Annotated in this window: 49 protein-coding genes (2 of these 49 running past the window's edge); 16 read left to right on the plus strand and 33 right to left on the minus strand. The window is 44.6% G+C overall.

The window, feature by feature from the left end; translation table 11 throughout:
- Positions 1-1,807 carry the 3' portion of a heparinase II/III family protein gene (locus R7044_RS15255; RefSeq protein WP_225455664.1) on the plus strand. Its footprint begins 374 nt before the window's first position, so 1,807 of the gene's 2,181 nt are visible here — the last part of the coding sequence; its start codon lies off the left edge, out of view; its stop codon occupies positions 1,805-1,807.
- A 322-nt stretch (positions 1,808-2,129) separates the two neighbouring features.
- Complete coding sequence (locus R7044_RS15260; RefSeq protein ID WP_205391143.1) at positions 2,130-3,881, plus strand: polysaccharide lyase family 7 protein; 1,752 nt, start codon at positions 2,130-2,132, stop codon at positions 3,879-3,881.
- A gap of 469 nt (positions 3,882-4,350) precedes the next feature.
- On the opposite strand, the gene R7044_RS15265 is transcribed toward R7044_RS15260, so the two are convergent.
- Together R7044_RS15265 and R7044_RS15270 are read right to left on the minus strand one after the other, a co-directional pair.
- Positions 4,351-5,916, minus strand: coding sequence for a polysaccharide lyase family 7 protein (locus R7044_RS15265; RefSeq protein WP_017821221.1), 1,566 nt, complete (start codon positions 5,914-5,916; stop codon positions 4,351-4,353).
- Between the two features lie 76 nt (positions 5,917-5,992).
- Positions 5,993-6,766 (minus strand): oligogalacturonate-specific porin KdgM family protein, encoded by a 774-nt coding sequence (locus tag R7044_RS15270; protein ID WP_017634227.1) that lies wholly within the window; start codon positions 6,764-6,766, stop codon positions 5,993-5,995.
- A 570-nt stretch (positions 6,767-7,336) separates the two neighbouring features.
- On the opposite strand from R7044_RS15270, the gene R7044_RS15275 reads away from it, so the two are divergent.
- Entirely contained in the window at positions 7,337-9,082 is a 1,746-nt protein-coding gene (locus tag R7044_RS15275; protein ID WP_033906977.1) for a hypothetical protein, read from the plus strand.
- A 228-nt stretch (positions 9,083-9,310) separates the two neighbouring features.
- Here the strand turns inward: R7044_RS15275 and R7044_RS15280 are convergent, their stop codons facing one another.
- From R7044_RS15280 to R7044_RS15290, 3 genes are all read right to left on the minus strand, one after another.
- Positions 9,311-10,354 carry a polysaccharide lyase family 7 protein gene (locus R7044_RS15280; RefSeq protein ID WP_225455665.1) on the minus strand — a complete coding sequence of 348 codons (1,044 nt, stop codon included), beginning with the start codon at positions 10,352-10,354 and terminating at the stop codon, positions 9,311-9,313.
- Between the two features lie 197 nt (positions 10,355-10,551).
- Positions 10,552-11,841: an MATE family efflux transporter gene (locus R7044_RS15285; RefSeq protein ID WP_053308081.1), complete on the minus strand. Its 1,290-nt coding sequence runs from the start codon at positions 11,839-11,841 to the stop codon at positions 10,552-10,554.
- Positions 11,842-12,030: 189 nt separating this feature from the next.
- Positions 12,031-12,747, minus strand: a complete 717-nt coding sequence (locus R7044_RS15290; protein WP_017634231.1) for a FadR/GntR family transcriptional regulator — start codon at positions 12,745-12,747, stop codon at positions 12,031-12,033.
- A gap of 560 nt (positions 12,748-13,307) precedes the next feature.
- Here R7044_RS15290 and R7044_RS15295 point away from each other — a divergent pair.
- The 4 genes from R7044_RS15295 to R7044_RS15310 all read left to right on the plus strand — a co-directional run bounded on the left by R7044_RS15295 (position 13,308) and on the right by R7044_RS15310 (position 19,215).
- Positions 13,308-14,027 (plus strand): FadR/GntR family transcriptional regulator, encoded by a 720-nt coding sequence (locus R7044_RS15295; protein WP_005388529.1) that lies wholly within the window; start codon positions 13,308-13,310, stop codon positions 14,025-14,027.
- A gap of 142 nt (positions 14,028-14,169) precedes the next feature.
- On the plus strand, positions 14,170-16,032 hold the full coding sequence (locus R7044_RS15300; protein ID WP_132936392.1) for a putative nucleotidyltransferase substrate binding domain-containing protein: 1,863 nt from the start codon (positions 14,170-14,172) through the stop codon (positions 16,030-16,032).
- Complete coding sequence (locus R7044_RS15305) at positions 16,032-16,748, plus strand: 3'-5' exonuclease (RefSeq protein ID WP_005388533.1); 717 nt, start codon at positions 16,032-16,034, stop codon at positions 16,746-16,748. The genes R7044_RS15300 and R7044_RS15305 overlap by 1 nt, the downstream gene beginning before the upstream one ends.
- 685 nt (positions 16,749-17,433) lie before the next feature.
- Positions 17,434-19,215, plus strand: coding sequence for a sodium:solute symporter family transporter (locus R7044_RS15310; protein ID WP_225455666.1), 1,782 nt, complete (start codon positions 17,434-17,436; stop codon positions 19,213-19,215).
- A 342-nt stretch (positions 19,216-19,557) separates the two neighbouring features.
- Here the strand turns inward: R7044_RS15310 and R7044_RS15315 are convergent, their stop codons facing one another.
- The 3 genes from R7044_RS15315 to R7044_RS15325 form a co-directional block, all read right to left on the minus strand.
- Positions 19,558-20,184 (minus strand): hypothetical protein, encoded by a 627-nt coding sequence (locus R7044_RS15315; protein ID WP_054578994.1) that lies wholly within the window; start codon positions 20,182-20,184, stop codon positions 19,558-19,560.
- Positions 20,185-20,509: 325 nt separating this feature from the next.
- Positions 20,510-20,830 carry a DOPA 4,5-dioxygenase family protein gene (locus tag R7044_RS15320; protein WP_005375836.1) on the minus strand — a complete coding sequence of 107 codons (321 nt, stop codon included), beginning with the start codon at positions 20,828-20,830 and terminating at the stop codon, positions 20,510-20,512.
- A 396-nt stretch (positions 20,831-21,226) separates the two neighbouring features.
- Complete coding sequence (locus R7044_RS15325) at positions 21,227-21,421, minus strand: hypothetical protein (protein WP_152560954.1); 195 nt, start codon at positions 21,419-21,421, stop codon at positions 21,227-21,229.
- A gap of 65 nt (positions 21,422-21,486) precedes the next feature.
- On the opposite strand from R7044_RS15325, the gene pdhA reads away from it, so the two are divergent.
- From pdhA to R7044_RS15340, 3 genes are read left to right on the plus strand one after another with little or no spacing between them, the layout of a single operon-like run.
- Entirely contained in the window at positions 21,487-22,581 is a 1,095-nt protein-coding gene (gene pdhA, locus R7044_RS15330) for a pyruvate dehydrogenase (acetyl-transferring) E1 component subunit alpha (protein ID WP_025998586.1), read from the plus strand.
- Positions 22,574-23,557, plus strand: coding sequence for an alpha-ketoacid dehydrogenase subunit beta (locus R7044_RS15335; protein WP_042521051.1), 984 nt, complete (start codon positions 22,574-22,576; stop codon positions 23,555-23,557). The genes pdhA and R7044_RS15335 overlap by 8 nt, the downstream gene beginning before the upstream one ends.
- Positions 23,554-24,702, plus strand: coding sequence for a dihydrolipoamide acetyltransferase family protein (locus tag R7044_RS15340; protein ID WP_005375831.1), 1,149 nt, complete (start codon positions 23,554-23,556; stop codon positions 24,700-24,702). Before R7044_RS15335 ends, R7044_RS15340 begins: the two co-directional genes overlap by 4 nt.
- A 67-nt stretch (positions 24,703-24,769) precedes the next feature.
- Here the strand turns inward: R7044_RS15340 and R7044_RS15345 are convergent, their stop codons facing one another.
- Positions 24,770-25,735 (minus strand): electron transfer flavoprotein subunit alpha/FixB family protein, encoded by a 966-nt coding sequence (locus R7044_RS15345; protein ID WP_017821214.1) that lies wholly within the window; start codon positions 25,733-25,735, stop codon positions 24,770-24,772.
- 137 nt (positions 25,736-25,872) lie between these two features.
- On the opposite strand from R7044_RS15345, the gene R7044_RS15350 reads away from it, so the two are divergent.
- Positions 25,873-27,534 carry an electron transfer flavoprotein-ubiquinone oxidoreductase gene (locus R7044_RS15350; RefSeq protein ID WP_054701352.1) on the plus strand — a complete coding sequence of 554 codons (1,662 nt, stop codon included), beginning with the start codon at positions 25,873-25,875 and terminating at the stop codon, positions 27,532-27,534.
- Positions 27,535-27,593: 59 nt separating this feature from the next.
- Here the strand turns inward: R7044_RS15350 and R7044_RS15355 are convergent, their stop codons facing one another.
- Positions 27,594-28,478, minus strand: coding sequence for a LysR family transcriptional regulator (locus R7044_RS15355; protein ID WP_042521059.1), 885 nt, complete (start codon positions 28,476-28,478; stop codon positions 27,594-27,596).
- A gap of 117 nt (positions 28,479-28,595) precedes the next feature.
- Here R7044_RS15355 and R7044_RS15360 point away from each other — a divergent pair, with 117 nt between their 5' ends.
- Positions 28,596-29,267 (plus strand): type 1 glutamine amidotransferase domain-containing protein, encoded by a 672-nt coding sequence (locus R7044_RS15360; protein WP_005388562.1) that lies wholly within the window; start codon positions 28,596-28,598, stop codon positions 29,265-29,267.
- 84 nt (positions 29,268-29,351) lie between these two features.
- On the opposite strand, the gene R7044_RS15365 is transcribed toward R7044_RS15360, so the two are convergent.
- A complete protein-coding gene (locus tag R7044_RS15365) occupies positions 29,352-29,999 on the minus strand; it encodes a glutathione S-transferase family protein (RefSeq protein WP_205391138.1) in 648 nt (215 codons plus the stop codon).
- A gap of 118 nt (positions 30,000-30,117) precedes the next feature.
- On the opposite strand from R7044_RS15365, the gene R7044_RS15370 reads away from it, so the two are divergent.
- Complete coding sequence (locus tag R7044_RS15370; protein ID WP_061008461.1) at positions 30,118-30,948, plus strand: LysR family transcriptional regulator; 831 nt, start codon at positions 30,118-30,120, stop codon at positions 30,946-30,948.
- A 9-nt stretch (positions 30,949-30,957) separates the two neighbouring features.
- Here the strand turns inward: R7044_RS15370 and R7044_RS15375 are convergent, their stop codons facing one another.
- The 5 genes from R7044_RS15375 to artP form a co-directional block, all read right to left on the minus strand.
- On the minus strand, positions 30,958-31,530 hold the full coding sequence (locus R7044_RS15375) for a protocatechuate 3,4-dioxygenase (protein WP_205391136.1): 573 nt from the start codon (positions 31,528-31,530) through the stop codon (positions 30,958-30,960).
- A 136-nt stretch (positions 31,531-31,666) separates the two neighbouring features.
- The gene (gene artM, locus R7044_RS15380) at positions 31,667-32,335 is read right to left on the minus strand and encodes an arginine ABC transporter permease ArtM (protein WP_005388569.1); all 669 of its coding nucleotides are present in this window, start codon (positions 32,333-32,335) and stop codon (positions 31,667-31,669) included.
- Positions 32,332-33,021: an arginine ABC transporter permease ArtQ gene (gene artQ, locus R7044_RS15385; RefSeq protein WP_005388570.1), complete on the minus strand. Its 690-nt coding sequence runs from the start codon at positions 33,019-33,021 to the stop codon at positions 32,332-32,334. Before artQ ends, artM begins: the two co-directional genes overlap by 4 nt.
- A gap of 1 nt (position 33,022) precedes the next feature.
- Positions 33,023-33,766, minus strand: coding sequence for an arginine ABC transporter substrate-binding protein (locus R7044_RS15390; protein WP_005431576.1), 744 nt, complete (start codon positions 33,764-33,766; stop codon positions 33,023-33,025).
- An 88-nt stretch (positions 33,767-33,854) separates the two neighbouring features.
- A complete protein-coding gene (gene artP / locus R7044_RS15395) occupies positions 33,855-34,583 on the minus strand; it encodes an arginine ABC transporter ATP-binding protein ArtP (protein ID WP_318114309.1) in 729 nt (242 codons plus the stop codon).
- 427 nt (positions 34,584-35,010) lie between these two features.
- On the opposite strand from artP, the gene R7044_RS15400 reads away from it, so the two are divergent.
- Together R7044_RS15400 and R7044_RS15405 are read left to right on the plus strand one after the other, a co-directional pair.
- Positions 35,011-37,245: a hypothetical protein gene (locus R7044_RS15400; protein ID WP_225455667.1), complete on the plus strand. Its 2,235-nt coding sequence runs from the start codon at positions 35,011-35,013 to the stop codon at positions 37,243-37,245.
- A gap of 141 nt (positions 37,246-37,386) precedes the next feature.
- On the plus strand, positions 37,387-38,382 hold the full coding sequence (locus R7044_RS15405; protein ID WP_005375798.1) for an ABC transporter substrate-binding protein: 996 nt from the start codon (positions 37,387-37,389) through the stop codon (positions 38,380-38,382).
- Positions 38,383-38,464: 82 nt separating this feature from the next.
- Here R7044_RS15405 and R7044_RS15410 read toward each other — a convergent pair whose 3' ends face one another.
- The 7 genes from R7044_RS15410 to R7044_RS15440 all read right to left on the minus strand — a co-directional run bounded on the left by R7044_RS15410 (position 38,465) and on the right by R7044_RS15440 (position 46,253).
- Positions 38,465-38,842 carry a nuclear transport factor 2 family protein gene (locus tag R7044_RS15410; RefSeq protein WP_025767673.1) on the minus strand — a complete coding sequence of 126 codons (378 nt, stop codon included), beginning with the start codon at positions 38,840-38,842 and terminating at the stop codon, positions 38,465-38,467.
- Positions 38,843-38,984: 142 nt separating this feature from the next.
- On the minus strand, positions 38,985-39,716 hold the full coding sequence (locus R7044_RS15415) for a DUF3726 domain-containing protein (protein WP_025767672.1): 732 nt from the start codon (positions 39,714-39,716) through the stop codon (positions 38,985-38,987).
- The gene (locus tag R7044_RS15420) at positions 39,713-41,449 is read right to left on the minus strand and encodes a hypothetical protein (RefSeq protein WP_213904517.1); all 1,737 of its coding nucleotides are present in this window, start codon (positions 41,447-41,449) and stop codon (positions 39,713-39,715) included. The genes R7044_RS15415 and R7044_RS15420 overlap by 4 nt, the downstream gene beginning before the upstream one ends.
- Positions 41,450-41,550: 101 nt before the next feature.
- Positions 41,551-43,152, minus strand: a complete 1,602-nt coding sequence (locus R7044_RS15425) for a BCCT family transporter (protein ID WP_005388593.1) — start codon at positions 43,150-43,152, stop codon at positions 41,551-41,553.
- A 109-nt stretch (positions 43,153-43,261) separates the two neighbouring features.
- Positions 43,262-44,251 carry a membrane dipeptidase gene (locus tag R7044_RS15430; protein ID WP_017634252.1) on the minus strand — a complete coding sequence of 330 codons (990 nt, stop codon included), beginning with the start codon at positions 44,249-44,251 and terminating at the stop codon, positions 43,262-43,264.
- Positions 44,252-44,320: 69 nt separating this feature from the next.
- Positions 44,321-45,781, minus strand: a complete 1,461-nt coding sequence (locus tag R7044_RS15435) for an aldehyde dehydrogenase family protein (RefSeq protein WP_053349978.1) — start codon at positions 45,779-45,781, stop codon at positions 44,321-44,323.
- Positions 45,782-45,854: 73 nt separating this feature from the next.
- Complete coding sequence (locus tag R7044_RS15440; protein ID WP_005375789.1) at positions 45,855-46,253, minus strand: RidA family protein; 399 nt, start codon at positions 46,251-46,253, stop codon at positions 45,855-45,857.
- A gap of 155 nt (positions 46,254-46,408) precedes the next feature.
- Here R7044_RS15440 and R7044_RS15445 point away from each other — a divergent pair, with 155 nt between their 5' ends.
- Positions 46,409-47,299, plus strand: coding sequence for a LysR family transcriptional regulator (locus R7044_RS15445; protein ID WP_104970091.1), 891 nt, complete (start codon positions 46,409-46,411; stop codon positions 47,297-47,299).
- 80 nt (positions 47,300-47,379) lie between these two features.
- Here R7044_RS15445 and R7044_RS15450 read toward each other — a convergent pair whose 3' ends face one another.
- From R7044_RS15450 to R7044_RS15495, 10 genes are all read right to left on the minus strand, one after another.
- On the minus strand, positions 47,380-48,486 hold the full coding sequence (locus tag R7044_RS15450; protein WP_053303714.1) for an NADH:flavin oxidoreductase: 1,107 nt from the start codon (positions 48,484-48,486) through the stop codon (positions 47,380-47,382).
- A 661-nt stretch (positions 48,487-49,147) separates the two neighbouring features.
- On the minus strand, positions 49,148-50,062 hold the full coding sequence (cyoE, locus tag R7044_RS15455; protein WP_047100930.1) for a heme o synthase: 915 nt from the start codon (positions 50,060-50,062) through the stop codon (positions 49,148-49,150).
- Positions 50,023-50,334, minus strand: a complete 312-nt coding sequence (gene cyoD, locus R7044_RS15460) for a cytochrome o ubiquinol oxidase subunit IV (protein ID WP_005375783.1) — start codon at positions 50,332-50,334, stop codon at positions 50,023-50,025. The genes cyoE and cyoD overlap by 40 nt, the downstream gene beginning before the upstream one ends.
- The gene (gene cyoC / locus R7044_RS15465) at positions 50,334-50,936 is read right to left on the minus strand and encodes a cytochrome o ubiquinol oxidase subunit III (RefSeq protein WP_005375782.1); all 603 of its coding nucleotides are present in this window, start codon (positions 50,934-50,936) and stop codon (positions 50,334-50,336) included. The genes cyoD and cyoC overlap by 1 nt, the downstream gene beginning before the upstream one ends.
- On the minus strand, positions 50,926-52,962 hold the full coding sequence (gene cyoB, locus R7044_RS15470; protein ID WP_005375781.1) for a cytochrome o ubiquinol oxidase subunit I: 2,037 nt from the start codon (positions 52,960-52,962) through the stop codon (positions 50,926-50,928). The genes cyoC and cyoB overlap by 11 nt, the downstream gene beginning before the upstream one ends.
- Positions 52,963-52,967: 5 nt before the next feature.
- Positions 52,968-53,849 carry a ubiquinol oxidase subunit II gene (gene cyoA, locus R7044_RS15475; RefSeq protein ID WP_005388604.1) on the minus strand — a complete coding sequence of 294 codons (882 nt, stop codon included), beginning with the start codon at positions 53,847-53,849 and terminating at the stop codon, positions 52,968-52,970.
- 798 nt (positions 53,850-54,647) lie between these two features.
- Positions 54,648-55,406, minus strand: a complete 759-nt coding sequence (locus R7044_RS15480; protein WP_005375778.1) for an SDR family oxidoreductase — start codon at positions 55,404-55,406, stop codon at positions 54,648-54,650.
- A gap of 110 nt (positions 55,407-55,516) precedes the next feature.
- Positions 55,517-56,422 carry a 3-hydroxyisobutyrate dehydrogenase gene (gene mmsB / locus R7044_RS15485; RefSeq protein WP_005375775.1) on the minus strand — a complete coding sequence of 302 codons (906 nt, stop codon included), beginning with the start codon at positions 56,420-56,422 and terminating at the stop codon, positions 55,517-55,519.
- An 11-nt stretch (positions 56,423-56,433) separates the two neighbouring features.
- Positions 56,434-57,573 carry an enoyl-CoA hydratase/isomerase family protein gene (locus R7044_RS15490; protein WP_158155283.1) on the minus strand — a complete coding sequence of 380 codons (1,140 nt, stop codon included), beginning with the start codon at positions 57,571-57,573 and terminating at the stop codon, positions 56,434-56,436.
- 8 nt (positions 57,574-57,581) lie between these two features.
- Positions 57,582-57,671: the final stretch of an enoyl-CoA hydratase gene (locus R7044_RS15495; protein WP_225455669.1), read on the minus strand. The gene runs 696 nt beyond the window's last position; the window shows 90 of its 786 coding nt (coding positions 697-786); the start codon falls outside the window, past its right edge — the gene reads right to left on this strand; the stop codon is at positions 57,582-57,584.

A 57,671-nucleotide genomic window follows, 5' to 3' on the forward strand; every position in this document is an offset into this window, starting at 1 on the left:
TCTGAACGAGAACATGTGGATGCTATACGCCTCTTGTGCGTACAGCTGCATTTACCACACGTTGGAAGAAGAGCAAAAAACACTGATTGAAAACGACCTGTTCAAACAAATGATTGAGCTGTTCGTAGTCACTTACGGTCACGACTTCGACATCGTACACAACCACGGTCTGTGGGCGGTAGCAGCAGTAGGTATCTGTGGTTACGCAATCAACGATCAAGGTGCAGTAGACAAAGCGCTTTACGGCTTGAAACTGGACAAAGTGAGCGGCGGCTTCCTAGCTCAGCTAGACCAACTGTTCTCGCCAGATGGCTACTACATGGAAGGTCCTTACTACCACCGTTTCTCGCTGCGTCCAATCTACCTATTCGCAGAAGCGATTGAACGTCGTCAGCCTGAGCTTGGTATTTACGAGTTCAACGACTCGGTCATCAAGACCACGTCTTACGCGGTATTTAAGACGGCATTCCCAGATGGTACTTTGCCAGCATTGAACGATTCATCGAAGACGATTTCGATTAACGATGAAGGCGTAATCATGGCAACGTCAGTATGTTTCCACCGTTACGAGCAATCTGAAACGCTACTTGGCATGGCAGACCACCAGCAAGACGTTTGGGTTCATATCTCAGGCAAAACATTGTCTGACGCAGTTGCAGCTGCAGATAACATCAAACCATTCAACTGGGGTAGCCTATTCGTAACAGACGGTCCAGAAGGCGAAAAAGGCGGCGTAAGCATTCTTCGTCACCGTGACGAACAAGACGACGACCCCAATACCGCAGATACAATGGCGCTTATCTGGTTTGGTCAACACGGCAGCGATCACCAATACCACTCAGCGCTAGACCACGGTCACTACGATGGTCTGCACCTGAGCGTGTTTAACCGCGGTCATGAAGTGCTGCACGATTACGGCTTTGGTCGCTGGGTAAACGTTGAGCCTAAGTTTGGCGGTCGTTACATTCCAGAGAACAAGTCTTACTGTAAGCAGACCGTCGCGCACAACACAGTAACGGTTGACCAAAAGACGCAAAACAACTTCGACACAGCGCTAGCAGAAACCAAGTTCGGTTCTAAGCACTTCTTCAAAGCTGATGACGAAAAACTGCAAGGCATGAGCGGTCGTATTTCTGGTTACTACAACGGCGTAGACATGCAGCGCAGCATCATTCTTGCTGAGTTGCCAGAATTCGAAAAACCACTTGTGATTGATGTTTACCGCATCGAAGCAGATCAAGAGCACCAATACGACCTGCCAGTGCACTACTCTGGTCAAATCATTCGTACGGATTTTGAATACGATGTCGAAAGCACGTTGCGTCCAATGGGCGAAGACAACGGCTACCAGCATCTATGGAATGTGGGTTCAGGCCAAGTTGAAGGCAGCTCGCTTGTAAGCTGGTTGCACGACAACAGCTACTACTCACTAATCACAAGCGCAACGAGCGGTGGCAAAGTGTTCTTCACTCGCACAGGCGCAAATGATCCAGACTTCAACTTGAAGAGCGAACCAGCACTGATCCTACGTCAATCTGGTCAGAACCACGTGTTTGCCTCTGTGTTAGAAACGCACGGTTACTTCAACGAGTCTATCGAAGCATCGGTTGGCGCTCGTGGCCTAGTAGAGTCAGTAACCATCGTTGGCAACAACGAAGTGGGTACCGTGATTCGTCTGCAAACAACCACAGGCAACGCTTACCACTTCGCTATCTGCAACCTAGACGAAGACAAACAGAACGCGGCACATCGCGTTGAGTTCGACGGTGTGACTTACACTTGGAAAGGCGCATTCGCACAAATTTAATCTTTAGTTAGTCACTAAAAATTAATGTAAAAATCGGGAACTAATTCAAAGCCGGACGTCATGTCCGGCTTTTTTTGATTGTTTACATGACTCTAGATGAACTTATCAATTAGCGTTTAATCATAGTAAAACCGTTAATAACTCTTAGGAAAAACAGACATAACTTAACCTTACGCCTTATCAAAGACACCACTTATAGATATAGAACTCTTCTGAGATTTAATTAACACTTTTACTATTTAACTTATGACTAAACTACTCCCCAACAACACTAAAATGATATTGTATTACAAATATTAAATAGTGTAAGAGGCTTACTACTGTGTTTATAAAATCAACTAAATTGCTTCTAATAAGCTTCTCTGGGCTTGGATTAATAGGTTGTGGAGGAAATACCGCCACTACAAGCCAAGATGATAAACCAAATATTCCGCACCAAGAGCATGTAGCACCATACTCAATAGCAAAATTTCAAAACATATTGAGAAATTCAGATTTACAAGTATCAGATCCCGATGGGAAGGAGGGAAATAAAACCAGTGACGTCAAAAATGGAGCATTCTCGGATTATAAGAGTGACCACTTTTACGCAGAAAAGGATTCCAATTACCTTGTCTTTAAAATGTCGAACTACAAAATGCGCTCAGAAGTTCGTGAGCGAGAAAACTTCAACATTTCAGAACAAGGCGTCTCTAGAACTTTGTATGCAGATGTTCGATTACCAGAGATTAACCTTGCAATGGCTAGCTCCCCTGCAAACCATGATGAAGTCACTTTCCTGCAAATTCATAACAAAGGCACAGATACTTCTGGTACAGGTGCTATCCCACACCCTTTGTTACGAATCGTTTGGGAACAAGAACGAAACAGTATCACTGGTCATTACTGGGCGGTAGTAAAGAACAATGCCATAGATTGCAGTCTACCTTCTAGCGCATCAGATTGTTATGCAACATCATATGATCGTTATGACTTAGGAAAAGCCGATCTCAACGCATTCACGCGATTCGAAGTAAAAATCGGAGAAAACACATTAACCATTAAAGTGAACGATGAACAAAAGGTAAATGTAGATGTATCCTACTGGCAGCACCTCCTGAGCTACTTTAAAGCCGGAGTTTACAACCAGTTTGAAAACGGTGAAGCAAAGGTACAATTTAAGCAGTTAGGACTAACCAAAACTGACCATACTGATTCAATAGCCTGGAATATTGACGATTGGAAATTAACCATTCCTGCAAGCAAAAATGATTGGTATGGTTTTGGCGGTGACAGCGCGGCTGAATTAGAGCCTGAGCGTTGTAATTCAAGTAAAGATCTTCTGTCTAACGAAGAGAGCGTTTACCAACGCGAGATTGATTTATCATACTTCAATGTTATTGACGGTAGCATGCATTTCCGCGCCGATATGGGTTACGGCACGTCAACGGCCAACTCCAGTTACATCCGTTCAGAATTGCGAGAGCTCTACATCAGTACTAACTCCCCGGATTGCAGCACCAGCGATGAAGAGACAAGTTGGTATATTGAAGATAGTCGTACCGGCGCAACTTCGCATACGCTAAACGCAACACTAAGAATTAACGAATACCCTAAAATCGACGGTCAATTACCAAAAGTCGTGGTAGGCCAGATACATGGTTGGAAAATCAGCCAAGCACTCGTGAAGCTACTTTGGGAAGGTGACAATAAGCCAGTCCGAGTTATTCTGAACGATAACTACAAACTTGATAACAACAAAGACTGTACTGATTGCAACGCATTCAGCGTTAAGCTTGGTACCTACGCGGTAAACGAAGACTGGCAATATACGATCCGTGCCGATAAGGAAGGACTGTTTTTAGCCACCTACGATGCAGATGGCAGTAATATGGTCTCGCACACACTGAAGTGGGGAGAAGCATACTCAGACACCGCTAACAACAAGTCCTATACTCTGACTGAAAGATGGGCGTCGCCTGATATTGCGTTTTACTTCAAAGCCGGAATTTACCCTCAGTTTAAACCTGATAATGCATATCGAGGAGAAATCTTTGATGTGAGCTTTAGTGCTTTGAGCACTCTTCATCAATAGTCATTTCAATCTCTTAGCAATAGGCTTGCTACTTTGCTCTAAAGCAACGAACAAAGCTCATACTGCCGCCACGGGAAATTTATTTTCTCGTGGCCTCTTCTTTTAGAACACCACAATTCAACTCGCTTCACGCATAGTGTTTCCTTCTACGATAAATATATAAATCAACCTCCACTTAGGCAGCTTAAAAACAGCTTCTATAGTTTCATGAGATATTTATCTACCCTAACGCAGAGTTATTTTAAATTTAACCAATTAAACTACTCTAATATACATTCGCACTTAAAAATAAACATTGTCAGAAGATAAAAGCAATCAATAATTATTACCTATCTATAGTGATAAATTTTTAAATTAATTTATCTATGTCAATTAAAATAATATTTGAGCTGTTTTATTCTTCTATAGAAAAAAGCCCTCAGCTACAAAGCTGAGGGCAAAGGACTTCAATCAACTATAAGTGATAGAACTAGCCTTGGTACTTACCAAAAGATTGTTTTAATTTATAGAAAGTAGCTTGTGCGTAATCATCTGGATTACCGTACATATTCTGGTTATAGACACCGGCTTTAAAGTACATATATCTGCCACCTTCGTCATAGCCACTGTCACTCATATCTACGACTTGAACAACATCATCTTTACCATCACGTTTTACCGTAACTGTCATTGTGTTGCCTTTCACATCAATGATGTAGCTGAATTTTTCACCTAGCGCGATGCCATCGTCACCGATTTCACCAGTCATATCACCCACTAAGCTGTAGTAATCCTCTGTTCCAGTTTTGGTTTTTTCGTGAGCAAAGTAAACTGTACCTGTTGGTTGGTCTGGTAGCTTACGATAATAAAGACGAATTGGCTCATCATCTTTGTCATGAATCTGGCCGATAATAAAGCGGCCAACTTCATGCGACTGACCAGTTGTGGTTGCATGGTCAATCTTCAGAGTAGCTTCAAGCGTACCGTCTACACCACCCGCTTCTTTTTGATCTTCAACTGGTGCAGAACTGAATACCCAGTTATTAGGATTTACACCTTTTGTGCTGTAAGACTTATCACCAGCACGAAGCATGGTACGTAACTCAGTTCGCGCGTATTTAGTGTTTTCAGAAGTTCGAGCGCCTTTCACATAGCTCTTGAATACCATTCCGCCATCATCTGCTGTGTAGAATATATCAGAGTGTTGGAAGCCGTTAGCCAAGTCCCACTCATCAATATCATCAGCACGACCATCTTTGTCATGGTCGAAAGGTGTCGTCAGTTTCCAACGTGTTAAGTCAAAGTTTTCACCCGGAGCATTTGTAGCGAGTGGCTCTTTCGGTAACGTAGGGTAAGGCATCGCTTTAGAAAGATCACACGTCACAGTCGTTTCACAAGGACGGACGATTGGTGCTCCAAAGTCGCCTTTACGATTCTTTTTGAGTAAATCCTTTTGTGCCTTTTGCTCCGCTTTCATTTGCGCAATCATAGCCGCTTCAGCGTTAACGACGTCATCAGTAATGATGTGACTTGCCGGACAGGCATTAATTCCGCAATTAACTGCCGCTAACTCAGTAACTGAGTTCCATTGGTTTTTGCTATTACCGTGGCCAACGTAACGAACATAGCGTGCTTTTACTGCAGGCTCAAACTGGAAGCGCTCTAAGCCAAGTGCGCGACCAGAGCTTTGCGCACCCTCAATAACCGTCACCCAGTTTTCACCATCAGTACTAAACTGAACATCAAATTTGCTGACGCGTTCGTTACCTTTGCTGAACGAGGCTTGAATTGCGTCGAACTCATAAACCGAGCCGTAATCCAACATCGCCCACTCACCATCACCATTTGCTGACCAACGTGTCATAATATCTTGGTCAAACAACTGCTCTGGAACATTACCATCATGACTACTCGCCGTTATCGTAACGGGAGTCAGAATATCAGCACCAGTTTCTTGGTTGTTTGGAAATGGATCTACCATGGTCGCCGTACTATTACAGCCCACAGCAAGTAAAATAGAAGAAGCTAACAAGCTTTTGAAGAAAATATGCTTCATGTAATCTAACACCTACAATATAAAAATGAATTAACAGCTCTTTTGCTGTAACAACAATTAGGCAATAACACTCGGGTTAAAAGCTGTATTTAAGGCCAAGGCGTGTTCTCAATTGGCGGTCATCCGTGGTTGAACCATCCTTACCTTTGACATTCCACAATTCAAAGTAAGGACGGAAATCTCCCATTTGGTAACCAACAATTAAGCCAGCATCCCACTCAGAATCTTTCCAATCAGATAAACGCACTTCGTCATAGTTTTTGTTGTAGTTGATCTCATAGCTCAGCTTGACGTTATCAAGGTACTCGTTATCAAACTGACGCATATCGTAAGAGCCTGTCAGTGTCCACTTACCTTGTTCAACTGTTTTCCCAGCAACGCTTACCGAAGTACCATCCGTTAGTGTTTTGTTACCTGCACCATCTGAATAAACTTGAAATTCGTGTCGGTAACGTAAAGCGGTACTTAAGCCAAAAGAGGATTTGTAACCAACACGAACTTGTGGTTTATAAGTGGTTTTTTCGTCATCATCACCAAAAGTAATAGGCATCCCTGGTTGGATAAACCATTGTTTATTTATTTGGTAGCGAACTCCCCAATCAAACTCAGAATCACCAGCAACGAGTTGATCCCAAAAATGCGAGTTGTCGTAACTATGGAATTTTTGTTCTACACCAAAGTTCAGTTTGGTCTGATCGTTAATTTTAGAACTACCACTAATTTTGATACGTTGGGCATAAGTTTCACTCTCATGCTTATATTCTGCGCGATAGTCTAAAGTTGCTGCGGAAACCGCTCCCGCCATTAATGTGGAAGCAACGAATAGGGACATTGTTGTAACTGCTTTCATGATTATATCTCTCTGTATATATTTTTTGGGATACCACTTAAATCCCTGGATTTGATTCAACACTATTGAATTAATGTATGACAAATACTAGTTAATTCATCATGAGAGTTCTGTGATATTAATCATGTAAGTGCCCCTCAACTGACAATTTGTATTATTATATATTCAAAAGTGTTAGCTATGTCTGATTCTAAAACGACCTTTGTAGACATCACTTACAGAGAAATGTTTTAACTCGTTTCATATGATAAAGAAGAAGATTAAAAAAATATAAACAACAATAATTTCAATGGCTTAAAATCAAAAATCTTGATGTAAAATCAAATTTCTTTCCTAAATCACCTTTAGTTTTTGCTGTTCCTCTATAAAGAAAGCTGTCAACCTCATAAAGGTTCAGCTCTTATTGATGTTGATATTCAACTATTTTGTGTGACTTATTCATCACTTCAGTGAGCAATCATTGTATCTAGTGTGAGTCGGATCATTCTATTGATAAAACCATCTAGATGACAGAAATTATTTGTCTAACAATATTACATAAATAAAAACACATAGAAGTGAGTACCTACCATGCAAGTAACAAAAATTGCAGCAGCAATTGCTATTTCCACAGGTTTGTTAACCGGATGTAACACTGATTTAAGGGATGCACCATCGGCTCCCCCACCAACAGAAACTGAGTCTGAGTTGAGCCAAGGTATGTGGGATATTTCAACACCAGCCACTGTGGCGAAATCCGATGATGAGCACGACCTGCCAAACGTCTATGTCTTTGAAGACGGTACGCAAAAGTATTATAACGATGATGATAACTTCGGTACTTACACAATCTACACTTCAACTTATACCGAAGATAAAGATACAGAGACGCTTACATTCAACCTTTATGACGAGAGCGATCTAGGTAACCCTACCGAGTTAACAGGGACTTATGAAGTTTCAAACGGCATGTTAACCATCTCAGGAACAAATGACGGAAACTTCACCGGTAACGATGAATCAGAAAACGATGCGGTGAAAGATGCAGTTGCAGCGGCAAATAATGACGCTGGCGATAACAACGTCGTACAAATTTTGGATACCAATAAAGGTGGAACAGAAGAAGACACCGGTGAGTTACGAATCAAGCTGTCTGATTCAACGAGTGTTTCAGAAATTTCAACAGGCCGACTAACTGTAGATCTAACTTACCAGCATCATGAAGAAACAGAACAGGAAGCCGACGGTTCTGGTGACAATGCTTACATCTCATTTTATGCAGCAAAAACCTCGAATTCCAACTTGCATGGCGAAGTGGCATTTGAAAACGGCAAAATCAAATACCGCGATGCAAGTGGAAACTTGACGGAAACAGGCGACACGTTTGAGTTAGGTGAAAACCTCGCGATAGAAGTCAGTTGGATAGAAAACTTCTTCTCTTTTTCGGTTAACGGTAAACAAATAGGTGAAATGTTACCTGTCGCTGATGGCACCGCTGTAACCTATGTATCACTGAGACTAGGTGATAATGGCAACACTACAAACTTTGAATTAAATGCAGACAACTTGAAGATTTACTCTAGTGATTCTGGCTCTGAAGTGTTGGTTCTAGAAGAGGATTTTGACAACTACATTCCAGGCTTAGACCTCGCGACAATTTACAACAGTGCATCAAGCGAAGCGGTTGTCATTTCAGACGGAAGTTCTAATCCTGATAAACCGTCAGAAGACGTGAGTGAAAACTTTGACTCATACCCAGTAGGAACAAATATCAGTTCAGCAAACTCTAGTTGGAAAGAATACAATACGGTTGCTGATGACTCCTCCACCTTGACGTCCGTGGCTGTAGTAAGTGATGACGTATCAAAGAGCGGCGCTAACTCTCTGCTAATATCCGACACAGATACGACCAACAAACCATACGTTACGCGCGAGTTTTCAAACGGAGCAACATCAAACGGTAGCGTGTCATTCGATGTTTACATTCCGTCAGACAACGAAAAAACTACATACATTAATGTTGGCTCAGGTAAAAACAACTCAGATCGTTACTACGAATTGAGAATTTCGGGCAGTGGTAAAGTTGAAGCCGAAGCAGGATCAGATGACGTAGAAATAGGCACTATTACGACTGACGCTTGGAACTCAATGTCCCTAGCTTGGGATGGTGATGAGATTAACGTTTCTATTAATGGAAAAACGGTTGATGCGCCAAGCCAGTCCGAAACAGGCTTAGACGCAACGAATACACCATCACAGCTAACTATTTACGTAGGGGACACAAGTGGTGCTTCAACAAAAGCATATTTCGATAACATCGATTCAAAGCAACTCTAGTGTTATTTTGTAGCACTTGATACTAGGCCAGGCTTTCGAGCCTGGCTTTATTTTTTTACCTCTTCAGAAGAACAAAATTCAACACAATACTCTAAATTCAAGCCAGTCCCAGTGATTGCTTGCTCTATCTTGTTTCTTACCTTTTAAAGAATTCCACTGAAAACAAAAGCCTCATCAAATCGATGAGGCTTAAGTAGAAATCGAGTAGCTCTTAGTTTTCTATTAGTTTCAATTTTGATTTAGCTTGAGCTTAGAAAATGTCACGCTGTTATAGTCACCGTTTTTCTTGTCGACTGTAAAATCACCGGTGCCCGCACATCCTGTACCCCACACAGGGTGAGACTCACTGACGCTACATTGACCATAAGCTCCTGCTTTAAAATAGAACATGTCTTCTGCGTAGCCATGCTCAAAGTCCTTACTATCAATCCCCTTACTGAGATCTATGGAATAAGTCACTGTCTCGTGGCGTTCTGTTTCAAACGTCAAGTTCATCATAGTTCCTTGAACTTCTATCTTGTAGCTGAACTCTTCACCAAGAGCGATACCTGCTTGGCCTGGTTCTTCAAGGTTATCCCAAGTATTTCCCCATACTGGATATGCAATATCAATACGATTTGGATCTTCCTTCGCTAGGTTACGCTCGTAGTTCCAAAATACAGAGCCCATTTTGTGTTCTGGGAATTTTTTATAGAAGATTTTAAAGGGTTCATTTCCATGTCCATAACCTTTACCCTCTTTTATTCTTGCATCAATTTTTTTCGCGTGGATTTGACCGACAACAACAGAATGAGCAGGCCCTTTCTCTGGAAATTTGGCGTGTTCAGAAACATGGTTCACTTTCAAGGTCGCTTCCAACGTTCCACCTACACGACTGTGTTTAGCAGCCTGAGGGTGGCTCGATAAAGCCCAATGGTTTGCTAAATCATCGGTTTGAATAGAAAAGTCAGCGCCACGAGGCATTTCACGTAGTTCAGAGCGTGCATTCTTCGAGTTTTTTGTCGTTACCGCTTTATTCTGCACTTCAAATACCAAGTTGCCTTCTTCGTTCAAGAAGAAGAAGTCTTTGTGTGAATAACTCAGCATCGCCACACCCTCGATTTCGTCCACTTTTCCGTCTTCATTGATATCGGAAGGAATAGTGATCTTCCAGTTTCGCATATCAAATTTATCGGCAGGGACTGGATAATCAACGCCATTATTTAAATCAGAAGCGATAGCAAGAGTTGGTAAGGTAACAGCCATTGCGGCTACGAGTAGATTGAGTTTCATGTTCAAACCTTATTATATGTAATATTGTCATACATATAATAAGGTTTGCAAAGGAATGATTCGAGGAAAGAAGTTATGATGTGCTCTATTGATCACAATTTATAAACTCGATAAACCCCAAAATGATAAGCTAGACATACTCCTCTTTAGTCCATAGCATCTACGAATATTTTCGACCTAATCCAATAGTCATAGGATCAATCGTACATTAGCTTGTCTGCCTTATTAATATCGAAATCTTTCAGAGACTTACGTGCTAAATGCCTAAATGGCCATGCCTTAACAATTTCTTCAAACGGCATGATTGCAAACACCCAAAACACTGAAAGGTCCAAGTATAAAATCATCAAAGCACATAACGGTATTGAGATTACCCACTGACCGGTAAAGTTAATCTTAAACACCTCCGTTGTTTTACCTAACGCTCTCAAAATATGACCATGAACGGTGTTATAGCCACGTACTATCGGTAGCAGTATGTAAAGTGGAGCAATCGCGGATAACGCTTTGTAAGTACTCGGGTCTAAGTCGGGATACAAATCAGGAAGAACGAAACTAAGTGCAAAAAAGAAAAATGCTGAAACGAACGAGATCATCACGGCCATATCAATACTAATATCGACATTGTTACGCAGCTCATCCATTTTTCTTGACCCAATTGCTTGGCTAATCGTGATTGCCGATGAATGCGCCCAAGCAGTAATGAACTGAGTACCCGCTTTGATCCAAGGCATCACGATAGTCATAGCGACATAAGCATTTAAGGTCAGTTGCGAGTACAGCAACATGTATATCGTTGCGCCAGTTTGTAACATTGTGACGTTCGCCGCGACGGGGAAAATCTCTTTAAAATGCTTATATATATTGCTTTTCAATGACGCATCAAGCTTCTTAATAGACAAGATGATAGAATCATCAAGCTTAATGCACATGGTTAAATATAACAGCCGAATACTAATAGCAACCAAACTACCCGCCGCGGCGCCTTGAACGCCAATACCTTCAAAATTAGTCAGGCCGTGAATCAGAACATAAGACATCGCCACGTTGACTGGCAATTCAATCAAATAGCCTTTAAATGGAACTTTGGTCCGTCCAAGCGCATTGAACACCGCAATCATAACCTGAGTAATGGCATTGAATATGACGATGAACTTAGCAATTGCAAGGTAGCATTTTGTCTCCGCATAGAGATCAACGTTATCCGTCAACTTACTGATTAACGCTTCATCAAAGACAGTAATCAACAGCCAGAATAAGGATGCGACTAGAACGTTGATAACTAAAGCTGCCCAGAAACCTTTATTTAACGATAGATAATGACCAGAGCCTACGGCACGGCTAAGTACCAATTGAGACCCATTTGCTAGAGCCATTTGGATACCTAAAACAAAAGAAACTATTGTTGTAGCAATCCCCATAGCAGCAAGTGAAACTTCACCTAATGGCGTAACAAGCAGCGTATCAATCATAAGCATTGATTGCATCAACAAAGCATTAAGAGCAAGCGGCCAAGCAAGAGATAAGTTTTTCTTTATATATGGTTGGGAAAACATTAGTAAACCTTTGTAATGAGGTTAAACGTTTAAACTAAAGAGCTCGGTCATTAGGCAAAGTTCATGACAAAAAGAAACGACAGAAAACTCTTTTTAGTCAATAAAGGTGTACGCAAGCTCTTAACTATTCACGGCGTCGGAAAGCCTCTGATTCTCATCATTTAACAGCGTTTGAGAGGCTAAACGAGCTTGAAATGAGTTTCCGACCATAATTGCATCATAAATTGCACGGTGCTCATTAAGGCAGAACCTCCCTCCTTCAACTGACTTGTCAATAAACACCTTAAATATGGTCGAAAGTATATTGCTGAAGGGAACGTAGAATTGATTATCGGTACAAAGGAATATCGTTTGATGAAACAAATGATCGTTAGCAATCCACTCATCATAATCGTGACATCGTGCTGCCATCGTCATTCTTTGAAATACAATTGACAACAGCTTTCTTTGCTCAGCATTGGCATTTTGGGCTGCCAGCGCACACGCCTCTGGTTCTATGGCTTTACGCAATCCTAAAAACTGAGATAGAAACGGCTTAGTATCTTCTAAATCTTGGATCCACTCTAAGAGTTGAGGATCAAGAAAATGCCAATAGTTTCTTGGTAGTACCGTAGTTCCAACTTTTGGTTTAGAGATAATTAAGCCTTTAGCAGACAGCAACTTCGTCGACTCTCGTAGTGCTGTCCGACTAACACCAAACAACTTACACAGTTCTATTTCACTCGGGAGCTTCTCATTTTGACTTAATTCTCCTGACAATATTTTGCGAGAAATCTGTCTTGCTACTTGTACATGTATCTTGTGATTTGAATTCCCGAGAAGTGAAAACTCTGCCATCTATATTCCTCATTGCCAGCAGCCTAAACGACTTGTTTAGCTAATAGTTAGAAAAGGCCAAATGAAACACGCTTTGAAGGCGGAGACTTTCTGTGTAAATGTAAAGCACTGTTATTTAGCGTCTAAAATCTAACGATCTTATGAATATGATTTTTACTCGCGAGGTATATTGGCCAAACTCAATATTGAATGGTCGAGTAGTAACATCATGCACACCGATCTTTAGTATATAATAATACAATATCACTTTATTTAACAAGAAACCTGATCTTCTATTCAAATTGTGTGCTGTGTATTGAAAATCAGTGAGTACAATAAGTAGGCGCGACTAGAGTTAACTAACATATTGAGCTAACAAATAAATAAGGAATGATGTAAGAATCGGTGGCCTCATCTGTTATACGCTAAGTATCATAATCATGAAGGCTTCATAAAGCAGTCGGAGATTCAAAATGGATTTGTGAAGACAGCTGTTATTACGTAAACATCTTCTTGGTGAGCTACACTTTGGATGATATAGTCCAAGCTTAAATAATACAATTTTAACGATAAGTGATTTTATGTCTGGTGAATTTCATTCTATCTCCGGTTCCAAGCGCAGCTTACATGTACAAGTAGCTCGCGAAATTGCTCGTAGCATTTTGTCAGGCAAGATCCCTCAAGGGTCCATTCTTCCAGGAGAAATGTCCCTGTGTGAACAGTTTGGTATCAGTCGCACAGCTTTGCGTGAAGCCGTAAAACTTTTAACATCAAAAGGTTTACTCGAGTCACGTCCAAAAGTTGGTACTCGAGTCATCAACCGAGCGTACTGGAACTTTTTAGACCCACAATTAATTGAATGGATGGACGGTCTAACAGAGATAGATCAGTTCTGTCATCAATTTTTGGGGTTACGACGCGCGATAGAGCCTGAAGCTTGTGCACTCGCAGCGAAAAATGCCACTGCGGAACAGCGAATTCAGCTATCAGAAGCATTCCAAGATATGTTGGAAGTCGCTAAAGCAGACGAACTGGACAAAGCGCGCTGGATGGATGTAGATATTCGTTTCCATAGCATTATTTTTAACTCAACCGGAAACGACTTTTTCTTACCGTTTGGGCATGTTCTGACTACAATGTTCATTAACTTTATTGCTCACTCATCTGAGGAAGGCAATACGTGCATCGAAGAACATCGTGAGATTTATGAAGCAATAATGGCAGGCAATGCTGAAAAAGCACGTCAAGCTTCGGCTAACCACTTGTTGGAGTCAAAACATCGCTTACCCGAAGCCAGTTAAGCTTAGGGCTTGGGCGATCTAATAACTAGGCAAAAGCACGCATCTCGCGTGCTTTTTTAATTTCGTTTCCTCCAATTCTTTATGGCACACCATCAATATTTTGATATATAGTAATACAAATATATTTTGAGAATGTTGTGTTATGACCGACTCGCTACTGCCAAATATCATACAGTTTATCAGCCAGATTGATCCGTTTGACAAGGTACCTAAAGGTGCACTTCGCGAGCTTGCTTCATCTGTTAAGATCACTTATTTAAGCAAGGGGGATGTTGTTGATCAATGTTCTTCTAAGAACGAAAAGTCACTTTATATTATTAGAACTGGCTCTATCGAACAGCGTAAATCTGATGGCATATTGAGAGCTAAACTTGGTCCGGAAGATTTGTTTGGCTTCACTTTTCTTGGTAACGAAGTCGAAAGCGGGAAAGAATACAAAGCAATTGCAATCGAAAATTCATTAGTTTATGTAATTCCAAATGCTGCGCTGAAAAAGTTGTGCACTTCTCATCCTGAATGTGCTGAACATTTTGCATCACAAGCTCAGGTACGGCTAAAGTCAGCATTAGATGTCGTGTGGTCTAACAAAGAAAAAGGGTTGTTTATTCGGCGTGTAGAGGAAGTTGCTAGTGGTCGAGTTGCAATTGTAACCGCTGAGCAATCCATTCAGTCAGTCGCCAACGAGATGATCGATAAGTGCTCTCCCTGCGCTGTCGTTTATCGTGATAAAAAAATAGTTGGACTGATTACCGACCGAGATATGACAAAGCGAGTCATCGCCAAAGGATTAAGCATCTCAACACCAGTCGTCGAAGTCATGTCGCCTGATCCTAAAACAATTCATCCTGACGATTTAGTTCTGCACGCAGCCTCCATTATGATGCAGCACAACATAAGAAATTTACCCCTAGTCAGAGACAATAACGTCGTTGGCGTTTTGACAACAACGCACTTGGTTCAAAACCATCGAGTCCAAGCAATATTTTTAATTGAAAAGATCAAATATGCTGGCAGTGTCAAAGCTTTGTCTAGTTTTACGTCTGAGCGCCAAGCTATTTTTGAAGCATTAGTCGAAGGACGGGTTTCACCAGAAATCATTGGTAAAGTGATGACCATGATTATGGATGCGTACACTCGTAGGTTAATACAAATAGCCATTGATAAGTTGGGAACACCTCCCTGTGACTTCTCTTGGATTGTGGCAGGCTCTCATGCTCGCCAAGAAGTACATATGCTGTCAGATCAAGATAGCGCCATCGTATTAGATGATTCGGCAACAGATAACGACCGTATCTACTTCAAACATTTAGCAATGATAGTAAGTAATGGCCTGAATAAATGTAACTATCCATTGTGTCCAGGGAAGTTTATGGCAGCGACCCCTAAATGGTGCCAGCCTCTCTCTGTTTGGAAAAAGTACTATAAGAAATGGGTGGCAAATCCTGAATACGAGCGCCTCCTCAATATCAGTGTCTTTTTAGAAATCCGAACCGTTTATGGAAACAAAGACTTTGAACAGATACTTCGCGATGAGCTTCACTCTAACATCAACGCTAATAGAGAATTCCTTACGATGTTAGTTAACGATGCGGTGAAAACAAACCCACCGTTAGGAATATTCAATAGCCTAGTATTACAAAAATCGGGAGAGAACAAGAAAACGCTCGACGTAAAAAAATACGCGATTAATCTAATCATTGATCTTGCAAGGATTTATGGTCTGGCAGTTGAATGTGACCTCACTGCAACTGATGAGCGTTTTAAAGCAGCTAACGAAAAAGGACTGCTCAGCCATGACGCGTACAAAAATATAATAAACGCATATCAATTCATCTTGTCGTTTCGATTTGCCCATCAATTAGAAGCACTAAAAAGTGGAGATGAGCCAAATAACCACATTGACCCCAATACGTTCGGTAGTTTTGAACGTCAACATTTAAAAGACGCGTTCCGCATCATTGCAGATCTACAAGAAGTCGCCAAACTCCGTTTTGGGAGCCGATAATGAAGCGCTTACTTGAGTACTTTCATCCATTGACACGAAAAAATCGTCAGAGACAAAAGCACTGTAAAAAGAAGCACATCCCTCTTTATCTTAAAAAGCTGCTTCGCTCGCCAAATCTGGACGTAAATCAACGAGCTTTTGACACTGAGTTCATCGTTCTAGATCTTGAAACAACTGGCTTAGACAGTGAGGAAGAAGTCATTCTTTCCATGGGCTGGGTAGAGATTCGACAAGGCCATATTGACTTAGCAACAAGCCAACACCTTTATGTACATAGCGACTCAAAAATTAAGCCCGAAACCATAGTTGTTAACCATATTACCCAACAAATGCTGACTGATGGAATCTCTATTCATGAAGCAATGCGGACATTCTTTAAAGCAGCAGAAAACAAAGTTATTGTTGCGCACGGATGTATAGTCGAAACTAGCTTTATTAATCAATATTTACAGCGAGTTTTCAACATAAAAGAGTTGCCGCTCATTTGGATAGACACCTTGCGAATAGAAAAAAGGTTACAAAGAGCTATCAATGCTTCCGATGAATCAGATGTGACTCTAGCAGCGACAAGGGAACGTTACGGGTTACCCGCTTACAACGGCCATAATGCACTTGCAGATGCAATTGCAACTGCAGAGTTACTATTAGTTCAACAAACCCGTATCGCACCTCAGACAAAAGCGACAGTCGGGCCCCTTTATCGGCTTAGCCTGTAATCATCCAGATCACAGGCCTATTTGCTAAACATGTTCTCTGTCACAATTTGGTATCATCAGCATTTACCTTAATTAATAATACAATATCATTAATGGGGCGACGTTAGCAAAATGCAGCGAATAGCCATTGTCACTTGCCAACATCAGAGCGAGTGTAAACTGATTAGTTGCTCCATATCATAACTACATTTTAGAGAGCTTAGCATTGCATGTGCGCAATGATTGTCGAAGATCTAGCAGCGTTACATAAACAACTGAATTCAGGTGATGTCCCCTCGAACGTCATCTGTAGTGGTTAGTAATCATGTAAAGCCGCTGTTGCGAACTTCAGCCGACAGCTCGCGGTACTAGTACCGTTTGGCCCATGCAGTACAGGCTTGCATGGGCTTTTTTTTAACAATCCTACATCAATCGATGTTAAATCCCTCTGCCAGATATGCATAAATCCGCATCCATTCTTATTAGAGGACTTAAGATTCTTTATAAGTATATTCATAGAACCCATACCTAAACTCTACACTTTTAGCAGCTTCAGAGAAAAGCAATATCTGACACCGATCACTTGTATGATTAATTAAAGGGTTTATTACGCCTTACTGGTCACGGTTTTGAGTTATTGTACTACAAATAAGAGGGGCGAACGTTACTATTACTTAGGACAATAAACTACTTCAAAGGTCTAAAGATGGAACTCAATACTCTCATTGTGGGCATCTATTTTCTATTCTTAATCGCAATAGGTTGGATGTTCAGAACTTTTACTAGTACTACAAGCGACTACTTCCGAGGTGGCGGCAACATGCTTTGGTGGATGGTTGGAGCAACGGCGTTTATGACTCAATTCTCTGCTTGGACATTTACTGGCGCAGCTGGTAAAGCCTACAATGATGGTTTTGCTGTCGCTATTATTTTCCTTGCAAACGCGTTTGGTTACTTCATGAACTTCGCTTACTTTGCACCGAAATTTCGTCAGTTACGCGTCGTAACTGTCATAGAAGCCATTCGTATGCGTTTTGGTACAACAAACGAACAAGTATTTACTTGGTCTTCGATGCCAAACAGTGTTGTCTCTGCAGGTGTATGGCTTAACGCCCTTGCTATTATAGCTTCAGGTATTTTTGGTTTTGATATGACAGCAACCATCTGGATTACCGGTTTAGTTGTACTTGCGATGTCGGTAACTGGCGGCTCTTGGGCGGTTATCGCCTCCGATTTCATGCAAATGGTCATCATCATGGCGGTAACGATCACATGTGCAGCCGTTGCTATTGTTCAAGGTGGTGGAGTTACTGAAATTATCTCTAACTTCCCAGTCGCAGAAAGTGGCGGCTTTGTTGCAGGTAACAACCTGAACTACTTAAGCATCTTTAGTATTTGGGCGTTCTTTATCTTCGTTAAGCAGTTCTCTATTACAAACAATATGTTGAACTCTTACCGTTACCTAGCTGCAAAAGACTCTAAAAATGCAAAAAAAGCAGCTTTGCTAGCATGTGTATTGATGTTGGGTGGAGTTTTCATTTGGTTCATCCCTTCTTGGTATATTGCAGGCCAAGGTGTTGATTTAGCGGCAGCTTATCCAGATGCTGGTAACAAAGCAGGCGACTTCGCGTACCTATACTTCGTTCAAGAGTACATGCCAGCAGGTATGGTTGGACTTCTGGTCGCTGCAATGTTTGCTGCTACGATGTCCTCTATGGACTCTGGTCTTAACCGCAATTCAGGTATTTTCGTAAAGAACTTTTATGAACCGATCGTTCGTAAAGGCCAAGCATCAGAGAAAGAGCTAGTCGCAGTTTCTAAAGCAACATCGGCGGTATTTGGCGTTGCAATTATTCTAATCGCGCAGTTTATAAACTCTCTAAAAGGTCTGAGTCTATTCGACACTATGATGTACGTTGGTGCGCTCATCGGGTTCCCAATGACAATTCCAGCGTTTTTAGGCTTCTTTATCAAGAAAACTCCAGACTGGGCCGGTTGGGGAACTCTAGTCGTGGGTGGCATCGTTTCCTACCTTGTTGGGTTTGTTATCACAGCTGATATGGTGTCATCGGCGTTTGGCCTTGAGGAGTTGACTAGCCGAGAATGGTCTGATGTGAAAGTAGCAATAGGTCTAATCGGACACATGACGCTAACTGGTGGCTTCTTCATGTTGTCGACTCTATTCTACAAGCCTCTAACTGACAAACGCCAAGCAGATGTCGATAAGTTCTTTGAAAACCTATCAACGCCTCTTGTAGCGGAATCAGTGGCACAGAGAAAACTCGATAACAAGCAACGTCAAATGCTGGGTAAACTTATCGCGGTCGCAGGTATAGGTGTCATGTTTATGGCTCTGCTACCTAACCCAGTATGGGGGCGCTTAGTGTTTATTCTATGTGGTGCCATCGTCGGAGGTGTTGGTCTACTACTTGTAAAAGCTGTGGATTCAAGCGCTGAACAAGTCTCTGAACCTGTGACAGAAAGTTAAATCTCTTATTCTAATAAACGCGGCTATTCTTTGGCCGCGTTTTTTAATTCTAAGTTCCCAGTACGAACACTTCACCCTTTTACGAAGACATATCATCTTGTCTAGGGTTATCGAATTGCAGCTTTATTTTGTCATTCGATAAGGCTAAACCAGAACGTGATAATCTGATCGAGTTAAAAGTGCAGCCTACCTTGCTTAAGTAAACGCCCCAAAAATACCTGATGAAGTAAAGATCTCGGCTCGTATACTTTGTTGCCACTTCGTGATTTAGACTCGCTAGTCCTTTACATCACTACCTAGTCTACAAGCCAAACTATTCCCGCTGAACAAACCATCTCGGGATTACTTAGGTACACTATTTTCTCTTTTTGCAGATGGAACAACAACAGCTACCAATAAAGCTAACAGCAGGAACACAGGGCTAAGCATTAATCCATGCCAGATTGAATACCCATCATGGAACAGCCAGAATATACCAAGCGTCAGTAGGTACGAAAAGTAGCTGCAAAACACCAAGCTAATCGCGACAAAGCGCTTTTGATTAATAATAAGAATCCGCACTAGATACTGGCTAAGAATACCGGAGCAGCGCATGGCAAGTTGCCAATTAATGATAAAGAAAGCAAGCGCAATAAACCCAGCTACGACCAGTGCATCATGCGTACTTAAAATGAAGTAGCTACCAAATCGGCTTATGATGATCGGATAATCGCCTTCGTATATCGTTGACCAAGATATTGCGTTCGCTGCTGCTACGTAATTGGCAAAATAAGCAATGGCGTAGAAAGTCGTTTGAGAACTGAACGGCTGAAATACGTCTGTACAAAACCCTCGCCATTCTTCTTTGTTGGCGGTAGGCCCAACCCAGTCACGTTTTTTTTGAGCGGTACGCCCGGCAAACGCAGGCTCGTTGCGAAACAACAGCCAAAATATATAGAGTGCAAGTATAACCAAGAGTATCGAAAACATACCCTTCCCCCTCAGAAATTATCGGCGCCACTGCCAATGGCGTTGGGGTCGTAAACTGCACTTCCCTGCTATACCTATTTGATTTATCAAAGACTTAATATTTTATTACCACCAAAATTCATTTAATGGCATGCTAAACAGCGATATTTTCACGCTTTGTGCGTGAAGTTCGAAAGCCTACTTTTAGGTTTAGCACAAAAATAGCTACAGCAAAGCGTAAGATAGGGATTCCGCACCCATCAATGAAGATGAGGCGTTAAGCAGAAGCTGCGACCGCAATGAGAAGAGAAGGATTCAAAGCGGTCATGCATGGGCGAGAAGGCAACTATTTCTCTAACTTTTCTTCAAATACACCAATCTCTCTGCCCAACCAAATCGCGCGTTCTGTGTGATCGAGCAACTCTTCTTCGCTTACTGGGTGAATAAGCACAGAAAAATCGCCTCGAATCGTATCAAGCCACGCCAAGAACTCTTCACTCAAGGATTCTAGGTGAATTTCAAACATCGGCATCTTGTGTGGGCCAACTAACCTTCCAACTAATGGAAACACACGCAGCACATCTTGACGCTCTTGACGGATGATCTCGTTCAAGGCTTGCGCTTTATCTTGTTCTCTTAGGGGAAAATAAACATGAGCGTGGTACATAACTTCTCCATAATCACTTCCACTTGAGCACTACCTACTTTGGATAAGCTCAAGGACTGCCGAGGGTATACATTTGTAATGCCGTCACCCTACCTTGATTCCACTCAGTTGGGAAGAAGTTATGCATTCTCATAAGGTCGAGGCTTCGAGCACAACAAAAATTTGCAATTCATCATATAGCAACTGTTTGAGTTGATTCATTAATAATGACTCACTTTGTCAAATTTTACAGCCAAATTTTGTTGCAAATATGTTTCATTAACCAGTAATTAAATTCGAGTTTAAAAATACCACCAGCAAAATAGCAGCATATTACTCTGCAAAATCAGGGTGTAAGCAAAACTTTACTACTGAGCGAAAGTCAAAATGAAGCATAATTTAACAATTTGTTTACACTTATTGTATCTGGCTATACCACGATTTAGTTAGAGGGTTAGATACAGAAAAGCCTTTCTCTGTATCTTGCGGTGAAATAATCGCAGCGATGTTATCGACAAATAGTTTAAGGGACGAACAGATGCCTACCGCTATCGAAAGCACACGCAACCTTAGGTATGGCCTTTGCGCTGATATCAGAGTTTGAGTACCCATACAAACTCTGGTTTTGTATGAACAGCTGCAGTCCAAAAGACCCGCAGCGTCAAAAGGAGCTTGAGATGAACGTTCAGGCATTACCCATGCATCGGTTTATCGACCATCGTGGGGACCTCGTCGGCCAACTACCCAACTGGGCTGACACTGAAACATTGGTCGGGTTTTACCGAGACATGGTATTAACTCGCACTTACGACAACAAAGCAGTTGCCTTGCAACGCACCGGTAAGCTAGGGACCTATCCCTCACACTTAGGCGCGGAAGCCATAGGCATTGCGGTCGGCAGAGCACTTAAAGCCGATGATGTGTTTGTCCCTTACTACCGCGATATGCCTGCGATGTGGTGTCGTGGCATTGGCATGGAAAAGAACCTTCAATACTGGGGTGGCGATGAGCGCGGGAGTGATTTTGCTCCTGAAGGCAGTCCGGTTCCTAGCCGAGACCTTCCCTACTGTGTACCCATAGCGACGCAATGTACGCATGCTGTCGGGGTGGCTTCCGCGCTAAAAATTCAAGGTAACCATGAAGCTGCGCTAGTCATGTGTGGCGATGGTGGTACATCCAAAGGGGACTTTCTTGAGTCAATAAACTGCGCAGGTACTTGGAATATTCCACTTGTTTTCGTCGTAAACAATAACCAGTGGGCAATTTCAGTGCCGCGTAGTCTCCAATGTGCCGCCGATTTCTTATCAGAAAAAGCGCAAGGTGCAGGTATACCGGGTATTACTGTCGATGGTAACGATGTCGTCGCCGTTTATGATGCAACTAAAACCGCCCTTGAGAGAGCAAGAAAAGGGAAAGGCGCAACACTCATCGAAGCGGTGAGTTACCGACTGAGTGACCACACTACGGCCGATGATGCGACTCGTTATCGTAAAGAAGATGATGTTCAAACTGCATGGCAATACGAACCTATCGCACGTCTTAAAACGTACCTCCTTAATCAAGGCGCTTGGAGCGACGAACAAGAACAGCAATGGCTAGATTACTGTAAAGAGCAAGTAGAGTTAGCTGTTGAACGCTATCTGAGCTTACCGCCACAAGCACCAGAAACCGGTTTCGATTATTTGTATGAATCGCTACCTCAAGAGCTTCATGCACAAAGAGATGAACTCATCAACAAGGCAATGAGAATGCAGGGAGGCAGACATGGCTGAGCTAACGTTGGTTGAAGCAGTAAACCTTGCCCTGCACCACGAAATGCAACAAGACCCCAATGTTGTCGTATTAGGTGAAGACGTGGGCGATAATGGTGGTGTATTTCGTGCCACTGTCGGACTCAAGCAAGAGTTTGGTCTTAAACGAGTCATCGATACGCCACTCGCTGAAGCCTTAATCGGCGGGGTTGCGGTCGGTATGGCAACGCAAGGATTACGACCTGTCGCCGAATTTCAGTTTCAAGGTTTCGTTTTTCCTGCGATGGAGCACTTAATGTGCCACGCGGCTCGAATGCGTAACAGAACTCGCGGTCGGCTCACTTGTCCCGCGGTTTTCCGTGCGCCATTTGGCGGCGGTATCCACGCTCCGGAACACCACTCAGAAAGCGTGGAAGCGTTATTTGCTCACACTGCTGGATTTAAAGTGGTGATTCCTTCTTCTCCACAACGCGCATACGGCTTACTTCTCGCTGCAATTAGAAGCAATGATCCCGTCATGTTCTTCGAACCGAAGCGCATATATCGCACCGTTAAATCTGAAGTCGTTGATAACGGCGAAGCACTCCCACTCGACACCTGCTTCACCTTACGCAAGGGGCGAGATATCACGCTCGTTACTTGGGGCGCATGCGTCGTAGAGTCACTTCAGGCCGCGCAAACCTTGTCTAGTCAGGGAATTGAAGTCGAGGTGATTGATTTGGCGAGTATTAAGCCAATTGATACCGCGACGATTTTCAGCTCACTAGAAAAAACTGGACGTTTACTCGTTGTTCATGAAGCGAGTAAAACTTGTGGTGTGGGATCTGAGCTATTAGCTCGAACCGCTGAACACGCCATGTGCTTACTTAAAGCCCCACCTAAACGAGTAACTGGAATGGACACCATTATGCCTTATTACCGTAACGAAGATTATTTCATGGTTCAGAAAGAAGACATTGTGACCGCAGCGCGCGAACTCGTGGAGGATTGGAAATGAAGACGTTTAACTTACCCGATCTCGGCGAAGGCCTCGCTGAATCAGAAATTGTAAAATGGCACGTTAATGTCGGTGACATGGTTAAATTAGATCAAGTGATCTTAACCGTAGAGACAGCAAAAGCGACGGTCGACGTCCCTGCCCCCTATTCGGGCCGTGTGGTCAGCCGTCATGGTGAGGAAGGTGAAATCGTCAATATTGGTGCATTACTGCTAGAGATTGATGAAACAGGTGCCGGGAGAGAAGTAACGGCAGAGAAAAAAGCCACTGCTGACGCCGCAACCGTCGTCGGTAGCGTTTCTCACCAAGCGCATCATGTTAACGTTGATGATTTCTGGATTGGTGGCAACCACAACACGACAGAAAGTAACCTCGTTACCGCCCTGCCTTCGGCTCGCTTGTTGGCACAAAAACTTGGGGTAGATCTTAACCTTGTGTCAGGTAGTGGCCCGAACGGACTTATCGTAGATGCCGATATTTACGACGAAGCCGGAAAACAGCGTCCAGGCACCGAAGTTTTGAAAGGCGCTCGACGTACCATGGTATCGTCTATGACCGAATCGCACGAACATGTTGCTGCCGTAACCATTACGGAAGAAGCATTGTTGGAAGATTGGCTGCCAAACGAAGATATCAGTATCCGCCTTGTTCAAGCGATTGTTCATGCGTGTCAAGAAGAGCCCGCTTTAAACGCTTGGTTTGATGCCGAAACCATGACACGCTGTGTACACACAACGGTCAATGTAGGAATTGCAGTAGATAGCCGTCATGGATTGTACGTGCCAGTCTTGCGCCACGCAGATGAATACGAGCCACAAGATGTTCGTCGTTGGCTCGATCAAACCGTTGAAGGGATCAGAGAGAGAAAAATCGGTCGTGAGCAATTGCAACACGCGACGATTACGCTTTCCAACTTCGGCGCGATTGCCGGTATTTACGCGACACCTGTCGTCACACCGCCACAAGTCGCTATTGTCGGCGCGGGCCGAATACTCGACCGAGTTGTGATAAGAAATGGTCAAGCAATTTCGGTGAAAGCAATGCCGCTATCCGTAACGTTTGATCATCGCGCTTGTACTGGTGGTGAAGCTGCAAGGTTTACAAAAGTACTTGCAGAGCACCTGCAACGTCCGAGCGAAAAGTAACTTATAAAAATCAAATGATAAAGGCTTCCAGTCCGGAAGCCTTTTGTTTTAGGAAGCAAGACTATATCTACAGCTTCTCTAACAGCTCAGGCATTACCACAAACAAATCGTCGACCAATCCATAATCTGCAATGTCAAAAATAGGCGCATCAGGGTCGCTATTAATTGCAACAATCACCTTGGAATCTTTCATTCCCGCCAAATGCTGGATCGCGCCAGAAATTCCGACGGCAATGTATAACTCCGGTGCAACAATTTTGCCGGTTTGCCCAACTTGATGGTCATTAGACACATAGCCCGCATCGACCGCCGCTCGTGACGCCCCTACCGCTCCACCTAGCTTGTCAGCCAATTGTTCTACTAAAACAAACTTCTCTTTACTCCCGAATGCACGACCACCCGACACTACTACTCTAGCCGCTGGCAATTCTGGTCGCTCACTTTCTGGCGTTTGTTGCGAAACAAACTCACTAAGTTTATTGATAATCACCGTGTCGACTTGAGTAAGCTTAGGGACAACTGGCGTGTCAGATAGCTCTGCGGCATCAAAAGCCGTACTTCTTATGGTCATCACTTTATAGGGATCATTCGACGTGACTCTCGCCAATGCATTTCCAGCATAAATTGGACGAATCACCGTATCGATAGACTCGATTGTCATCACGTCAGAAAGTTGACCAACATTAAGCAACGCCGCCACACGAGGCATCACATTCTTACCAAATGTACTGGCAGGAGAAAGAATGTGTGAGTAGTTTTTGGCTACTTGTGAGATCAAAGGTGCGATATTTTCCGCTAATCCATGTTCATATCCCTTCGCATCAACCCAGATAATTTCTGCAACACCTTGAACACAATTCAACTCATCCAAAACTGATTGGCACTGATAACCAATAAGCAACACAGAAACAGGAAGCGATTTATCATCATCCTTAATCTCAAATGCCGCTTTAATTGCACACAGCGTCCCTACAGCCAACGATTGGTTGTCATGCTCTGCGAGCACAAGTGTTGCTAATGGTCGGTCTTCCATGGTCATGCCTCATATAACACGTCAGATCCATTACTTGAGCTTAGTCCACTTCACGTTAACGTCAACTGAGCTATAGTTTTCTGTATAGAAACCAAAACCTGTCACGCAGATGACGATAATAGAAAGGAAGCATAAAGATGGAACGAGAATGCATGGAGTTTGATGTCGTGATCGTGGGGGCCGGACCCGCAGGCTTAAGCGCCGCTTGTCGGCTAGCTCAACTCAACCAAGACAGTGAAGGTGACGCACTTTCAATTTGCGTTGTAGAAAAAGGCTCAGAAGTGGGCGCACATATTTTATCTGGCGCTGTTTTTGAAACTAGTGCCTTAGATGAGCTTTTCCCCGACTGGAAAGAAATGGAGGCCCCGCTAGCAGCCTCGGTTCAACGAGATAATTTCCTTTATCTTACTACTGAACAAAACCATATTCGAGTTCCTCACATCCTTACACCGCGTCCAATGATAAATGGCGAGAATAATTACGTAATTAGCCTTGCCAACCTTTGCCGTTGGCTCGCTAACCAAGCAGAAAATCTTGGGGTGGAAGTTTTTCCGGGCTTTGCCGCTGCAAGCATCAATTATGATCAGACTGGCGCCGTGACAGGCATTAACACGAGCGATATGGGACTAGATAAGAACGGCCAGGCCAAACCTAACTTTGAACCAGGTATCGAGCTAAGGGCAAAATACACCCTTTTTGCTGAAGGTTGTCGCGGACATCTGGGTAAAGAACTTATTCAAAGGTTCGACCTAGACGCAGGAAAGCAACCACAGCACTACGCGCTTGGCCTAAAAGAGATATGGGAGTTACCCACTGACAGTAAGGATGTATCTGGCAGTGTTATCCACTCCGCTGGCTGGCCCTTGAGTGAAACAAATACCACAGGCGGCGGTTTTCTCTATCACATGGAGAACAACCAAATCGCCGTCGGGCTTATTGTCGACTTGAATTACAGCAATCCTTACTTGAGTCCGTTTGACGAATTTCAACGCTTTAAGCACCATCCTGCTATTGAACCACATTTGAAAGGTGCTCAGCGCATCGCTTACGGCGCAAGAGCCATTGCGAAAGGTGGACTTTCCTCTCTGCCGAGACAGCAATTCCCTGGCGGTTTATTGATTGGTTGTGATGCGGGGACTTTGAACGTTGCTAAAATTAAAGGCAGCCACACAGCAATGAAATCCGGAATCATTGCAGCAGAAGCGGTACATACGGCCCGACAAACTGGAGCTTCTGAGCCAGACTACCAGTCGTTGTTTGAACCATCATGGTTGTATGACGAACTCGCTGAAACGCGTAACTTTGGTGCGAACATTCATAAGTTTGGCAGCATACTGGGCGGTGCTCTTTCGACTTTTGAACACAACCTGTGGCAACCACTGGTTAAGAAGCCGTTACCTTGGTCTATCAAGGACTATTCGCACGATCATGAGCAGTTAAAACCTAAACAAGAGTGCCACCCAATTGCATACCCAAAACCAGATGGTGAAATCAGTTTTGATAAGCCTTCGTCGGTATTTTTGTCGGGAACACAGCACGAAGAGAATCAACCTTGTCACCTTGTTCTGACTTACCCTCACATTCCAATTGATGTGAATTTAGGTATGTATGACGAACCGAGTCAGCGCTATTGCCCCGCTGGGGTTTACGAAGTGGTGGAAGTGGACAATAAGTTGAAGTTTCAGATAAATGCCGCCAACTGCGTTCATTGCAAAACCTGTGACATCAAAGATCCTTCGCAAAACATCACGTGGAAAGCACCAGAAGGTGGCGGCGGACCAAGCTATCAAAACATGTAGATACGTTAGTATGTTGACGATCTAACAAATGGATAAACAAACCGATTGGCAGAGCCTCATTACTCCTGCCAATCGACAAAATGATCAAGCAAGAAGTCGATAGCCAATCGCGCTCGTAGTGGTAGAAAGTGACGATTCTGATAAACAATCCAGCTGCTGTTGCCGCTTCCCCAATACGGCTCTAGTATTGGCACCAAACGACCAGACGAAATAGCATCGTTGAAACTACTCTTCGGTAAGTACGCCACACCTAATCCTTCTGCACAGGCTTGCAAGACCGTGTGTGCGTTATTGCTCTTCCATCTGCCCTGCACTTTTACGCCATCTAAAGGCTTGCCGTCTTTTTCAAACAACCAAACGTCCTTATTGGCAATAATGCAGCTATGACGCTTGAGTTGCTCTGGGTGCGTTGGCAAACCATGTTCATCGAGATAACGCTGACTGGCTGCCGCTGCCATGGGACGATCCACCAGCTTTCTCGCAACCAAGCCTGAATCACTCAACCTGCCGTAACGAATGGCAAAATCGAAACCATCTTCAATAAAGTTGACCATGCTGGTGTTGAAGTTAATTTCAACCGTGAGATTAGGATGTTGCTTGGCAAACGCCATCAAGGCAGGCGCTACATGGTTCTCAGAAAACGCACCAGCGGCACTCACACGTAACGTACCACTCAATTGAGTTTGCTGCGTGGTGAGTTGCTCATTGGCTTGCTGAAGCCCAATCACCAACTCTTTACACTGTTGATAATACGCTTGCCCCGCTTCCGTTAGACTCACCATTCTTGTCGAACGTGCTAACAAAGCGACACCTAATCGCTCTTCTAGTCTTGTGACTTGGCGACTGACGTGACTGGTACTGCAACCTAACTGTTTTGCCGCTGCAGAAAACCCTAAGCTCTCAGCAACCGTAACAAACTCATTGATGCCTTCAAAACTGTCCATACTTACCTTTGCTATATAGCAATAATGTTTTGCCAATTAATCATATTATCACTTATTTGTTTAGCAATTAGTATGAAGGTGTTCAACAAATATACGTAAGCCAAAAAGGAAACCATCATGAAAAAAGTACTCATCATTGTGACGAACCATGCGACCCTTGGTGAAACTGACCAAGCAAACGGAACTTACGCGCCAGAGCTCACTCATGCGCTTAGCGAGCTACTAGGTGCAGGCTTCGATTACGACATTGCCTCTATCAAAGGCGGGCAAGCACCACTGTACGGAACCGACATCGAAGGCGACGCAGTCAACGAGAAAATCTTAGCGGATGATGATTTCCAGAACCGCATCAACAACACGATTCCAGTATCACAAATCAACGGTGACAACTACGATGCGATCTTCTATCCGGGTGGCTTTGGTCTTCTTTCAGACCTAGCGAGCAACGAAGACTTTGCCAAGATTTCTGCAAAACACTATGAAGATGGCGGTATTGTGGCAGCAGTTTGTCATGGTCCAGGCGCTCTTCTCCCTATCACGCTTAGCAATGGCGAAAAGCTGCTTGCGTCTAAATCAGTAACAGGTTTCACTCGCGAAGAAGAGATCGACTTCGGCACCATCAACGATATCCCATTCCTATTGGAAGAATCTCTTGCACGCAGCGCAGCGCGCTACTCTAAAGTGCAACCATGGCAAGAGTTTGTAATTGTGGATGATCGTGTCATCACAGGTCAAAACCCAACGAGCGCACACGGCGTAGGCAGAGCGATTGTTGAACACCTAGCTTAAACGCGCCGGAAACGACAACCATCCTAGAAGAGGAAAGCGTGCTTTGTCATGCTTTCCCTTGCTACAGGCGATCGCAAGATGCGCTTATACTTCTACCCCTGCTTCATCTTCTTCTACGATATCCGTTTCTTGGCTCGCCTCTTCCAACCATTGCTTTAGAGATTCACTTGCTAGCACCTTCTGTTGGTAAGCTTTGGCACCTTCCGATAGCTCGATACCGTAAGTTTGGAAACGCAATGCCACAGGTGCATACATGGCATCTGCAATCGACCATTCTCCAAATAACCAGCCGTCTGGATACAGATTGGCTTGTTCTGCCCAAATAGCGTCAATACGTGCAATATCTTTACGTGCACCTTCAGTTAAATCGACTTTTCTGCGCGCGCGGATATTCATTGGGAGTTCGTTTCTTAAATCAAAGAAACCCGAGTGCATTTCTGAAGCGATGGCGCGTGCTTTAGCCCGTTCTGCGGAGTTGCTTGGCCATGCTTTACCTTGCAGGTATTGCTCGTTTACGTATTCCAAAATCGCTAATGAATCCCACACGGTTGCATCGCCATCCACCAAGGTCGGTACTTTAGCCGTTGGTGTAATACCTTCCAAGGTCTTGTAAAAATCCTCCGTAAATAACGTCAGCTTAGTGACTTCCACATCCAATTTGAATTGAGAAAAGATCACCCATGCGCGCAGTGACCAGCTTGAGTAGTTTTGGTTAGCAATAAACAGTTTCATGACGCCTCCATGCGGTTCGTGTTTTGAGTACCCATTCACAATATCTGATTGTATTTAAGGGGACTAACGGATAGTTTTGATGGAACACTTCAACAAAAACGATGGATGAGTTTTAGATATGGATATCGATGCGTTACGCAGCTTTCTTGCTTTTGTAGAAACGGGCAGTTTCACTCGAGCAGCCAAGCAGATCAATCGCACCCAATCAGCGTTCAGTGCACAAATGCGTAAGCTGGAAGACGAACTCAGCGTCAGCTTGTTTGAAAAAGAAGGTCGCAACCTAGTATTGAGTGAAGCAGGGCTGGCACTGCGCTCTCACGCCGAACAATTGGTCAGCTTGCACAATCAAGCACTGAAACAAGTGAAACGCTATGAAAATAAGCGCCCTCTTCGCTTGGGTTGCCCCGAGGATTACAACGATAATATCCTGCCTAAAGTCATCCGCGTATTACAGCAATCTGAGCCCACATGTTCGATTCAAGTCTTTAGTGAGCCGAGCATCACCTTGAGAGAAAAACTTGATGAAGGAAAGCTAGACGCCGCTATTGTGACAAGAGCACCGGACAGTGAGGAAGGTTACTGGCTAGCAAGCGACAAAGGCGTGTGGATTGCTCATCCTGATTTTGACATCGAGCAAGCCCAACCTCTCCCTCTCGCCCTATTCCAAACCGACTGCAAATACCATGCGGCAGCAGTAGACGGATTAACCAAACGTGGTACTCCTTATCAACTACTGGCATGTTGCAATACGGCCTCTGCACAACGAGCGATTGTACGTTCAGGCATGGCTATCGGTGCGATGGGCAGTATTAGCGTTAGCGAGGATCTTAAGATCTTAGACGATATGCCATCGCTACCTTCCGTGGATATCGTTTTGGTCACGGGCGTCGAGCCTCATCCGATACTGGATAAAGAATGCTTGGCGCAATTGGTTGAGTTAATGGCTTAACTAAACTCGCTAACCAATCACAAAGTTGAATTCGCCCGTTAATCGCCCGTCGATTCGTATGGTTTCAAACTGTAGATAATCACGGGCTTTACCACCCCACCATTCGTCACCAGTATTGCCTTTTAAGTACAACTGAGTGGTCAGGAGCTCTTGGTTATCCCGCCACAACTTAACGTGAATGTGCGGCGGACGAGTGGCATAAGGCACTGGATACAAAGTCTGGAATAAGTAGCGACCATCCGATTGGGTTTCTGCCGCGCCAAAGCCTGCAAAATGAGCATCAAACTTATCATTACTTGGCTGCTTAGGATGATCGTAAATCCCCTGCCCATCACATTGCCAGATTTCTACCTTGATGCCTGAAACGGGGTTTCCTGTTGTATCTACGACTTTGCCTTGCAGCACAATAGGCTCACCAAGCAAGCCCTCCGATTGCAGAATCAAGTTTTGACGAAGAGGAATGTCCACCACTGGATAAAATGGCCCTTCTGTTTGTGCTGGCGTCGGCCGCATTGGTGTTTTCGCTTTTAGAGAGGGTGCGAACAACAATGTCCACAGCGCTAAAAAGTGTCTTCTTTCCATGATGCCACCAATGCAATTGCGTTGAATTAAGTTTGGTGGAACTTGAGGAATTTTCCATGACGAATATAAAAAATGCCCCTGCAAGAGAGTCAGTTGCAGAGGCACTGTGGAACTAAATTGAGTGTTGATTGAAGGTTTATGCGGCTTCGAACGCCAATGCTTTCTTCTCTACTTGACGGAAAATGAGAGTTAGCACACCATTTACCGTTAAATAAAATGCGCCCGCAATACCAAATACCGTCAACGTATCGTAAGTTTGTGCATTAATGCGCTGCGCGTAACCCATCAGATCCATGATCGTAATCGTGCTTGCTAGTGAGGTGCCTTTGAAGACCAAAATCACTTCGTTCGAGTAAGCCGGAACAGCGCGGCGAATGGCGTATGGCAGCAGCACCTTCAGTGTCGCGGTTTTGTTCATGCCTAATGCACGACACGCTTGCCATTGACCGGAAGGAATCGCGTTAAACGCTCCTTTGAACAACTGAGTGCTGTATGCCGCGGTATTGAGTGCTAGCGCTAACATCGCACAGAACCAAGGTTGGCTTAACCATGTCCAGAATACACTTTCTCTTACAGCATCAAACTGGCCCGGACCGTAGTACACCAAGAAGATCTGTACCAACAAAGGCGTACCTGTGAACAAGGTGATGATGCCACGACTTACCCAATGCAAACCCGGAGTACGTAGGATCAGAGTCAGCGTCATCATCAGAGCTAAGAGACAGCCGACAACCAAGGAAGCGGCGGTCAATTGAAGGCTAGTGCCTAAGCCATCCAGCATTTGCCAAACGTGTTGTTCGTTCATGCAGTTGCCTCCTGTCCCATGCTCATGCCTTGAATTGAGAACTTCTTATCAATCAGTTTGACGGCACGTTGTGTAATCAAAGTAATGCCTAGGTAAATCGCCGCAGCGGTTGCGTACCAAGTAAACGCTTCATGCGTCGCTGCAGATGTTAGCTGCGCTTGCTTCAACAAATCCGTTACACCAATCAGTGATACAAGCGCGGTATCTTTCAGCAAAACCAACCATTGGTTCGTTAAGCCTGGTAGCGCGTGTCTTACTGCTTGTGGCAAAACAATGCGAACGAAAGCGTGTGCTTGACTGATGCCGAGTGCACTTGCTGCTTCTCTCTGCCCTCTTCCAACGGCTTTTAATGCGCCACGTAGAGTTTGAGAAGCATAAGAAGCGAAGATCAATGACAACGCCACCACGCCAGACAAGAACGGGCTAACTTCAATAAAGTCGCCGGTGATTAAAAACAGAACCTGCGTCGAACCAAAATAGATAAACAACACGACAAGGATTTCTGGCAAACCACGTACAATCGTCACAAACGCCGTCATTGGCCATTTAACGAAAACGCGGCGAGACATTTCACCACTGGCGAATACCACTGCCAGAATCAAACCGACTAAAAGGCTTGTGAAGGCCAGCTGGACAGTCATCCAACTAGCTTGAACAAGCGATAAAGAGTAACCCGTTAGTGCCATATTACTTACCGAAGTACTTGTTGTAGATTACGTCGTATTCGCCGTTCGCTTTCACTGTTTTCAGTGCCGTGTTCAGCTTGTTCACTAGCTCGTCGTTACCTTTGTTTACTGCGATACCGAAACCGTTACCGAAGTATTTAGGGTTAGTAACGTGCTCACCAACGTACGCTAGGTTATCTTCTTTCTTGAACCATTCTGCTACGACTGCTGTGTCACCGAATACAGAATCAATACGGCCATTCTTCATATCGATGAATGCGTCTTGGTAGCTTGAGTAAGGAACCGCTGTTACACCTGGCATTTGCTCAATTAGGTAACTTTGGTGTGTTGAACCGTTTTGAACACCAACACGCTTACCTTCTAGTGCTTTTTGATCAGCCACTTTTTCTTTGATAGAAACAAACGCTGCTGAGTTGTCGTAGTAAGGGTCAGAAAAATTCACTTGCTCCAAACGCGCGTCAGTAATATCCATGGCAGAGATAGCCGCATCGTAACGCTTGAATTTTAATGCAGGGATCAGGCTGTCAAAAGATTGGTTGTGGAAGGTACATTTTGCTTCCATTTCTTTACATAATGCATTCGCCAGATCCACATCAAAACCTTGAATTTGGTTGTTTTCATCCATGTATTCGAACGGTGCGTAAGTCGCTTCCATCGCGAATTTGATCTCTTCTTGTGCTGCTGCGTTTGCTGCCATAGTTGCAGAAGAAAGGCCGATTAGTGAAGCTAGTAGAATCTTTTTCATTGCAATACTCCGTGTGTACTTAGTGGGCTGACACTCGCAATGACAGCCGAGCTTATCTGTTAAATAGACTGAACTTTAAAAACGTAATTTAGTGATTTAGGTAGTCAGCAAACTGGGCGGTTTGCGGATTAGAAAACGAATCATTTGTGCCGTGCTCGACGATGTGTCCTTTTTCTAGATACAGTACGTGGCTAGCGATTTTCTTAGCAAAATCGACCTCATGCGTTACTACGACTTGGGTGATGCCAGTTTCGCTTAAATCTTTAATAATCTTAACGATTTGGTTAGTAATTTCCGGATCAAGCGCTGCGGTCGGTTCATCAAAAAGCAAGACTTCCGGTTTCATCATCAATGCACGAGCAATCGCCACACGTTGTTGCTGACCACCAGAAAGCTGCATCGGCCATGCATCCGCTTTGTCTGCCAAATGCAGCGTTGCGAGAATTTGCATTGCTTGGTTCTTCGCTTCTTCTTTATCCATGCCAGATACTTTTACCGGAGCCTCAATCAGGTTCTCCATCACTGTCATGTGCGGCCATAAGTTGTACTGCTGGAACACCATGCCTACTTTACGACGAAGTGCTAAACCTTGTTTCTCTTTGATTTCAGTAGAGAAATCAAAAACATCATTTGCGATGTTTAGCTTGCCGTTATCCGCCCCTTCAAGAAGGTTAAGAACACGCAGTAGAGAGCTCTTACCTGCGCCACTTGGACCAAGTAACACCAGTGTTTCCCCGCTTTCACACTTAAAGCTGACATCGTGAAGCACTTGTGTCTCACCGTAGGATTTATTGATTCCGCTTACCTGAATAGTCATGCTGACATACCGCATTAATTGTCACTTGGTATTTATATTACTCAACTGGACTTTTTATGCAATAAAAATGTATAAAAATTTAATTTGTTAATTTTTTGTATGATCAGCTACCACCAAGACAGAGTATCTGACTGGTTTGAAGAGTTAGTTTTAACTGAATTTGTTGAAGAAAAATCCAACAACATGGTGACGACCGAAACAAGGTTAAAATGGTGGTTATTTTTGTGCTGACGTGTAGAGGAAGTTTTGAGTCTATGAGGATGATCTATTCCAAGTACACCCGCTCATTTTTGCACAGCATCCCCTGTTAGTTTTCCTGTAAAGTCCTCTATGGCAGGGTCCTGATTACGACTTCGCGAATGGACTATAATTTCTCTTTGTATCTGACTCTTAATTTGAGTCATCTAAGTATTAATGGGATAACTCCATGTTGAAGTCGCATTGTTTTTCTCTCGTTACACTCATTTCTTTGAGCTTGCTTTCTGTACCCAACGTTTGGAGTAGAACAGCAATCGTATTACCTGGGTTGCATGAACAGGGTATTGATCTTCAAGATAAGCCTATCTCTGCTGCCACTGCACTTGAATGGGAGTTGGATAATGCCGATATCGTGTTTGGAGCTTACGAAAATAAGAGTGATAACGAGCGTGTAAAAGCGCTTGGTTACATGTACAACCAAAAGCTGGAACTTAACTCAGGTTGGCTGGAAAACGATATACGTAACCAAGCAGAACTGAATGGAGTTGACTACGAAGATTTCTTTCTCCACTTTTCTGAAGACACTATCCTAGCTGAAGTCGACTCAAGCCATGGCGAGAATACTCTACTCAATCGAAAACCGATGATCGTTGGCTATACCGCCAGCGCTGACCACGCCGGTTTTTGGCTATATCAACCACCGCCATGGGATGCTGATGTATTCGGTCAGGCGAATAATGGTGGTGCCCTCTATGTTTATCACTCAGAGAAGTTCGACCGCTTAACCTTTACGTTTTCTCAGTTTGCTCAAGGCGGCAGCTTCACGATTGAATACCCTTCTGCTATCGACTCGTTTGGTCGGGTAACTGAATGGAAAAGCTTCGCGATTAAAAAAGACAAAACTGAGAACATGACTAAAAACCAAACAGTAAACTGGTCTGTTCCTTCGGATTGGGTTCGCGCTACAACGCATGATGGTAGCGGAAAAACTTATGGTGGCGGTCAGTACTTTGGCTCCACCTTTTTACGCGACGGCGGCCGCCTTTACTTTGCGAAAATTACTTGGCATGACGACAACATAGAAAACCGCCCACGTCTCGAAAACATTCAACTCAAAAATAGCTTCCCTGCCGTCAATATCTCAGGAGCACCAACGGAGACACCGGAAGGTCAAACCATTCAACGCCGGCGTAAAATTCGTGGCTTCGACAAATCTGCAGATCGAAACCAAGACAATTATCTTTCTTGGAATGAATACAAAAACCGTTCGAATAAGAATGCAACGGCCCGATTTCGTTGGGAGTCACGGGTTATTCCATTTGGTCGTATGTGGAATCAAACCTCTTCTTGGGCATTGACCAATCTCGGTAATCCCGTTTTTACCAATACAATGCGCCACTATTACCAAGCTGAATGGGCGAAACAAGGTTTAAATGGTGCGTACAACGACGATACGAATAAGTTACTCGGTGCAAATCAGTTCTACATATATTCCGGAGGCACAGTGGATGAACTTGGTTTGGTGGCGGGTAGCCAAGCTGCTGACGATGCTTACAAAGCGCAATTCTCGGCGTTCTTGAATAAACTGGCAACGCTGGATGAAGATGCGTTAATTGGCCTCAACATAGGTACGGCAAACTTATTCGGTCGTAATGGGCAAAACCACTTGGTTAACGCTGGCTCCTTGTACTTGCGCGAGCACTACCTTTTCCCTGCTACCGGCTTTAGTGGCTATGCTGGCTTGGCTAAATTTTGGGATAACTCTGCACTCGCCAAAGCGGGTCAGAAAGTGATTTATCAAGCGACCACGCGTTATGGTCGAGTTCAATACTTTGGCAACACTGAGGATAACTGGAAACAGGACCAATACTCTGCACTAGCGGTGTTCTACTTAAACTATCACCCTGAGCGCATTTACTTTAATCAGTGGAACAATGGCTACTTATATGGAAGTAATAACACAACAAGTGACAACTTCTGGAAGGCAGGCGTACCAAAGAATATTGCTTATCAACCTAGCTCCTTGCTTGCCGTTGATTTGGGAGAGCCTGCCAATCAAATACCAGAAGGATATCAGGCGACTCCGCTAATGATGTCCACCAGCACGCCATATTCCGCCGATTACACGGTGATTGGAGATGCTTCTATGAGCAAAGTGGCTCACCCTGACTTGCCTAATGGCGCTATCGATTTGTTACCAACCCATACGTACTTTGCGTATCACTCAGACGATGTGGTAGTGATGCATGGCCCTACAGAGATGGTGTTAGCCCGCGAATTCACCAAAGGCCGAGTGCTGTATCGGACTGATTTCTTTGGCAAAAATATCGATTACTTCTCCTCACCGAAGATAACTATCGCACTTCCAGAGCCTATGCGACCTGTAGATCAAGACGGTAACATCGGCGACTATGTTTCTCATATTGAGATTGGCGGCTACGAAGGAGTGTTCTTGCTGTATTAACTCCCTTTCAACACGCCTCACCAAACGCTTCATAAATCGCCGTTTTTATGCTTAACGTCACTGAAAAAAACTTGTTCACTGAATCTTTATAAACCGATGTATATACTGAAGTAAATGACAACGACAAGGAAATTCAGTCACATGAAGACGACACCTTCAATGCTCTCTGTTCTGCTGCTATCAGCATTATCTACTCATGCAAATGCGGACGAATGCGGAAAAATAACCATCGCAGACATGAATTGGAATTCGGCCAGCTTAATGGCGCACATCGACCAATTTGTCTTAAATGAAGGCTACCAGTGCGATGCGGAATTGATCCCTGGTGATAGCGTTCCTACAGGCACCTCTATGATTGAAAAGGGACAGCCTGACGTTGCGCCAGAGTTATGGACAAACGGTATTAAAGAAGCACTTGATAAAGGGATTGCGGATAAACGCTTGCGCATCGCTAGTGAATCGCTTGTCAATGGTGGTGAAGAAGGGTTTTGGGTTCCCGCCTATCTGGTAAAACAGTATCCAGAACTCGCGACAATAGAAGGCGTCATCAAGCACGCCAAACTATTTGAACACCCAGAGGATGATGACAAGTTCGCGTTTTATAGCTGCCCTGCTGGTTGGACATGCCAAATCACCTCCGGTCACTTGTTTAATGCATTAGGGTTAAGTGAGCACGGCTTTGAGATGGTTGACCCAGGATCTGGCGCAGCATTAGCTGGCACCATCGCCAAAGCCTATGATCGCAAAATGCCTTGGTTTGGTTACTACTGGTCACCGACCCCCGTATTGGGCAAGTATGATATGGTCAAAGTGGATTTTGGTAGCGGAACAGATTTAGAAGAGTATCGCAACTGTACCACTCAGCCTGATTGCGCTTCACCAAAAGTAACAATGTACCCACCTTCTCCAGTTCGCACAGTAACAACTGAGGCGTTTGCGAGCAAAGAACCCCAAGCATTCGCGTACTTGCAGAAACGCGGATTTACCAACGAGCAAATGAGTGAAATGCTGGCCTGGATGGAAGATAACTACGCGGACGGTGAAGAAGCGATGTTTTACTTCTTTAATACCTACCCTGACTTGTGGAAAGGCTGGGTATCTGAAGACGTCGCGGTGAGAATCGAAAAAGCGCTTTGATGATTAATACTTAAAGTGCCACAAATCATTTAACCTCCCATACCGTTTGAATAAACGGCATGGGAGACTCGTCAACGACTCGTTAATACATGGTGTGACCATTCAATGTTTCTTTAGGAATCTCTTGCAGAGCGTCCCAATGTTCGACGATCTTCCCATTGTGATCAAAACGAAAGAAATCCATTGTCACGTATTCAATATCATTAGGCCATGTTTGGTGAGTGTGTAGTGCCACCAAGTTCCCTTCAGCAATGGCTCGCACAAACGTAATGTCTTTATTGGGATACTCATTTTGTATCCGCTCAAAATACTCGATAAAAGCCTCGGGGCCATTTCCAACTAATGGATTGTGCTGAATGTACTCATCGCCAACATAGTCTTCAACCGCTTTTCTTGGATTACCTCGATAGGCGGTTTCGTAAAACGCAATGGCATTTCTTTTATTCTCTTGCAGATCCATTTTTCTTACCTGTGTTGCTCCATCTTGCGGATAACGGTAATCATAGTCTTTGAACTTCAGAAGTGACCAAACTTCGCGCACAAAAAAGGCCGCTAAAGAGCAGCCTTCATCACTTCTACTTGGAATCATCGCCTTTCATCGCTTAAACCACACCGCCAGCACCGAGCATAGAACGCTCACTGTTCTCCACCAGCAACGCGGTTGCGGTTTGTTTCAGTGTTTCCCATTCTTGGTCTTCGACAAAGATACCATTTTGCCAAGAAGCTTGTTGCGTGCGGCTTAACTCATCACCTTCAATGTGGGTGGTATACCCTTGTGCACTTTTCTCGATATCGAAATCGTTCACGGAGAGCTCGATAACCATACTATGCAAATCCGTATCATGCCCATCAAACTGATCCGAGAAAAAGACTTCTGGCGCGATTCGTCCACGGTTTAACACATAAAGCGTTCGCTTGGGACTAGAGCCATTGACCCATTGTGCACGGCACGCAATGCCTTTTGCAGAGAGCTTCAACAACTCACTAAAACCTAGCCAACGGTTATGACACTGTTTCAACGTAATGGTAATCGACTTACGGTTGATCATTTTCTCGAGCGCGAAATCCAACACCGCGGGTAAATGACACGCTACACTCCCGTTGTGCAGTTCTACCTCTATGCTTGACGGCGTACTGTTGGTCACCGATACGGCGCAGTCTGAATCTAACCCAAGAAACAGACTGGCGTTATTAAAATGACGAACTCCATGTAAGCCAACCATTTGCAAGTCCGCCACCATGTTCGCAATGACATCCGCCTCACCACAGTGACGGCGCATGCCAAGAAATGCCTTATTAACCGCGGCCACCAATTCGTTGTGAGAGACGATCATAATGCAAATCCTCCGTTGATTTTTTGATTGTCACTTTGCACAATTTCGTCACGCGGCGGCATGCTAGGGAAAATCCATGTGTCTGCCAGTTTAGGATCGTGAATTTCATCTAACAGCGGCGCGCCCTGGAAGAAGGTTACTCGAACCCAACGATCCGAGCGCGGATCAAACTTAGTCGCGCCAAAGATCGCCAATTTACAGCGCAGTAAGTGCATTGGTAACGCATCTTTACGCAGCACATTCATTTGAATATCCCCCATCGCACGGTTGCCTAGCGTCCATACGCGACGTGTGATCGAACGATAAGCCGGTTTTTGCAATAGAAACTCTGCTACGGACATTTCTACATCACAGTCAAGCAAGGCCTGGTACAAGCGATTCACTTGTCTGCCGATATCAAGCGGCAGTTCTTTTTCTTCTCCAGCCTCTTCCCCGCGAACACCAAGCCTTGGCTCTTCTTTATCTTGTGAGCGATACCAGAACCAGTAGTTGTTCTCGGCTAGTGAGTAATCCGCATCAATCGCCCAGCGGTACTTGCTTTGCAACACTTCCAGTAAATCTTGGATCTTTTTCCCGCCCGGAATAGATAACGTTTCATCCGTATTCATTTGGCTAGCAAATTCATCCACTAAAGATGGGTAGAGTTCGATCAAGCAAGAGGTGAGGATTTCTTGGGCTTCCACACTCATTGTTTTCTTATGCTCGACCAAACTCGCCCAGTTCGGATGTAATGCCATTAACGTTGTTAGCTCCGATAGCAGTTGTTTGATGTCTGCTATCGCTTGATGATTGAGCCTGTCTTGATGTTCATTGATGGTGATGACTTGCTCTAAATGACGCTGTGCTTTTTGCAGCAATCCTTGCAAAGGAGCATGGAACGACGCTTCACATGGCATCGCAAAGACTCGCGCTACCGCACGTTCGCGAGAGGTCATCCATTGGTCAACGATGCACGGGTGATTAATCAAGTATGGAGCCATGCCTAAGCCAGTCGCATTGCCGACACCAAGGTAGCGCTGCAAGCCACGATGCAAAGCCACCGCGTTGTCGCCACCTTGCTGAAGTGCCAGATAGTGCACCCAATCTAGGCTGAATTCACGCAACATATATACGGCACACATTTGCGCACTAAAAGACTGGCTGAAATCTGAGTTGTTCTCTAACAGTTTGAAATCGGCGATACCAAACTTTCCGTTACCATAAACAGCTGTGGTACGCAGGATATAACCCACTTCAGCTAACTCTTTCGGCTCAGGCTGCTCGCCTTGAGAAAGCGCGCTAACAATGTGCTCAAACACGCGCACACTTTTGTTTGCGCGAGCAAGAACAAGTACGTTGTTTGGATTACGTCCCGCTTCTTGCAGCGGTACATTTTCTCGCAATCTTTCCAACAAAGTAACATCAACATCGCCTTGAACCAGTGCAAATGTGACGTCCCACTTTTCAGCAATTACGCGATCATTACGCTCGTCGTCGGCAATTTCATCACAGAATACCACCAAATGATAAACGTGCTCTGGCGTGGTCAATTTGTAAATCACATGACCATAACCACGAGGACAAAGCTGCCACTCATGCTTGGTTACTTGCCAGTTTTGGCTTGCCATATTACGAATCAGACTGCGAACAAAGCTGATTCGGTTTTGGTGCATTGCGCCAAGCCTTTCGGCTGCCATGACAATCGCTGCATCGCGCATAGTTGCTTCCGTATAAGTAGAACGATGTGCATCCATTTTGCTCACCACCTATTTGTTATTGTAAGAATACTAGGGTTTGTGCGGATGCAGGAGGAAAACACCCGCACAAGCTCCACGTTGTTTGAATTAGATAATTGTTATAGCCCTTGCTCTTTCGCCATTTTGATTGCGATTTGCGGCGCATTCCAAAGTGACGGTAACAGAATCAACGAAACCGGAACCGCGGTAATCACAATGAAAGATTGCAGTGCAGAGATGCCACCAGAGCCAAGAGAAATCAGGATTAGTGCCGTCACACCCATCATTACGCCCCAAAAGGTACGGATGATCGCATTCGGCTCCGTTTCACCACTGATCACGACACTGATTGTGTAGGTCATTGAGTCGCCCGTCGTGACGATGAAGATCGTGGTTAAAATCAGAAATAGAATTGAAGTCAGCATTGGCATTGGTAGTTGCTGAGTCACCGCAAGCAAAGCACCTGGCAGGTTAAAGCCTTCGAACGCCGCACTCACGCTACCCGGTTCAGCAATTTCAAACGCAAGACCTGAGCCGCCCACAATCGTGAACCAAAAACAGGTGGTTAACGGAGCCACAATACTGATGGTGGAAATGACTTGTCGGATAGTTCGACCACGGGAAATACGCGCAATAAAAATTGCCATCATCGGACCATAACCAAGGAACCAGCCCCAGAAAAATACTGTCCACCAGCTTAGCCAACCTTCATCACCACGGTAGGTCGCCATTGGGATAAAGTTATCCAGCATGCTCCCTACACCTTGAATGTATCCGTTAAAGATAAAATTCGTAGGGCCAAAAAACAGGATGTAAACCATCAATGCCATTGCCAGAATCACGTTGTAACGACTAAGCAGTTGCATGCCTCGGCTTAATCCACTGAGTGCTGACAAGGTGTAAAGCGCAATCGCAAACAAGATGATGATAAGCTGAGTGGTAAAGCCATCAGGAATATCAAACAGCGCATTTAACGCGTAGCTAACCTGCAAGCCTAGAAACCCAATGGGCCCGATGGTGCCCGCGGCTACCGCGATAATGCAGCACGCGTCAATCAATGCACCGAGTTGGCCTTTAAGTGCTCGTTCGCCCAAGACTGGGTAAAGCAAAATACGTGGTTTTAGTGGTAAACCTTTGTCGTAATGTAGGTGCATCACCACGATGGAAGTTAAGCTACCTACAATCGCCCAAGCTAGAAAGCCCCAGTGCATAAAGGATTGTGACAACGCATTCACCGCACCTTGCTGCGGGTTATCTTGCGCGCCGTACAAAGGGGGTGGGCTAACATAGTGTGCGATAGGCTCAGCCGCGGCCCAGAAAACACCACCACCAGCCAATAAGGTACAGAAAATAATCGCCATCCAGCGGAAAGAGTCCATTTCTGGTTTTGCAATCCCGCCCAACATCACCTTGCCTGTTCGCCCTGCAGCCAAGCCAAGACCAATAAGAAAAGTGAGAAGCAGCAGTAACTGCCAGTATGGACCAAATACCTGAACTGCCCAGCCAAAGCCAGCGTTAACGATCGTAGATAACAGCTCGCCGTCATAAAGTGCAATAGCAACGAACAACGCGATGAAACCACCGCTATACCAAAAGGCCGGGTTATTCAGTCCTAATTTGTCCGTCGTGTTTTCTGTTGTTGATGTGTTGTGTTTTGCTTTCGACTTGCCCGATGACACGCTCATCGTGGAAGCTTTCATGCTATTGGTTAAATCAGACATACTCTGGCTCCAGAGGTTCTTTGCAGCAGCCAAAGACTGGCTACAAATGTGAGTTTTACGCCTGCCGTATTGTTATTATGTGGGCAGGCGGTTCCTACTTTGGGGAATGCTATGAAAAAGGCTCTAATCCTTCTTTAAGGAAGTTGAACCAGTTTTCACCCAATATTTTTCCAGCCTCAGATTCACTGAATCCGTGACCCATTAATCCGTTGTAGATGTTCTCCATCCCTGCGCTGCCGCAGAACCATGGCAGCGCATCTGGCCATCCCGAGTTACTTGCTGAACCTTCGCCGTAATCCATCGCTTTTGACCAACGCCCGTTGCGCATCCATTCCAATACTTGTTGCGGTTGGTTTAAGCACAGATCACTACCGATGCCTAAATGGTCGACGCCAAACATGTCTGCGGTTTTCGCTACCATCTGGCAGAAATCATCCAGCGTGCACTGGCTGCCATTTGGCAAATGGAATGGATATAAACTGAATCCAATCAAACCACCGCGCTCCGTCAGTGCTTTGATCACGGTGTTGGATTTGTTGCGCAGTGCGTCATGCGCAAACGTCGGGTTAGCATGGCTGATACAAATTGGACGCGAAGAAAGATCGATGGCTTCCAACGTAGAACGCTCCGCACTGTGGGACATATCAATGATCATCCCGACTCGGTTCATCTCTTCAATAGCTTGCTTACCAAAGCGAGTTACGCCGGAATCGTTTTGTTCGTAACAACCTGTCGCCAGTAAGCTTTGGTTGTTGTAGGTCAGTTGCATGATCAGCAGACCTTGGCGGCGCATCACTTCAATCAGACCAATTTCATCATCGATTGGTGAGCAATTTTGCGCGCCGAAGAAGATGCCGACTTTGCCTTCTGCTTTGGCTTTTTCTACATCTGCCATTGAATAAATAGGCATGATGAGGTCCGCATTTTGCTCGAAGCGCAAGTTCCACTCAGCAAAACGCGTTAAGGTTTCGCGCGCAGTTTCGTGGTAGACGATGGTGGCATGAACGGCGGTAATGCCACTCGCCTTAAGCGTTTGGAAATACTCTCGATCCCAATTGCAGTACTGCAATCCGTCAATCACAATCCGTTGTTGGTACATAACCACTCCTTAAACAATTTCTTAGCCTTTTCGTGCGGGCAACTGACACCATCAGTTACCCTGCCGATCTTAGTAAGGACGCTGATAAGCGGTTTTCACTACGGTGTAGAACTCTTTGGCGTACTGACCTTGCTCACGAGGACCAAAGCTAGATTCTTTACGACCACCAAATGGAACGTGATAATCTGTACCCGCAGTTGGCAAGTTAACCATGACGCAGCCCGTTTGGACTTGCTGTTTGAAGATCGCGCTATTGCGCAGACTTTGCGTGATAATGCCGCCTGTCAGGCCAAAGCGCGTATCGTTCGCGACTGCAATCGCCTCATCCAAATCAGAAACGCGAATCACGCTTGCCATTGGTGCAAAGACTTCTTCTTGGTTCACTTCCCAGCTGTTTTGTGTGTTCAAGAACAGGGTTGGTGACATATAGTAACCGTCATGCTCTAGGCTCAGACGCTCACCACCGAAAGCCAGCTCCGCGCCTGCTTGGCGTGCATTTTCAATCCACTCAAAGTTCGCATTCAGCTGGTTACCATCAACAACAGGACCCATGAATACGCCCTCTTCCAGTGCGTGACCCACTTTTAATTCGCTCATGCGTTTGATTAGCGCTTCAACATACGCGTCGTGAATTCCGTCCATAACCACAAGACGAGAAGACGCGGTGCACTTTTGACCTGCACCCGAGAATGAGCCTGCGATTGTCGCTTCAACGGCAATTTGAATGTCTGCATCATCTGCCACTACGAGCGCATTTTTGCTACCCATCTCTAGCTGACAACGCACAAAATTTGGTGCCGTTGCCGCTGCAACTTTACGGCCTGTGTCCACAGAACCAGTGAAGCTCACGCCGTTCACATCCTTCGAATTGATAAGGGTATTACCGACTTGCGAACCGCTACCCAAAACGAGGTTAAACGTGCCGGCAGGTAAACCTTGGCGATGGATAATCTCTGTCAGCGCAACGGCACTTGCTGGGGTTAGGTTGGCAGGCTTCCAGACGACGCTGTTACCAAACGCAAGTGCTGGCGCGATTTTCCAAGCCGCTGTTGCTGTTGGAAAGTTCCAAGGAGAGATAATGGCGATAACGCCGACGGCTTCACGAGTAACTTCAACGGAGACACCTGGACGGACGGAAGCAGCGTTATCGCCAATTTGACGCAGAACCTCAGCAGCAAAGTATTGGAAGAATTGGCCAGCACGGTATATCTCACCTCGACCTTCAGCAAATGGCTTACCTTCTTCACGCGAAAGTAAGGTGCCCAATTCGTCACATCGTGCAATGAGCTCATCACCAATCGCTTGTAGCACTGCTTGCTTGCGCTCGATTGGTGTTTTTTCCCACTCTGGCTGCGCTGATTTAGCCGCTTGAATCGCTTGCTCTACTTGCGACACACTCGCTTGTGCGAAATCGCCAATGTTTTCGCTGATATCAGAAGGGTTAATATTGGCGATGGTGTCCATGCCCGATTGCCACTCACCCGCTATATAGAGGGATTTTTCTGCTTGAACATTGTTAATAAAAGTCATGGTTCTTTCCTTGTTCTTCCGATTTGTGATGGCAAGCCACCCACTCACTGATCTCTAATTGTTCTTATTGGATTTATTCTGGTTGGCTTGCCGACGCGTAGACGACAAACTCCACCAACATCTCTTCTCGCGCTAACCCTGCAACCACCATGGCGGCGCGATTTGGGTACGGCGCTTCAAAATATTCCGCGTACACTTGGTTAACGGTCTTTAAGTATTCTCTGTCGGTCACATAAATCAGGACCTGCAACACCGAGTCCAAAGACTCCCCTGCACACTCCAGGGTGTGAATGAGATTGTTAAAGGTTTGACGTGTTTGTGCTTCGATACCGCCTTCCACAACCGCGCCTGTGTCATCAATAGGAATTTGAGCCGTATACAGGGTTCCGTTGTTGACTATCGCCCATTCAAGCGGCGCTTTAGAAGCAAATAGACTGGTTTTAACTGGGTGTTTTTTAGTAGGAGTATTCACGTGCCTTTCAACCTTTGTAACAACTTTGTTTCAATATGGTTAAATGATGCACATTGACAGGCGATAAATCTAACGGTAAATTTTTGACATTTGATAAGTTAAACTTATCGCTCTATTTAAAATAACGTAAATAAAGGGATTAAGAGGCATTAGGGATGAGTATTAAGCTTCAACAATTAATGCATTTTGTGATGGTAGTCGAGGAAGGAGGCTTTCGAGCCGCTTCACATCGTGCAAATCGTTCTCAGGCGGCACTGTCAACATCGATAAAAGAGCTTGAAAGAATTCTAGGGCAAACGCTGTTTGAACCCGGAAACAAAACCAAATTGACCCCGTTTGGTGAAATTTGTCTTCCCAAAGTGGTTCAGTTTCTCAATATCTACAGTGCACTAGACAACGATCTCAAAGCAGCCGCTGCCGGACAGCAAGGGAGAGTGCGAATTGCGAGCGTTCCTTCTGTTGCAGCGAAGCTCATTCCTAGCGTGTTGGGCGCCTTTTGCGAACAGTATCCAAATGTAGAAGTAAGCTTGATAGACGATAATGCCGCTGGCGTCGAGGCTCGCCTACTCTCCGGTGAGGTCGACTTAGCGCTCGGTAACCCCTCTCACCTCGATGAGGGCGGCATTGACTTTACGCCGCTGTTAGCCGATCCAATAGGCGTGGTGTGTTTAAAGGACAACCCTATTGCGAGTCATCCAGAAGGAATCGAGTGGCAAACTTTGTTGGAACAACCCTTTATCCGTAACGGCACTTGTACACTTCTCGATCCAACCCCAGCAAGAGCTCTGAGTCAGCAAGCGCTCTATTCGGTCGAAAATATTACTTCGCTGTTTTCTGTCTTAGAACTTGGGATTGGTGTCACGACCCTACCTAAGCTTGCTTTCCCAACCAATGAAACACGCTTGGTTTGGATTCCGCTTATCGATCCACCACTTGAAAGGCAAATTGGTATATTTACGTTAACCGATCGCACGATCTCGCCTCAAGCTAAAGCATTTCACGATCTTTGTGTGCATTATTTAAACTATCAAAAAGAAGATAAATAATGGTTCGATTAACATGCGGATAATTAAAAGCCTCCATATTCAGAGTGGAGGCTAATTTGTATTTGTGTATTCGCTTCGTTCTATTTTTTGCGACGATTTCGGTTCTTATACACCACGCAAAAGTTACCACGCTTGGTACGACACTTTGAGCAACGTTCACAATCTACTGGTGCGCGATTGCCTTCTTTCCAACGTTTGATCAACTGTGGCTCAGCCAATAAAGGGCGTGACACAGCAAAAAATTGGATATCTGTGTTTTCTGCAATTTTCTCAATCGCATCAATGTCGCTCAGCCCGCCGACAGTAATCACCGGTATGCTAACGTCCTGGCTGATCACGTGACCATATTCGTGAAAGTAACCTTCTTCTTGTAGTGTGTAACCATCGAACGTTTGACCAACAAGTTCGTTTGCTTTGCCGTGAACATTGCCAGATACGATGATCGCATCAACGCCTATTTCTTCAAGTTTCTTGCAGACGACGCGAGTTTCATTGAACGTTAAACCGCCGTCAAAGAACTCTGTTGCCGTCAGTTTAACGAGGATGGGAAATTCGCTTCCAACCAGCTTTCTGGTTTCAGAATAAATTTCTAAAAGAAAGCGCATGCGATTTTCTAAGTCACCACCATATTCGTCTTCGCGACGATTATAGTACGGGCTTAAAAACTGGTTAATTAAATAAGTGTGCGCCGCATGAATCTCTACGCCGTCAAAACCAGCGTCTTGAGCACGTTTACTCGCCAATGCGAATGCCTTTACGATGTAGTCTATTTCGTCCTTTGTCATCGCTTTGCCTTGCGTATTTGTACCACGCTCAGGCACGTCACTCGGAGCGAAGATGACACGCTCACCGACGTTATGGGTGGTTTTGGTGCCACCGTAAGCAATTTGCATCACGATTTTAGAATCTTGTTGATGTACTAGCTCTGTTAGCTTTTTGTATTCTTCAATAAAAGAGTCGTTGTAGATCCCCATCATACCTGCGTTGGGTTTCTCTTCTTCAACGATATTGGCATAACCCGTGACAATAAGCCCAACCTCCCCTTTCGCAAGCGTTTCGTAAATATCGTAAAGCTTTGCCGTCATGTGACCATCTTCGGTCGCCATGTTCTCCCACGTTGCGCTTCTCACAAAACGGTTCTTTAGGGTCATGTTGCCAATGCGGGCTTCGGAAAACAAAATGCTCAAAACCAGTCCTCTTAAAGTTGTCTTTATGTTTTATCTTTTCGCAAGTAAACAAGAACGAAAAAGGAACAGCGATACACGATGTATGGCTGTTCCTTCTCTGAATCCTTGAGACCTGCTAACTACAGGCGCACCTTAATGCCTCGGAGACGACAAAACTTTAATCTGGGTTAAGGTTTAGTGAGTTTTTAGATTATGTAAAAGGATGATTCTTAATCGTGTTCATTTCACTGGAGTTAAGATGCTTCCTCACCCACTTTCAGTCGTAAAACTTTTGTATTTCGCTAGCTGGTGATTCAACTTAAACATTCACATTGTTAGTTTGTATGCTGCTATGGGAACTAGCACTACCCCAAATGTTTACATTACAAACTATCGATATTGAATTCTCATATGGTAAGTAGAGTTATTGCGCTGTTTATACTTTTAGCTTAATCGTCGCTATCTCTTGGCATTATTACGCGTCAGCGGAAACGCGCGATCTACTATGTTTTACACACTGGTTGTTTTTGCTTTTAGATATGAATACGTGATAGTGAAGCTAGAGGAGGAACAGGGAAAATAAAGGACAATAGAAAGTTAAATGACCTTACTTCTAGGTAAGGTCATTCATGCATTCAGCAGCAAAAGATATTGGCGCGTAGCAAACGCTTAGGTCTGGTTGTTACAGAGCTAGAGGAATCAACTCGACACCAAGCACACCACTGATCCCCATCACCACTAGCAGTGAGACTTTAAACACCGACTTTGACCAAGCGATGTAGTTGTTCTCATCAATGCTGCGAAAGGTCACTTTCGTCCACATAAAGCAAACAACCGCTGCAACCGCTAAGTATTCATACCCGGCTTCACCTAGTAAAAATAACCCCAATGATGCTGCCCCAAAAGCCACGACATACGCTTTCATGTGTCGATGCGCTTTATGAATACCTTCTTTAACTGGCAATACGGGAATCCCGGCTTCTCGGTAGTCTTGCATGCGGAACATGGCAATGGCATAAGAGTGCGGCATTTGCCAGAGACAGAACATGGTAAAGAGTAAAATCGCTTCCAAGCTAATGAAGTTTGTTACCGCTAAGTAACCCACCAATGGCGGAACTGCGCCTGAGATACTTCCCACTAAGGTTCCATACACCGAGTTACGTTTGTACCACATCGTGTAAAAGAACACGTAATACACGTAGCCAAGCAACACGACGACAGCGGATAGTGGATTCACTCGGATAAATAAGAGTGCGGTTCCTACCAGCAATAAAGCAAGTGCATAAACAAACGCAATATCGATATTGATGTTGCCTTTCACTGTTTCACGATTTCGTGTACGTGCCATCTTTTGGTCGATATCACGATCGAAAATATTATTCACCACACAACCTGAAGCGATGACTAACCCAACACCAACTAACGTCGTAACGAACAACATTAGACTGGCTGGTTCTGTTTTTGCGGCGAGGAAGAACCCCGCCGCAACAGAAATCAGGTTGCCGAAAATAATGCCCGGTTTAGTGATAGACAAATAACTTTTCAGCATACCTTGGCCTACAACTTCATGTTGACGTTCATGTTGTAGATGATCCATACCGAGCCAGCGATAAGGATAAGTACAACAATGGCGGTAAACATCAGTGATACAAGGTTCCAACGTCCGTCGGATGTTTTTGTTTCCATGTGCAAGAAGTATTTAAAGTGAACAAATATCTGCACTAATGCACATCCAAATAGAATCGCATAGGTCGTTGTATCTGGTAATGATTTCGTCCAAACAAAGTAGAACGGAATTACCGTCAGAATCAGTGAGGCAATAAAACCTTTCACGTAATCTGACGAACTGGTTTCTACATGTTGATCCATTACATTACCCCCAGTAAGTAAACGATGGTAAAGACACAAATCCAAACGATATCTAGAAAGTGCCAGAATAGGCTTAAGCAGTTAAAGCGCATTGCCATATTGTCGTTCAGACCTTTCGTCGACAGTTGATGGTATGCTACCGCTAACCAAATCAGACCAAAGGTTACGTGCAGGCCGTGCGTACCAACCAACGTAAAGAATGCCGACAGGAATGCACTGGTTTGTGGGCCATAGCCTTCTTCAATCAGGTGATGGAATTCATAGACCTCCATACAGATAAAGCCAAGACCAAGCGCGAACGTGACTAACATCCAACGTTTGAGACCAGCAACGTTGTTGCGCTTCATCGCGATAATGCCAAAACCAAATGTGATACTGCTAAACAGCAGCAGCATGGTTTCGACAAAAACGAATGGGAGTTCGAAAATGTCTTTACCTGTTGGGCCCGCAATTGAATTGCTCGACAGCACAGCGTAAGTCGCGAACAAGGTCGCAAACAGTACACAGTCACTCATCAGGTAAACCCAGAAGCCAAATAGCTTGTTGCCATTCGTGTCATGGTGGTGATCATGGTCGTGATGTGCTGCGATATTAGTTTGCATACGTCACCTCCAGATCATCTTTACTTTCGCTGTCTTTCACTGAGTTTTTCTTCGCTTCTTCAAGCTGAGCTCGACGTTCAGCCTCAATTGCTTTGATCTCTTCAACTTCCACGTAGTAATCCACATCATCGTTATAGCTATGCTGAATACACGTCACGATAATACCGACCAAACTTGCCGCCGCTAGCCACCAGATGTACCAAATCATGCCGAAGCCAAATAGGAGCGACCAAGCCGACACGTAGATGCCTGTTGCCGTGTTTTTTGGCATATGAATACGTTCGTATTCCACTTCTTTAGTTGGATCGAACTCGCCACTTTGTTTCTGGTACCAGAAGGCATCCAGCACATCACCTTTTGGTAGGTGCGCAAAGTTGTAGAACGGCGGTGGAGACGATGTTGCCCACTCAAGAGTACGACCACCCCACGGGTCACCAGTTAGATCACGGTTTTGCTCGCGGTCACGGATACTCACGTAAATTTGGATGAACTGAGACAATACGCCCAGCGCAATCACAACCGTACCTGCTGCGGCAATCGACAACAGTGGGAAGTATTCTGGGTTGATGTCTTGGCTTAAACGACGAGTCATCCCCATGAAGCCCAGCGCGTAAAGCGGTAAGAACGCCATTAAGAAACCAATAATCCAAAGATAGAACGCGCGTTTGCCCCAAGTTTCATTCATGGTGAAACCGGTCGCTTTCGGGAACCAGTAAGTGATCGCAGCGAAACATCCAAACACCACACCACCGATGATAACATTGTGGAAGTGAGCGATAAGGAATACTGAGTTATGCAGAACGAAATCTGCGCCCGGAACAGCCATTAGTACGCCCGTCATACCACCAACAGTAAAGGTGATAAGGAAGCCCACCGTCCACATCATTGGCGTCGTAAAGCGGATGCGGCCTTTGTACATCGTGAATAGCCAGTTGAAGATCTTCACCCCTGTTGGGATAGAAATGATCATCGTGGCAATACCGAAGAAGGCATTTACGTTCGCGCCAGACCCCATCGTAAAGAAGTGGTGTAGCCAAACGACAAAGGCAAGAATCGTGATAACTACGGTAGCCCAAACTAGCGATGTGTAACCGAACAACTTTTTACGTGAGAAGGTTGCGGTGACTTCTGAGAACACACCAAAAATTGGCAAGATCAAGATGTACACTTCTGGGTGACCCCAAGCCCAAATCAGGTTGACGTACATCATTACGTTGCCGCCAAGATCATTGGTAAAGAAGTGCATGCCTAGGTATCTATCCAGCGTAAGCAGAGCGATAGTCACCGTTAGGATTGGGAATGAAATGATGATCAAAATGTTTGCACACAGAGACGCCCAAGTGAAAACTGGCATCTTCATCATTGGCATAGACGGTGTACGCATACGCAAAATGGTCGCGAAGAAGTTCACGCCTGTTAACGTCGTACCAACACCTGATATCTGCAGCGCCCAAATCCAATAGTCGACCCCGACTCCTGGGCTAGCCTCAATACCTGAAAGCGGCGGATACGCCAACCAACCGGTGCGACCAAATTCACCTAAGCCGAGAGACATGTTTGTTAGGATGACACCAACAACAAACAGCCAGAAGCTCAAGTTATTCAGATACGGGAAAGCTACGTCACGCGCACCAATCTGTAATGGCACGATGATGTTCATCAGACCAATAACCAATGGCATCGCTACGAAAAAGATCATGATCACGCCATGGGCAGTAAAAATTTGATCGTAGTGATGCGGTGGCAAGTAACCTGCTTCACCCGCAGAAGAAAGGAGTTGCTGACTACGCATCATGACTGCGTCAGCAAAACCACGAACAAGCATCACCATCGCTACTGCGATGTACATGAAGCCAAGTTTTTTATGGTCTACTGAAGTAAACCATTCATTCCACAAATATTGCCACTTTCCGGCTTTAGTTACCGCGTAAACTACGGCTAAACCAACCAGCGCCACAACCGCTAAGGTGATGACGATAATAGGTTCGTGGAATGGAACTGAATCAAGAGTTAATCTTCCAAACATTACGATTATCCTTGGTTTTCAGGCAAACAGTTCATTGAACCAGGATGCTGAGTCACAACGTCGGTGAACAAGAACGGAGGAACGCTAGAGAACAAAGTGACTGGCTCTGCGATACTTGGCGCTGCCAGTGAGCTGTATTGCTCCCAATCTTCAATACGATCAGGGCTCGCCTTCACTTTCTGCACCCAATTTAGGAACGCAGCACGATCAGACATTGCTGAAGCTGTGAACTTCATTTGCGAAAAGCCTTCGCCGCTGTAGTTCGATGCAAAACCCTTGTAGTCACCTTCGTGGTTCGCTATCAGGTTGAGCTTGGTTACCATGCCTGGCATCGCGTAGATCTGTGTACCTAAGCGAGGGATGAAAAACGCGTTCATGATGTTGTCCGAAGTCAGTTTAAACTGCACTGGCACATCTTTCGGGAACGCCACATAGTTCACCGTCGCAATGTTTTCTTCTGGATAGATGAACAACCATTTCCAATCGAGTGACACCACTTCGATGGTCATTGGTTTAACATCACTTTCCAAAGGTTTGGATGGCTCTAGTTCATGAGTTGAACGCCATGTGATCGTCGCAAGAATCGCAATGATGATGATTGGAATTGTCCATACCACCACTTCGATTTTGGTCGAGTGTGACCACTCGGGTGCGTACTCTTCTTCAGTGTTAGAGGCGCGGTATCGGTAAGCGAAGTAAATCGTCATTAAAATCACAGGGATTACAACGATCAACATCAGCAAAAGAGCAGTAATAATTAACTCTTTTTCTTGCACACCAATGGCACCTTTGGGGTCAAGTAAAGCTGAATTACATCCTGAGAGCATAAGTATGACGGACGCCAAACTTCCCCTCGACAAGATGCGTTTATATCTTGAGGCTTCCATTAACTTTCTCGATGGTTGTCTGGTTTCAAAGCAGATGCCAATCAAAGTAAATAAAAGCTCACAAATAGCGCAGAGGTAATGTATGAGAACAAGAAAAAACTTCGATAAGTAGTTATTCTACTTACAATTTTTCAACTTCGTCATCAAGCATTTAACCAGCTAGAATGAACCGTTATTTGCTACGATACGATTGGTATCAAGCCAAGAACCAGTTGTTATAGTCATTAGAATGTTTATGTGTTGAGCATGAGTAACGTCGGGCTCAGAGCGAAACAAAACGGAATTGAGTGGAGATCAAAACCACACTCTTAGTGTGAGTTTATTGTTACACTTTGAAACACTATGTTACATTTGGCGCATTATGAGGAGTAAAAAGTTAAAGCTCATTAGCCACAACTGGAAACTAACCTTCCATTAATGGAAGTTACACACTTTAAATCGAATATTAACCTCAACACGAATTTCTCGTGCTTCAACAATTAATTATTTAAAAACAAATAGTTGAAACTTAAAATTGATGAGACTGACTATCAACTTCATTTACGCAGATAGCCTTAATGAGAAGCGGAAACTAAAAAACCAAAAGTGTGATCAGCATCAAATTAATGATTTCACTTAATATTTGAGTGGTATTTACATCTCTTTATTGGATTGCGAGAAATCATTCTCAAGGTAAATCCAAACATAAGTTGTAAATACATTTGGGTTGCGCAGAATTAGCACTCCACAACATAGAAAATGTTGAAATGGAAAGAAACTTATTATTCAGGTCTATCAGAGCCTTATTTAAGTGGTCACTTACATACGAATACCGCCATCCACTTCTAAAACCCTGCCAGTAAAGTAATCACTCTCAATAATGTATTTTACTGCATGCGCGATTTCGCTTGTTTCGCCCATCCTGCCAACTGGGATCATCTTTTCTAATCGCTCTATGGCTTCTGGTTTCATTTGCTCTGCCATCGCGGTATGAACTACACCTGGTGCAACCGCCGCCGCGCGAATACCGTATCTTGCGAGCTCACGGGCCCATGTTGTCGCCATGGTCGCGACCGCCGCTTTTGACGCAGAATAATTGGTTTGTCCGATATTCCCTGCTCTCGCAACACTAGAAATATTGATGATAACGCCTTGGGAGCCACTCTCAATCATCTTGACGGCAGCTTCACGCCCACACAAAAATGTTCCTGTCACGTTAACGTTCATGACCAAATTGAATTGATCTAAAGACATCTTACTGATCACGCCATCTTTTGCTTTTACAAGTAACCCATCTCTTAACACGCCAGCGTTATTGACTAACCCATTGAGTTGACCAAAATCTTGGATAATCGCTTCAAACGTGGTTTCAACATCGATTTCGTTGGTGACATCCACTTGATATGTCAACGCTTTCGCACTCAGCATTCGACACTGCTCTTGTGTTTCCATTAAGCCACTGGCGTTTACATCCAATAACGCTAAATCAGCGCCAGCTTGAGCAAGGGTAATGGCCATCATTTGCCCAAGCCCCTGCCCTGCTCCTGTAATGGCAATAACACTACTTTTTATGTCCATATTGGTGCACTCCATAGCTCGTAATGTTCTATACCTCAACCAGTCTAAGTTGGCCGAAATGATGCGCATTTTACGTCACCATCTCGGGCTGGTTTGTCACAAAACTCGGTCTAGCCTTTCTTACTCTTGTATAACTCAAATAAGCTTGAGAAATCGAGCTCGCCGTGGCCGCTCGCGTTGTGGAAAGAATATAAGTTGCGCGCTAACGACCCCATCGGAACCGAAGAATGTGTTTGTAACGCCGCATCTAACCCCAAGCCGAGATCTTTTAGCATGAGTTTGCTCATAAAGCCCGGTTGGTAATCGTGACTGGCTGGCGCACTGTCCATCACGCCTGGGCAAGGATTGTAAAGCTCCAATGCCCAATTTCGGCCAGAGCTTTGCAGCATGATGTTTGATAGCACTTTTGGATCGAGTCCATGATCGATACCTAGGTTTAATGCCTCGCACGTACCAGACATTAAAATGCCGAGCATAAGGTTGTTACAGATTTTCGCCATTTGACCATCGCCTGCTTTGCCAGCATGGAAAACATTTTTTCCCATATACTGCAAAATGGCATTGGCTTTAGAAAACGCTTGATCCGAACCACCAACAATAAAGGTTAATGTCGCCGCTTTAGCGCCAGCAACGCCCCCCGAAACGGGCGCGTCGACAAACAACACGCGTTTATTTGCCGCTTCATTGGCGACTAATCGCGCAGAGTCCGGATCAATGGTTGAACAATCAATCATCAAGGTACTTGGCGAGACAAGATTGAGGACACCTACGCCACCATGTAAGTCACCAAGATACACGGAACGAACGTGAGACCCTGCTGGTAGCATCGTGATGACTGTGCTAGCACCATCCACGACTTCCTCAATAGAGCTCGCCACCACCGCACCAAAAGGTACTAGTTGCTTTGCGGCTTCGCTATCGACATCGAATACTTGCACGTTAAATCCAGACGCGAGTAAGTTTTGCGCCATCGGATGCCCCATTCTTCCTAAACCGATAAATGCGATGGTACTCATGATCATTCTCCTTATTGACCTAGTGTTTGTTCACCCAAATCAGCAAGCGGATGTTCGTCATCCGGCCAAAGTGAGGTAAACAAGGTATCGATGACATCTTCATCGACTTCACTGACACTGTTAAACATCCAGTTAGGTTCGCCATCCCGGTCAATAAGCCGAGAACGGACGCCCTCTTTAAACTCACCTAATAAGGCACTGCGAACCGACAAACTCAACTCTAAACGGAAACAATCTGCAAGCGGTAAGCTGTGGTACTCTTTCACTTGTCTAAAGCAAATATGCGCGGTGATCGCACTGCCCGATGCGAACGTTTGTTTCGCGTTTTCTATCCACTGGCTATTCCCTTCGATAGCCATGATTCGCTGTGCTATCGCATTAAGATCAAAGCCTTTGCACGCTTCCTCTATCTGATCTAAGTATGGACAAATTTGCGTGGTTGGTTTGCTATCAATAACTTGTTCTTCCATTAACTGTAGTAGTGCAGTTACCAACTCTTTCGCATCTTCTTTGCCCCACTGGAGCCGCTTTAGCTCATCCAGTAAGGTGGGATACTGCTCTTCCAACAGTGACCAATCGGCCAAACCAATAGTGACAGCGTCACTTGAATTTACCATTGAACCTGTCAACCCGAGGAATAAACCCACTTGCGGATCTATCTGGCTTAAAAACCACGTACCTCCCACATCAGGATACAGTCCGATATTGATTTCTGGCATAGCAAGGCGTGATATTGTTGTCACAACTTTATGGCTGGTTCCCATAAAAAGCCCCATCCCACCGCCCATGACAATACCTTCTCCCCAACCGATAATGGGTTTGTTGTAAGTGTGGATGAGATAGTCACACTCATACTCCAACGAGAAATAGTTCGTACAGAACTCTACGATTTTTTCTTTACTCTCGTTATGCATGACGTGATACATAGCTCGAACATCACCACCAGCACAGAATGCTTTTTCTCCAGCGCCAGTCAGTACCACACAAGCCATATGTGGATCATCTTGCCACTTGATAAGCTGATCGTTAAGTTGGACTAACATGTCATACGTCAATGCATTCAATGAAGCGGTGTTGTCTAACGTTGCGATACCAATGCGGTGCACGCCATCTAAGCACTCTATTTCACTAATGGTTACCATCCCTGCCATGTGGCCTCCTATCGGTTTTTCCATTGCGGTGGGCGTTTTTCTAAAAAGGCGCGAACACCCTCAACTTGATCTTCCGTATCAAAAAGATTCAGAAACAA

It is taken from the genome of Vibrio sp. 1402 (assembly GCF_033340275.1).

Excerpts from the sequence above, each read along its gene's own strand:
- R7044_RS15265 (WP_017821221.1), bottom strand. The coding sequence starts at position 5,916 with ATGAAGCATATTTTCTTCAAAAGCTTGTTAGCTTCTTCTATTTTACTT.
- R7044_RS15270 (WP_017634227.1), bottom strand. The coding sequence starts at position 6,766 with ATGAAAGCAGTTACAACAATGTCCCTATTCGTTGCTTCCACATTAATG.
- R7044_RS15275 (WP_033906977.1), top strand. The coding sequence starts at position 7,337 with ATGCAAGTAACAAAAATTGCAGCAGCAATTGCTATTTCCACAGGTTTG.
- R7044_RS15280 (WP_225455665.1), bottom strand. The coding sequence starts at position 10,354 with ATGAAACTCAATCTACTCGTAGCCGCAATGGCTGTTACCTTACCAACT.
- R7044_RS15285 (WP_053308081.1), bottom strand. The coding sequence starts at position 11,841 with ATGCAATCAATGCTTATGATTGATACGCTGCTTGTTACGCCATTAGGT.
- R7044_RS15290 (WP_017634231.1), bottom strand. The coding sequence starts at position 12,747 with ATGGCAGAGTTTTCACTTCTCGGGAATTCAAATCACAAGATACATGTA.
- R7044_RS15295 (WP_005388529.1), top strand. The coding sequence starts at position 13,308 with ATGTCTGGTGAATTTCATTCTATCTCCGGTTCCAAGCGCAGCTTACAT.
- R7044_RS15300 (WP_132936392.1), top strand. The coding sequence starts at position 14,170 with ATGACCGACTCGCTACTGCCAAATATCATACAGTTTATCAGCCAGATT.
- R7044_RS15305 (WP_005388533.1), top strand. The coding sequence starts at position 16,032 with ATGAAGCGCTTACTTGAGTACTTTCATCCATTGACACGAAAAAATCGT.
- R7044_RS15310 (WP_225455666.1), top strand. The coding sequence starts at position 17,434 with ATGGAACTCAATACTCTCATTGTGGGCATCTATTTTCTATTCTTAATC.
- R7044_RS15315 (WP_054578994.1), bottom strand. The coding sequence starts at position 20,184 with ATGTTTTCGATACTCTTGGTTATACTTGCACTCTATATATTTTGGCTG.
- R7044_RS15320 (WP_005375836.1), bottom strand. The coding sequence starts at position 20,830 with ATGTACCACGCTCATGTTTATTTTCCCCTAAGAGAACAAGATAAAGCG.
- R7044_RS15325 (WP_152560954.1), bottom strand. The coding sequence starts at position 21,421 with ATGGGTACTCAAACTCTGATATCAGCGCAAAGGCCATACCTAAGGTTG.
- pdhA (WP_025998586.1), top strand. The coding sequence starts at position 21,487 with ATGAACGTTCAGGCATTACCCATGCATCGGTTTATCGACCATCGTGGG.
- R7044_RS15335 (WP_042521051.1), top strand. The coding sequence starts at position 22,574 with ATGGCTGAGCTAACGTTGGTTGAAGCAGTAAACCTTGCCCTGCACCAC.
- R7044_RS15340 (WP_005375831.1), top strand. The coding sequence starts at position 23,554 with ATGAAGACGTTTAACTTACCCGATCTCGGCGAAGGCCTCGCTGAATCA.
- R7044_RS15345 (WP_017821214.1), bottom strand. The coding sequence starts at position 25,735 with ATGGAAGACCGACCATTAGCAACACTTGTGCTCGCAGAGCATGACAAC.
- R7044_RS15350 (WP_054701352.1), top strand. The coding sequence starts at position 25,873 with ATGGAACGAGAATGCATGGAGTTTGATGTCGTGATCGTGGGGGCCGGA.
- R7044_RS15355 (WP_042521059.1), bottom strand. The coding sequence starts at position 28,478 with ATGGACAGTTTTGAAGGCATCAATGAGTTTGTTACGGTTGCTGAGAGC.
- R7044_RS15360 (WP_005388562.1), top strand. The coding sequence starts at position 28,596 with ATGAAAAAAGTACTCATCATTGTGACGAACCATGCGACCCTTGGTGAA.
- R7044_RS15365 (WP_205391138.1), bottom strand. The coding sequence starts at position 29,999 with ATGAAACTGTTTATTGCTAACCAAAACTACTCAAGCTGGTCACTGCGC.
- R7044_RS15370 (WP_061008461.1), top strand. The coding sequence starts at position 30,118 with ATGGATATCGATGCGTTACGCAGCTTTCTTGCTTTTGTAGAAACGGGC.
- R7044_RS15375 (WP_205391136.1), bottom strand. The coding sequence starts at position 31,530 with ATGGAAAGAAGACACTTTTTAGCGCTGTGGACATTGTTGTTCGCACCC.
- artM (WP_005388569.1), bottom strand. The coding sequence starts at position 32,335 with ATGAACGAACAACACGTTTGGCAAATGCTGGATGGCTTAGGCACTAGC.
- artQ (WP_005388570.1), bottom strand. The coding sequence starts at position 33,021 with ATGGCACTAACGGGTTACTCTTTATCGCTTGTTCAAGCTAGTTGGATG.
- R7044_RS15390 (WP_005431576.1), bottom strand. The coding sequence starts at position 33,766 with ATGAAAAAGATTCTACTAGCTTCACTAATCGGCCTTTCTTCTGCAACT.
- artP (WP_318114309.1), bottom strand. The coding sequence starts at position 34,583 with ATGACTATTCAGGTAAGCGGAATCAATAAATCCTACGGTGAGACACAA.
- R7044_RS15400 (WP_225455667.1), top strand. The coding sequence starts at position 35,011 with ATGTTGAAGTCGCATTGTTTTTCTCTCGTTACACTCATTTCTTTGAGC.
- R7044_RS15405 (WP_005375798.1), top strand. The coding sequence starts at position 37,387 with ATGAAGACGACACCTTCAATGCTCTCTGTTCTGCTGCTATCAGCATTA.
- R7044_RS15410 (WP_025767673.1), bottom strand. The coding sequence starts at position 38,842 with ATGGATCTGCAAGAGAATAAAAGAAATGCCATTGCGTTTTACGAAACC.
- R7044_RS15415 (WP_025767672.1), bottom strand. The coding sequence starts at position 39,716 with ATGATCGTCTCTCACAACGAATTGGTGGCCGCGGTTAATAAGGCATTT.
- R7044_RS15420 (WP_213904517.1), bottom strand. The coding sequence starts at position 41,449 with ATGGATGCACATCGTTCTACTTATACGGAAGCAACTATGCGCGATGCA.
- R7044_RS15425 (WP_005388593.1), bottom strand. The coding sequence starts at position 43,152 with ATGTCTGATTTAACCAATAGCATGAAAGCTTCCACGATGAGCGTGTCA.
- R7044_RS15430 (WP_017634252.1), bottom strand. The coding sequence starts at position 44,251 with ATGTACCAACAACGGATTGTGATTGACGGATTGCAGTACTGCAATTGG.
- R7044_RS15435 (WP_053349978.1), bottom strand. The coding sequence starts at position 45,781 with ATGACTTTTATTAACAATGTTCAAGCAGAAAAATCCCTCTATATAGCG.
- R7044_RS15445 (WP_104970091.1), top strand. The coding sequence starts at position 46,409 with ATGAGTATTAAGCTTCAACAATTAATGCATTTTGTGATGGTAGTCGAG.
- cyoE (WP_047100930.1), bottom strand. The coding sequence starts at position 50,062 with ATGGATCATCTACAACATGAACGTCAACATGAAGTTGTAGGCCAAGGT.
- cyoD (WP_005375783.1), bottom strand. The coding sequence starts at position 50,334 with ATGGATCAACATGTAGAAACCAGTTCGTCAGATTACGTGAAAGGTTTT.
- cyoC (WP_005375782.1), bottom strand. The coding sequence starts at position 50,936 with ATGCAAACTAATATCGCAGCACATCACGACCATGATCACCACCATGAC.
- cyoB (WP_005375781.1), bottom strand. The coding sequence starts at position 52,962 with ATGTTTGGAAGATTAACTCTTGATTCAGTTCCATTCCACGAACCTATT.
- cyoA (WP_005388604.1), bottom strand. The coding sequence starts at position 53,849 with ATGGAAGCCTCAAGATATAAACGCATCTTGTCGAGGGGAAGTTTGGCG.
- R7044_RS15480 (WP_005375778.1), bottom strand. The coding sequence starts at position 55,406 with ATGGACATAAAAAGTAGTGTTATTGCCATTACAGGAGCAGGGCAGGGG.
- mmsB (WP_005375775.1), bottom strand. The coding sequence starts at position 56,422 with ATGAGTACCATCGCATTTATCGGTTTAGGAAGAATGGGGCATCCGATG.
- R7044_RS15490 (WP_158155283.1), bottom strand. The coding sequence starts at position 57,573 with ATGGCAGGGATGGTAACCATTAGTGAAATAGAGTGCTTAGATGGCGTG.